Below are 57,671 nucleotides of genomic sequence, written 5' to 3' on the forward strand. Positions count from 1 at the left end.
CCGGATTCTGAAGCCGGAGCAGCAGCAAGTGCTGGAAATCAGCCACCACCGAGAGTTCATACCCGGCAACGCCCGCCTGGTAGGCCAGGCTTTCCCAGCGCCAGAATTCGCCGTCCCATGCCAGCTTGCCACACGGAACTTTTTTCCAACCGCCCCATGCGAGGACGCCCGTACCGCATACAGCGGCAAGGAGCAGCGCCATCCGCCAATCCAGTTGACGGGCAAGGTAAACCCAAACCAATACCGGCAGCAAACCCGCCAGCCACAAACCCAGCAATAGCCAGCCGTGGAAACGCGAACGCCCCAGCGGATAGACAACCGGCGGGGCGTTGTGCGTGATCAAGACAATCAGTGCGGTGCTGGGGCGCGCGTGCTTGAAAAGGCGAAACCGGGGCGCGTCAGACGCGCTTGAAAACCAGCGTGCCGTTGGTGCCGCCGAATCCAAAATTGTTTTTGACCGCAAACTCAATGTTGGCGTCGCGCGCCACGTTGGCGCAGTAATCCAGGTCGCACTCGGGATCCTGGCTGAACATGTTGATGGTCGGAGGAATCTTCTGGTGATGCAACGCCAGCACGGTGAATACCGACTCAATGCCGCCGGCGCCGCCCAGCAGATGGCCCGTCATCGACTTGGTCGAACTGACCACCATGTTCTTTGCGTGGCTGCCAAATGCCGCCTTGATGGCATTGGTTTCGTTCAGGTCACCCAGCGGCGTGGAGGTTCCGTGCGCATTGAGGTACTGAACCTGATCGGCATTGACGCCTGCATTTTTCAATGCCATGGCCATCGAACGGCGGGGGCCATTGATGTCGGGTGAGGTCATGTGATAGGCGTCGGCGCTCATGCCAAAACCGATGACTTCAGCATAGATCTTCGCGCCGCGCGCCTTCGCGTGCTCGTACTCCTCGAGCACCAGAACACCGCCGCCCTCGCCCAACACAAACCCGTCGCGGTCCTTGTCCCAGGGACGTGAAGCGGTCTTGGGGTCGTCATTGCGGGTCGACAGCGCGCGGGCCGCGGCAAAGCCGCCAACACCCAAAGGCGAGACGCAGGACTCGGCACCGCCGGCGACCATCACGTCGCAGTCACCGTACTCGATCATGCGCGCCGACAGTCCGATGGCATGAAGACCAGTCGTGCAGGCCGTCACGACAGCGATGTTGGGCCCCTTGAAGCCAAACTTGATGGAAACATGCCCGGAGATCATGTTGATGATGGACGCAGGCACAAAAAACGGGGAAATGCGGCGCGGGCCGCGATTCACCAGTTCGGCGTGTGTCTGCTCGATCATGGGCAAACCGCCTATGCCCGAGCCGATGTTGCAACCGATGCGGGTAGCCAGTTCTTCACCGAGCGCATCTCCCGTAGGCAAGCCACTGTCAGCGACCGCCTGGCACGCCGCAGCCAAGCCCAGGTGAATGAAGCGGTCCATGTGCCGGGCCTCCTTTTCGGGGATGTAATCCTCGATCTTGAAACCCTTCACCTCGCCCGCAAACTTGCAGGCAAAGTTGCTTGCATCAAATTGCGTGATCAGGTCAATGCCGGGAGTACCGGCAAGCAAATTGGTCCAGGAATCGGCGACGGTAGTACCTACCGGGCTCACGCAACCCAAACCTGTCACGACGACACGACGACGGCTCATTCAGTAATCCTGAAAAAAACCCGAAAAGACCCTGCACGGCCTTTCAGGTTGAATGACGGCAAAGGCAAAGGTCAAGAACCTCGTGCCTCAAGCCTTTTGATGGGTATTGGCGTAATCAATCGCATTCTGGACGGTGGTGATCTTCTCGGCGTCTTCGTCGGGAATCTCAATGCCAAACTCGTCTTCCAGGGCCATGACCAGCTCTACGGTGTCAAGCGAGTCAGCGCCGAGATCCGCCACAAAGGCTTTTTCACTGGTGACTTGACCCTCTTCCACGCCAAGTTGTTCGGCAATGATTTTCTTAACACGTGCTTCGATATCGCTCATAGTTCCCTCTGAGGGTTGTAAATTAATCCGTGATTTTACCGCGTTAGGGTCACTTCCCTAAGCACCAGGCCGGACGGATAAAAACCGGCCTCGATTTGATGTGTTTTACCACTGTCAACCCATGCGCCTCATGACGCAGGCTGAGCGGCTACATGTACATGCCGCCGTTGACATGAATTTCCTGGCCCGTGATGTAGGCCGCTTGCGGACTGGCCACAAAGGCCACGGTATGCGCAATATCCTGCGGCTTGCCGAGATGGCCCAGCGGAATTTGCCCCAGCAGCGCTTTTTGCTGCTCTTCAGGGAGGCTGGCCGTCATGTCGGTCTCGATAAAGCCCGGCGCCACACAGTTGACCGTGATGTTGCGTGAGCCCAGTTCTCGCGCCAATGCACGCGTCATGCCCGCCACACCCGCCTTGGCGGCGGCGTAGTTGGACTGACCCGCGTTGCCGGACGCACCCACCACCGAGGTAATGCTGATGATGCGGCCATAGCGCTGCTTCATCATGGTGCGCATCACGGCGCGGCTCATGCGAAACACCGCCTTGAGATTGGTGTCGAGGACTGCATCCCAGTCGTCGTCCTTCAGGCGCATCGCCAGCATGTCACGCGTGATGCCGGCATTGTTGACCAGCACCTGCAGACCGCCGTGTTCCTTGACAATGCTGTCTATCAGCGCTTCGGCGGCCGCTCCATCATTCACATTCAGGTTCCTGCCGGCACAGCCCGGGAAAGCAGCGAGAGCCTGGCCGATTTTGGCCGCCCCTTCATCACTGGTGGCCGTACCGATTACCTTCAGGCCCTTCTGGGCCAGCTCCAGCGCGATGGCAGCGCCTATGCCGCGCGATGCACCGGTGACCAGCGCAACCTGCCCCTCAAACTTGACTTCATTCATGCCAGCATCTCCTTCACATCTGCCATCGAGGCCGGATCAAACAGGGGCGCGCCCGTCAATTCCGGGTCTATCCTTTTGACCATGCCGGTCAGCACCTTGCCCGGCCCGCACTCGACGATGGTCGTGAGCCCCCGCGCCTTGATGGCCTGGACACACTCCACCCAGCGTACCGGTCCGAACGCCTGTTCATAAAGCGCCGCACGAATGCGATCGGCATCCGTCTCCACCGCCACTTCTATATTGTTGATGACGGGAATCTGCGGAACCGCGAAATCGACGGCAGCGAGTTTTTCCCTGAGCTTCTCGGCGGCCGGTTTCATCAGGCTCGAATGAAACGGCGCCGACACCGGCAGCGGCAAGGCCCGCTTCGCGCCGTTGGCTTTGAGCACTTCGCAAGCCTTGTCCACCGCAGCCTTGCTGCCCGCAATGACGGTCTGCAGGGGGTCGTTGAAATTGACGGCTTCCACAACCTCATCGGTATTGGGTCCAAAGGTGCGGACTGCCTCGGCACAACCCTCAATGACCCGGGCCGCGTCCATGCCCAGGATGGCCGCCATCGCGCCCACCCCCACGGGCACGGCATCCTGCATGGCCTGGGCCCGAAAGCGCACCAGCGGGGCGGCTTGCGCCAGCGACAACACCCCCGCGGCCACCAGCGCCGAATACTCGCCCAGCGAATGGCCAGCCACGGCAGCTGGCGCCGCGCCGGTTTCCGCGATCCACGCCCGGTAGGCAGCCACACCCGCCACCAGCATCACCGGCTGGGTATTGGTCGTCAGAGCGAGGGTCTCTTTGGGCCCGTTCTTGATCAGCTGGCCGACGTCCTGCCCCAAGGCATCAGAAGCTTCCAGGAGTGTTTGCCGGACAACAGCATGGTCGCCCCAGGCGTCCAGCATGCCCACCGACTGCGAACCCTGGCCGGGAAAAACAACAGCGAACGATTTCAAATAATTACTCCAGTTATCAAGCGGCGAACCTGTCAGCGCCCGCCATTCTAAGAAACCCATCGGGACGGCAACCGATCAGGCAAGCCCCACCCCACCCGCCGCCATGCGGCCCGCGATTTTCGAAGCGGAAACGGCAGTCAAGTGAACGCTGCTGCGGTGGCAGGCTTGCGCCCGGCGGGGCTTTCAGGGGAGCGCCCGGCAACACCGCCTGCTGCGGTGCCCGCATAGCTGACGGCAGGCAGGCGATTGAAGATTTTCCAGCCGGCCAGGACGAAGGCCGCCACCAGCAGCAGGATTGCAATGGCATCCACACGCCTGACGGTCCGAGACTCAAGCGGCCACCTGTCGGTCAGTAGCTGGCCGGGAAATACATGGAGTCATCTCTCAATAGTTGAGAAGCACCGCACCCCAGGTAAAGCCGCCGCCCACGCCTTCGAGCATGAGGGTGTCACCTTTTTTCACCTTGCCGCTGCGCACGGACGCATCCAGCGCCAGCGGGATGGACGCTGCCGAGGTGTTGCCATGCTCGTCGACCGTGACGATCAGCTTTTCCGGGGGCACCTTCAGCTTCTTCGCTGTGCTCTGCATGATGCGGATGTTGGCCTGGTGCGGAATCAGCCAGTCGATATCCGTATCCCGCAGGTTGGCTTTGGCCAGCGCGGCCCGGGCCGAGCTTTCAAGAACGCCAACGGCCAGCTTGAACACGGCCTGCCCGTCCATTTTGAGGAGGGGATCGCCCAGCACCTGGCCACCCGATACATTGCCCGGTACGCACAGGATGCCGACATGCTTGCCGTCAGCATGCAGATCGCTGGCAAGGATGCCGGGCGTCTCCGACGCTTCCAGCACCACGGCACCTGCGCCATCGCCAAACAGCACGCAGGTGGTCCTGTCCGAAAAATCCAGGATGCGCGAGAACACTTCCGCGCCAATAACCAGCGCCTTGGTGGCCGAGCCGGTTTTGATCAACGCGTCGGCCACGGTCAGTGCATAAACAAATCCACTGCAAACGGCCTGGACATCAAAGGCGGGGCAACCCGCAATACCGAGTTTGTTCTGCACGATGCACGCGGCGGAGGGAAACACCATGTCTGGCGTCGACGTCGCAACAATGATCAGGTCAATGTCGGACGCCTGACGGCCTGCCGCCTCCAGCGCGTGCCGGGCAGCTTTCACGGCGAGGTCGCTGCTGGACACATCGGGCGCGGCGAAATGGCGGGCCCGGATGCCGGTGCGCTCCACAATCCATTCGTCGGAAGTTTCAACGCCCTTGGTGGCCAGCTCAGCGGCCAGCTCGGCATTGGTCAGTCGGCGCGGTGGCAAATAACTACCGGTGCCAGTGATGCGTGAATAACGGGTCATTGATTAGTGTGCCGGTGTAGAGACTGCTGGGTCAACTGCCATCGAAGAAACCGCACTCACTCCATCACTGGCCGGTGCCATCTGTGCTGCAACCAGCAACAAGGGGGCGGCATGGGCGATGCGTTCGCGAACTCTCTCAAGCAAATTGTTACGAGCCGCATCATAAGCCCGATTGAGTGCCCGCTCAAAAGCAAAAGCATCTGCGGATCCATGGCTTTTGAAAACCAGGCCCTGCAGACCCAGCAATGCGGCACCGTTGTAACGCCTGTGATCTACCCGATTTTTAAACGCAGTTAGCACAGGATAGGCCACAATTGCCGCGAATTTCGTCAAGATGTTGCGCGAAAACTCCGCTTTAATGAAGCCCCCAATCATGCTCGCCAGCCCCTCGCTGGCCTTCAGGGCCACATTGCCGACAAAGCCATCGCACACCACGATATCCGTGGTGCCCTTGAAAATATCGTTGCCCTCAACGTTTCCGTAGAAATTGAGATCACCGGAAATAGAAGCAGATCGCAGCAAATCGCCGGCTTTTTTGATGATTTCGCTGCCCTTTATTGCCTCTTCACCGATATTAAGCAGCCCTACGCTGGGCGCAGGTTTACCGGAAATGGCCGCCACCAGGGCTGAACCCATCACCGCAAACTGCAGCAAATGATCCGCCGTGCAATCCACATTGGCGCCGAGGTCCAGCACCGTGGTCGCGCCACCTGCGGCATTGGGCAGCTGTGTCGCAATGGCGGGCCGGTCTATGCCCTCCATGGTTTTCAGCACGTAGCGGGCAATGGCCATCAGCGCGCCGGTGTTGCCGGCAGACACGGCCGCCTGGGCAACACCCTCCTTGACCTGGTTCATGGCCACGCGCATGGACGAGTTCTTCTTTCGCCGCAAGGCGATCTCTATCGGATCGTCCATGGTGACGACCTCGCTCGCGGCAACGAACTGGCAACGGGGGTGTGACTGCAGCAGGGCGTACTGCGGGTGGGCCGCCAGAACATCGGGCTGCCCCACCAGAACCAGCGCTGCTTCCGGATGGCCACTCAGAAAGGCCAGGCTGGCCGGGACGGTCACGTCCGGGCCAACGTCGCCCCCCATGGCATCGACAGCAATCCTGATCATGAAAAGACCGGCGCAGTCAAGATTGAATGATGGACAAAAGAAAGGCCCGCAGGATCAGTGCGGGCCAGTGCATGAGGCGCGAAATTACGCTTCGGATTTGGTTTTCAGCACCTTGCGGCCACGGTAAAAACCGGTGGGGCTGATGTGGTGACGCAGGTGGGTTTCGCCCGTGGTGGATTCCACAGCGATGCCTGGCACGGTGAGTGCGTTGTGCGAGCGGTGCATGCCGCGCTTGGAAGGTGACTTTTTGTTCTGCTGGACGGCCATGATCCGCTCCTGAGGGGGTAATAGGGTTGGTAAATTACGCGCCAGATTTTTGAATTCAGGTAGCTGGACCTGCATGTTGGTCTACAGGGCCCCATCACTACATTGGCACGCGAAGCCTTTGATTATAGCGCGATACAGCCTCTTTTGACCATCACTTCACCCGGCAACACCGGGGAGACCCCGCCTTCGTGCGAATTTTCGCAGCATCAAGCGTCATTTTTAGTACAAATGCATTACTTTTTCTTGAGCTGCGCCAGCGCCGCGAAAGGATTGGGCTTCTGACCGGCCTCGGCGCCGATCTCTACCTCCCCCGCCTGCAGCTTGGGCGCCACCGGGCATTCGTCATGCATGGGCACCAGCGGCAAGGCCATCAACAACTCGTCCTCCAGAACGGCCAGCAGGTCAAATTGTGGCTCCATGACCAGCAGATCTTCTTCGGACTGATCGTCCTCGGCCATCGCAATGTCTTCGTCGGCAACAAAGCGGTACCACTGATCCACCTGGACAGGGGTGACAACCACCCCCATGCAGCGCTGGCAGGTCAGCGGCACAGCCGCCTCCGCCTGCAAATGCAGCCAGACCTCGTCGTCGGCACCGGCGCGGGGACGCAACTCCCCACGAGCCCGCCACTTCACAGCCGAATCAGGCCCCAGCTCCTGTGTTTCCTCGGCCAGCCGCTCCAATTCTTGTAGCAAAGTGGTTTCGACAAGCGTCACACCGTCGTGGGCGAAGGCTTGCATGTTGAGGCGGTGGGCTTGAAGAGATCTGGACATGGGTGCAGTGTAAGAGAATCGGAGCATGAACTCTGCCCTCAACCCGGTCGCCGCATCAACGGCAGCCACGGCCCTTACGCCCACAAGTCGCCCATTGGTGCTGGGCTCGACCTCGCCTTATCGCCGCGAACTGCTGCAGCGCCTGCACCTCCCGTTTGAGGTGGCAACTCCCGACGTTGATGAGACACCGCTGCCCGGCGAAACGCCCCGCCTGCTGGCTGAACGTCTGGCACTCGCCAAGGCACGCGCGGTGGCTCGCAATTTTCCGCATGCGGTGGTGATCGGTTCCGACCAGGTGGCCGACCTGAACGGCCTGCCGCTGGGCAAGCCGGGCACCCATGAACGGGCGGTTGCTCAGCTGCGCCAGATGCGGGGCCAGACGGTGGTGTTTCAAACGGCCGTGGCCGTGGTGTGCCTGGATAGCGGGTTCGAGCAAAGCAGCCTGGCAGCCGTGCGGGTGACATTCCGGAACCTCACCGATGGCGAGATCGAAAACTACCTGCGCGCCGAGCAGCCTTATGACTGTGCCGGCAGCGCCAAAAGCGAAGGCCTGGGCATCGCGCTGCTCGAATCGATTGACAACGACGACCCGACCGCACTGGTCGGCCTGCCGCTGATACGTACCTGCAAAATGATCCAGGCGGCCGGCGTAGCCCTGTTCGCGGACCGCGGGGAACACCCATGAACGGCACCGTGAAAGGCCGGCTTTACCTGGTGCCCGCGCCGCTTGATTTTGGCTGCGACACCCAGGCCCCGCTTCAGGACGTGATGCCTTCGGGCACGCTGCAGGTCGCAGCCCGGCTGTCCTGCTGGATTTGCGAGAACGCCAAAAGCACCCGCGCTTACCTGAAGCGCATCAACGAACAGCACCCCCTGGCGCACACGCTGCAGTCGCTCCAGATTCAGGAGCTGCCGCGTGAGGTTCACAAGAAGGGTGACCACACCGGCAACTTTGATGCGCGGCCGTTGCTCATGGCCGCGATGGAGGGCCACGACATGGGCCTGGTCAGCGAGGCCGGCATGCCGGCGATCGCCGACCCGGGCTCGTCGGTGGTGCGCGCAGCGCACGACCTCGGGCTGCAGGTGGTGCCGCTGACGGGCCCCATGTCGCTGATGCTGGCGCTGGCGGCGAGCGGCCTCAATGGCCAAAACTTTGCGTTCGTCGGGTATTTGCCGCAAGACAGCGGCGAGCGGACCCAGCGCATCCGCGAGCTGGAGTCGCTGGCCCTGAAAACCGGCCAGACCCAGCTTTTCATTGAAACACCCTACCGCAATGTGGCCCTGCTGCAGGCGCTGCTGCAGACGCTGCAGGGCAACACACGGCTGGCGCTGAGCTGCGGCCTGACGCTGGACAAGGCCTCATCGCGCAGCATGCAGGTCAGCGGCTGGAAACGCGACAAACCCGTCCTGCCGCTGGACCAGCCGACGGTTTTTTGCATAGGCCGCTGACACGCATCAGGGGGCAACCCGATGAAAAAAGCCCGCTATTGCGGGCCTTTTTGGTTTTGTGTTGCTGCGGCTTTTTTGGCGTTTCGCGCTTTGAGAAGACGCTTAACGAATCGCCGGAATGGCCTTGAAAGCCCTGATGGCACCTTCACCCATGGCCGCGCCAAACTTCTTGGCCAGGCGCTCGGCCACATTCTCGCGGCGCGTGTAATCGATGATTTCCTCGGCCTTGACCACCTCGCGGGCTACATACTCCAGGCCGCCCAGCTGGTCAGCCAAACCCAGCTCCACCGCCTGCTGGCCGCTCCAGAACAGGCCGCTGAACATCTCTGGCATCTCCTTGAGGCGCTTGCCGCGGCCGGCTTTCACCACCGTGATGAACTGCTGGTGGATCTGGTCCAGCATGGCCTGCGCATACACGCGCTGCTTGTCGCTCTGCGGGCTGAAGGGGTCCAGAAAGCCCTTGTTCTCGCCAGCGGTCAGCAGCCGGCGTTCCACGCCCAGCTTGTCCATCAGGCCGGTAAAGCCAAAGCCGTCCATCAACACGCCGATGCTGCCGACAATGCTGGCCTTGTCGACGTAAATCTTGTCGGCTGCCACCGCGATGTAATAGGCTGCCGATGCGCAGCTTTCTTCCACCACGGCATAAACCGGCTTCTTGTGCTTGATCTTGAGGCGCAGGATTTCGTCATTCATCATGCCGGCCTGCACCGGGCTGCCCCCGGGGGAGTTGATCAGCAGCACCACGGCCTTGGCGCCATCGTCTTCAAACGCGGCACGCAGCGCCGCATTGACAAACTCGGCACTGGCGTCGGCGCCGGCGGCGATTTCACCCTTGATCTCCACCACGGCCGTGTGCGGCGCGGCCGCATCGGTGGCGGGGGTACCGCGGTGCAGGAGCATCCACACCAGCGCGATGAAAAACGCCAGCCAGGCCAGGCGCACAAAGGCTTTCCAGCGGCGGGCAGCTTTTTGCTCATTGAGCGATGCAAACGCCAGCTTCTCCAGCGTTGCACGCTCCCAGCCGGGAGCCAGGGACGGGTCGGTTTGAAGGGATTTTTTCGCTCCCGTTTCAGGAGCACGATCTTCCGGATAAGGACGGGACTCCGGCTGGTTCGGCCTGAAATCCGACTCCCGCAGGAGATCAGGAGAGGTGTCGTTCGGATTGTCGGGGCGGTTGGATTCGTTCATGGTCGCTAGTTTAGAGAAGTATTAGAACTGTACCGGTCTGAGGTTGTAAGCGGAATGCCAATAAACAACCCCGTCATTTTCCGAAAGCGTGATTTTGATCAACCCGCCCTGGCAGGGGCCGCCTGCGCACTGGCCGGTATCAGGCCGGTAAGCCGCACCATGGCTGGCGCACAGCAGCCATTGTCCGCTGTCGTCAAACACCTGGTTGGGCTGCCAGTCGAGTTCCATGGCCACATGCGTGCAGCGGTTCAGGTAAGCATGCGGCAGGCCCTCGAAGCGAATGGCAAAAGCCCGGCAGGTCAGACCGGCATAGTCGATATCGAAGGGCACTGCCTCCCCGCCTTCGACCAGGTCGCTGGCATTGCACAGGGGTAACAGCTCATCCATAGGAAGCCCTTCAGTCGCTAGTACTAGCCATTACTAGCCATTGGCCAGCAGCCAGTCATGGAGGTCCTGCACCGAATGGGCCACGTGGCGCGGCGCCAGGGCCGTGAAGGCTTCGGGTTCGTGCGCGCCGTAGCTCACCCCCACACTGGGGCAGGCCGCATTGAACGCCATCTGCAGGTCGTGCGTGGTGTCGCCCACCATCAACACCCGCTGAGACGTGCAGCCGAATTCCTCCATTAACTCATGCAGCATCCGCGGGTCGGGCTTGCCGGCCGTCTCGTCAGCGGTGCGCGAGCCGTGAAACATGCCCTTGAGTTCCGCGCTCCGCAGCGCCTCATCCAGCCCGCGCCGGGATTTTCCGGTGGCCACCGCCAGCCGGAAGCCGCGCGCCTTGAGGGCCTCCAGCATCGGCAGCACGCCATCGAAGAGGACCAGGTCGTCATGGTGGGCCGCGTAATGGTGGCGGTAGCGCGCGCCCAACTCGGGGTATTTTTCTGCGGGTACGTCGGGAGCCGCGTGGGCCAGCGCCTGCATCAGGCCCAGGCCGATCACATAGGCGGCCTCCTGGTCGGTGGGCATGGTGCCGCCTACATCCCGCACGGCGGACTGGATGCAGCGCATGATGATCTTCGTGGAATCGAACAGCGTGCCGTCCCAGTCAAAGGCGATCAGGTCAAAGTTTCGGGTGTACATGCCTTGATTGTCGCTGGCCCCGCCCTGCGCTGCAGGGCAAGGGCCATCGCGTCACGGTTGTGCGGCGGGTCCTGCGCTGCCCTGGGGCCGGACCGACAGAAACTGCTGCAGCTCGTCGGGCAAGGGCGTTTCCAGATGAATGGTTTTGCGCGTCTTGGGATGGTTGAATTTCAGGCTCCAGGCATGCAGAAACATGCGTTTCAGGGGAGCGCCCCCGGCAACGGACTTCTGCAGGGACTTGTTCAGCTCAAAGTCGCCGTATTTATCATCCCCCGCAATCGGGTGGCCCTCGTTGGCCAGGTGCACACGAATCTGGTGCGTGCGGCCGGTCTTGATGGTGACTTCGAGCAGGGTAAACGGGGTGCCCGGGGCCGCGGGAAGGGCCGCAAAGGCGGACTTGACCTTGACCAGCGTGACCGAGCGCATGCCGTCGGGATGGTCATTGGGCACCACCTTGACGCGCCGTTCGCCTTCACCAGCGCCGCCGGGCAACAGGTATTTGTGCAGCGCCTTGTCGATCACGCGGTGATTGGCAGGCCAGTTGCCGCTCACCAGCGCCAGGTAAACCTTGTCGGTTTCGCGCTCGCGGAACTGTTCCTGCAGCAGTTTCAGGGCCATTCGGCGCTTGGCGATCAGCAGGATGCCGCTGGTTTCCCGGTCCAGCCGGTGCACCAGCTCCAGGAAATCCGCCTGGGGCCGGGCCATGCGCAACTGCTCAATCACCCCGAAGCTCACGCCGCTGCCGCCATGCACCGCCACGCCGGCCGGTTTGTCGATGGCCAGCAGGAAGTCGTCTTCGAACAGGACCGGAAATTCCCGCGACGGCGCATACCCGCCGACGGTGGAGCTGGCGCCGTGGCGCGCCACCTCCTCGGCCATGGCCTGGGCCTTCTGGTCGGCCCGTTCCGAGGTGCGCACCGGCGGCAGGCGGACGATATCGCCGGCTTCAAGGCGGGTATCGGCCTGTGCCCTGCCCTTGTTGATTCTTACCTCGCCACTGCGGATGATGCGGTAGACGTGGGTCTTGGGCACACCCTTGAGGTGGCGGATCAGGAAGTTGTCGAGCCGCTGGCCGGCGTAATCCTCGTCGACCGTGACCAGCGTGGCCTGCGGTGGCGCAGGCGCTGCCGCCTCTTGAACAGGAGGGCGAGACGGAGCCGGGGGTCTGGGTTGGGAGGCGGCAACCATCGGTCGAACCGGTGCTTTGACCGGTCTTCTTGCCTTGCCTGCCGCTACCCCTATAATGTGTTTCACTAGCGATATGCTGTAAGTGGTTGATTTGTCTGGAGTTTAGTCCACCCAAGTCCGAAGCCCATTAAAAGGCTTATTAACAACCCGCATACAGCCTCGCTGGAAGGTCGATGCCCTGCAGGCAATTGCCCGCAAGCGACGAGTGCCAGGCACCTCGCGGCGAGCGGATTACCGTGCAGACGAGTCGACGTTTTGCGAACACAACTACGGAATACCATGTGTGCAGCCCCAGTCCCGCACAAAAGGCTGCATGCGGATCCAGCTGAGACCAAGTCCTTTAATGGGTAGCCCTCTGATGACAACACGGGTCAGTCTGATTCATATATGCCTGCGGTACCTTGGTACCCTGCTTTTTGGCATAAATCAGCCTCCAGCCTTTGAAAATCGGGCGCTAGCAGCTACTTTTTTGGTAGCAACAACCTGTTTGACCCCTGCTCACTCCATCCACGCGCCTACGCCCAGACCACTTCGCTGACTGATTCTTCAGTCGGCCAGGGTGCAGTCAAAAGCTCTCCGGCAATTCCCCACGTTCGCACCGCGTCCCTCCGGCGTCGTTAGCCCATTTTGGGCAGGTGATTGATGTTCGAGACATGACATCAAAACGAAGAACGATAAGGAAAGCTACCCATGAAACGGATGCTGGTAAACGCCACACAGGCTGAAGAACGCCGCCTGGCGATCGTCGATGGACAAAAACTCCTCGACTACGAAATTGAAATTGAAGGGCGCGAGCAGCGCAAGGGCAACATCTACAAGGCCGTCGTCACCCGCGTCGAGCCTTCGCTGGAAGCCTGCTTTGTTGACTACGGTGAAGACCGCCACGGCTTCCTGCCGTTCAAGGAAATCTCCAAGCAATACTTTGCGCAGGGCGTGCCGGTCAGCCAGGCACGCATCAACGATGTGATCCGCGAAGGCCAGGAACTGCTGGTCCAGGTCGAAAAGGAAGAGCGCGGCAACAAGGGCGCAGCCCTGACCACGTTCGTGTCGCTCGCAGGCCGCTATGTGGTCCTGATGCCCAACAACCCGCGCGGCGGTGGCGTGAGCCGCCGCATCGAGGGCGACGACCGGGCCGAGCTCAAGGAAGCGATGGACCAGCTCGAGTACCCCAATGGCATGAGCATCATCGCGCGCACCGCCGGCATCGGCCGCAGCGCACCCGAGCTGCAGTGGGACCTGAACTATCTGCTCAAGCTCTGGACGGCCATTGACGGCGCCGGCAAGGGCGGCAAGGGCGCTTTCCTGATTTACCAGGAATCCAGCCTGGTGATCCGCGCCATCCGCGACTACTTCAACAGCGACATCGGCGACATTCTGTTCGACACCGACGACGTCTACGAGCAGGCCCGCCAGTTCATGGCCCACGTGATGCCCGAGCATGAGCACCGCGTCAAGCGCTACCGCGATGACGCGCCGCTGTTCTCGCGCTTCCAGATCGAGCACCAGATCGAGTCGGCCTACGCCCGCACCGTGCAGCTGCCATCCGGCGGCGCCATCGTGATCGACCACACCGAAGCGCTGGTTTCGGTCGACGTCAACTCGGCCCGCGCCATCAAGGGCGGCGACATCGAAGAAACCGCCACGCGCACCAACCTGGAAGCCGCCGATGAAGTCGCACGCCAGATGCGCCTGCGCGACCTGGGTGGCCTGATCGTCATCGACTTCATCGACATGGAAGAGTCGCGCAACCGCCGCGATGTGGAAAACCGCCTGCGCGATGCGCTGCGGCAAGACCGCGCACGCGTGCAGTTCGGCACCATCAGCAAATTCGGCCTGATGGAAATGAGCCGTCAACGGCTGCGCCCTGCCCTGTCGGAAGGCGCGTCGATTCCCTGCCCGCGTTGCGGCGGCTCCGGCCATATCCGCGACACGGAAAGCTCGGCGCTGCAGATCCTGCGCGTCATCCAGGAAGAGTCCCTGAAAGACAGCACGGCTTCGGTGCTGTGCCAGGTGCCGGTGGATGTGGCGTCTTTCCTGCTCAACGAAAAACGCTCCGAAATCGGCAAGATCGAGCTCAAGCAGCGCATCAATGTGCTGCTGGTTCCCAACAAGACACTGGAGACGCCGAACTACCGCCTGGAGCGCCTCAAGCACGACGATCCGCGCCTGGACAATATCGAAGCGAGCTACAAGCTGGCTGACGAGGTGGAAGACCCGACGACGGTGACCCGCCGCAGCCAGGAAAAGCACAACAAGCAGGAACCCGTGATCAAGGGCGTGCTGCCCGATGCGCCGGCTCCGATTGCCCCGCCCAAGCCCGAACCGGTAGCCCCTGCGGCCAAAGCGGCACCGCGCCCAGCGCCTGCAGCGCCAGCCCACGTGGCAGCCGAAAAAGGCTTCTTTGGCTGGATCAAGAGCCTGTTCGGCGGCACCGAAGCGCCGGCTGCAGCGCCCGCCGCTGAAGTGAAGAAAGACGAGCGCAGCGGCGAGGCACGGCGCGAAGGACGTGATGGACGCGGCGAGCGCGGTGAACGTTCAGAGCGCGGAGGCCGGGACGGCCGCCGTGGTGGCCGCAGCCGCGGTGAAGGTCGTGGGGAAGGCCGCGGCGAAGCCCGCCCGGAGAGCCGACCCGAAGGTCGTGGCGACCGGGGTGAGGGCCGCGGCGGCGAACGCCGTGAACGCAGTCCCGAAGCACGCGGCGAAGGCGCACGCCAGGAACGTCCCGCCGGGGAAGCACGCGCTGAAGCACGCCCGGAAAATCGCGGCGAAGGCCAGCCCCGCAGCGAAGGTCGCACCGACGGCCGTGGCGAGGGCCGTGGTGACCGCAGCCGCCGCGAGCGCGGCGAACGCGGCGACCGCATCCCACGCGATGCGGCAGAGCAGGATCTCGCATTGGCCAACCAGGCCGCCATGGCCGCAGCCATGGGTGGCGATGCTGCCGTGCAGGGACAGGACAGGCCCGCCCAGGAAGCCGGCCGTGACGGCGATCGCCAGCAGGGCGGACGCGAAGGACGGGGCGAAGGTCGCCGCGAGCGCGGTGAACGGGGTGGAGAGCGCGGTGGCCGCCGCAATGATCGCCGCGGCGAACGCACCGAGGGCCAGGGCCCGGCCGCCGACACCGCTGGCAATACCGTGAGCGGTGAAGCCGCGCCTATGGCTGCAGTTGCACTCGACGAGACAGGCCAGACCCTGACGCAAAACCAGAACGGCCAGGGCGATAGCCCGGTCGACGAGCAGCGCCAGCCCCGCGAACGCCGCAGCCGTGACCGCTACGGCCGCGACCGGCGCGAGCGTGGCGAGGAGCGTGCTGAAAGCGGCGAGCGCAGCGAACAGGCCGCCGAGAGCGCCACCGCACCCGCCAGTTCAGAGCAAAATCAGGCCCCTGCCCTGGAAGAGCGTGCACCAGTTGCTACTGAATTTGTAGCATCTTCTGTGGCTCCAGTGGCTGCTTCGGCTCCGGCTCCTGCCTACACGGCGCCCATGGCCGCGGCCGCACCCGTGGCAACGCCCGTGCCTGTGCCTGTGCCTGTGCCTGCACCCGCAGCAGCCAGCATCATGCTGCCCAAGGTCCAGGCCTACGCCCTGCCCCTGCAGGACCTGGCGCAGGTGGCCGAGTCTTCAGGCCTGCAATGGGTCAACTCCGACGCGGCCAAGATTGCCGAAGCGCAAGCCGCCATCGCCGCTGAAATCAAACCGGTGCATGTGCCGCGCGAGCGCCCGCCGCTGGCGGTGTCTGATGAAGGTCCGCTGGTGCTGGTGGAGACCCGCCGCGATCTGGGCTCAATGGCGCAGCCCTTTGAGCAACCATCCGCCTGATGGACCGGCAGGCCAGCCATTGGCCTGGCCCCCAGCCTCTTGAAAAGGCCCCGCGTGCGGGGCCTTTTTCTTTGCCTGTTCGATACCTTGTCAACGCCTGTTCGACGCATTGCGCCGGCGTTCCGGGACGTGTGTGGTGCCCATGGCGCGGTGCAGCGGCACCCGGCCACCGGGGCTTGGGCAGCAAGGCCTGGCGCCTCTACAGCTGGGCAGCGCGCTTGTAGGCCTGCGCCGCCGCCGGCTCATCCTCACGCTGCTCGGCCAGCACCGCCAGCGCCCGCCAGGCATTGCGGTGCAGCGTGGCATCCTGCAGGCCCATGGCGGCTTGCGAGAGCAACTGGCGGGCCTTGCCCCACAGCTGACGGTTCAGGCAGGCCATGCCGGCCAGGTACTGCAGATTGGCGTCGCGCGGCCGGCTGAGCTGCGCCGCTTCAATGCGCGCCAGCCAGGCCGCATCCAGGGAGTCCAGACCAGCTTCCAGCCCCGTGATCAGCTTGATGCGCAGGTTGTCGCCGATCTCCGAGCGCGGCTCCATCATGCGGTCCCACACCTGCAGCAGCCACGTGCGCGCCAGCCCGGCGTCGCCGTGCAGCGCCATCAGCCGCGATGCCGCATGCACCACCAGCTCGGGCATGGCCCGCTCGCTCTCATCCAGCGAAAACCAGGCTTGCTGCAACTGCGCCGGATCGTGCGCATCGTTCAGCAGCTCCAGCGCCAGGCCGCGCACAATGCTCTGCGCCGCCGCCTGTGAAAAAGCACGGTGCTTGGCCAGCAGGCGGGCGGTGTCCAGCGCCAGCAAGGTCTGCTTGACCTGGCGGGTGGCGCGCAGCTTCATGCGCAGGGCCAGGGTGCGCCGCGCGGCGCCTTGGGGCAGCTGCGTCAGCCACTCCAGTGCGGCGCCGGCATCGCGGTCTTCCAGCGCCCAGCGCGCCGCGCGAAGCTGCACACCCTCGCGCACTTCCTGCGCATGGCGCTGGGCCGCATTTTGGAGCGCCAGCTGCAGATGCTGGTCGCGCAAGGCCCTGTTTTGCAGGGACTGCGCGCTTTCCGCTACCAGCAGATGGGCCAGCGATCGCAATTGCGTGGAACGGCTGGCGCTGTGGCCGGTCGCGTGGCCAGTTTGATCGGTGAGCAGGCCCAGGCTTTTTTCCTGCACCAGCGCGTTTTGCGCCGACTTGGCGGCCCGGATGTAGCGCCCCGCCAGCAGGTTCGCCAGCGAGTCCATCAGGGAGCCGTACATGGCACGCTCTTTCTGCTGGGCACGCCAGCGCCGCGCTTCCAGCGGCAGGGCGAACAGGGCCGACACGGCGCGCAGGGCACCGTACAGCAGCATGAAAAAGCCTGCCAGTACCAGCACCATCAGGTTGAAGGACACATCGAGCCGGTGCGGCGGCCAGAAGATGGTGACCACCGCCTGGTTGTTGCCCGCAAACAGGGCCACGGCCACGGCGACACCAAACAGGGCCACAAGCCAGAGGGCGGCGCGCATCGTTGGCCCCTGCCCTTAACGGCCTGCGGCCGCAGTGGCCAGCGCAGACATGGTTTCATCCAGGCGGGGCAGCTCGCTGGTTTTGAGCTGGCCCTGCACCTGTTGCAGCAACTGGGCCGCCACCTGGGTCTTGCGCGAAGCGGGGTCAAAGTATTTGCCCAGCCAGACGTTGGCGCTCAACAAGTCGGCACGCGCAGACTCCGTCTGGCGTGACAGCAGGCCAAGGCGCGCATTGAGCAGCTTGAGCTTGAGGTTTTCGCGCAGGAAAAACGACTGCTCGGGTGACAGCAGCGCTGCCTCGGGCTGCTCGATACGGCTGACGCGCAGCAGCTTGCGCGCTTCGTCGCGCAGGTTGTCCAGCGTTCGCTGCGCCCAGGTGTTGAGCACCAGCTTGTCAAACACCAGCAGCGACGGCTGGGGCGCGGAAGCGCCGTTGTGCGGGGCCGACGCCGCACCGGCAGGGCCGTTAAGGCCGTTGGTACTGCGGGAAGGCGCTGCAGCCACCATGGCATTGGCCAGCGGCAGGTCGTCGGCCAGGCGGACCAGCTCGTCGAGCTTGAGCAGCAGCACGGGCACATCAGTCAGGCTGGCCGCCTTGATGCGGTCCATGTCCCGGGAAATGGCGCGCTGCAAGGGGTTCAGGCGGGGCTGGGCGGCGCGCGCCAGGCGCTGCTCGGCCGATTTGAGCGCAGCGAGCAGCGGCTCGGCGCTGCCGGTGAGCTGGGCCTGCTGCTGGGCCAGCCGCAGCGCAGACTCCATGTCCACCACCAGGTTTTCATCCCGCGAACGCGACAGGCTTTGCATCAGCTCTTCCAGTTGCGTGCGCTGCAGGCTGACCTCGCTGATGCGGGTTTCCTGCAGGGCCAAGCGAGCGGAGAGTTCCCGCATGCCTTCCTGGGCCTGTCGGGCCAGCGTACGCGCTTCGATCGCCTGCGCACCCGACTCCGTGCTGCGGCGGGCGAGTTCTTCCTGAATGTTGCCGAGCTTTTGCCAGAGCAAACCGCTGGCGAGCAGGCCGGCCGCAGCCAGCGCGGCCACCAGCAGCGCCCACTTGCGCGGCACCACCCATGTATTGTTGGCCCCCACGCTTGTCGCTTCGCGTACTGCGCTGCCCCCCGAGGGGGCTGAACTTGCTTGGGGCGGCCCGGCGCTGCGTTCGTTGGCCCCCACGCTGGTCGCTTCGCGTGCCTTCGGCGTTGCGCTGCCCCTTTCATCGGGAAACGGGGCTGAACTTGCCCGCGGCAGGCCGTCGTCGCGTTCGGCGTCTGACGCGCGCTCCGGCACTGGCTCGCTGTCGGGAACGGGTTTTGGGGGCTGGACGGGGTGGCTATCGCTCATGGATAGAGTGATTCTATCGAGCGGACCGCGGCCTCGATATCGTTCAGTGCGGGGCGTGACTCCACAACAACACCCCAGCCCGCGGCACGCACGGTATCGGCAATGCGCGGATGCGTGGCCACGGCGCGCGCGCGGCGCCAGTCCATCGCCGGCAGGCTGGCCAGGTTGGCCACCGCTTCCGAGCTGCTGAACAGCCAGACCGAGCCGTCGGCGCTGGCAGCTCTGGCACGCTGCAGCTGCGCTTCGGTCAGCAGCGGCGCGCGGCGCTGGTACACCGCCAGGAAATCCACCTGGGCGCCGGCTACTTCCCACTGGCGCGCCAGCCAGTCCCGGCCCGGCGCGCCAACGCCCTCGCCCGCCGCACCGGCACTGTGCCCGCGCACGATCAGCACCCGGCGGCCCTGCCAGTCGCGCGGACCGACCACCTGCCACAGGGCCTGCGAATCAAACTGGCTGGCATCCGGCGCCGGCGCGTCAATCTGCCCGGCGGGAACACCCGCGGCCACCAGCGCAGCGACCGTGCCCGGCCCCGGCGCCATGCAGCGCAACCCGGCTGGTAGCGGATCGGACACAGGATTTGCTACGTTATTGATAGCTAAATGCCCAGGTAATTCATGGGTAAACGCCGCATTAGCCTTGAAAAAACACTCCACTGCATTGGCGCTGACAAACATGCACGCCGCGTAGCCGTCCAGCGTTCGCCAGGCCTGCTCCAGCGCTTGCAGGTCGGAAGGGGCGCTCGCTGGCGCAATGTCGATCAGGGGCAGGGCCTCGGCCTCGATGCCGTCCTGCTGGAGTTGCTGCACCCATTGCTGCGCATCGCGAGCGGGCCGGGTCACAATGACGCGGACAGGGCGGGGAGTGCTCACTCGGCCCCCGGCGTCAGGTATCGGAAGGGGTGTTGCTAGCCCAGACCGCGCCGCCAGCACGCAGCTGCGCCGCGACCGCTTCGCCAAGCGCCTCGGCTTCGGCAAAACTGCGCACCACCGCGGTTTTTTGCACCCGCACCAGCGGAGCCAGCGGCTGGCCGGCCGGCGCGTCGGCGGTAGCCGGATCGCCCCAGGTCGCGTGCAGTTGCATGCCTTCTGAGCCTTCTGCCGCCGGGCCTTCGGTGTAGGCGGCCAGCGGCATGGAGCAGCTGCCACCCATGGCGCGCGAGACGGTGCGCTCAGCCGTCACCGCCAGCCACGTCGGCTGATGGGCCAGCGTGCCCAGGGCCTGCATCAAATCATGGCGGTCGGCCCGCACCTCGATGCCCAGGGCGCCCTGCCCCGCAGCCGGCAACATGTCGTCGGGCGCAAAGATGCCGCGAATGCGCGCCTGAAGGCCCAGGCGCTTGAGCCCGGCCGCCGCCAGCACGATGGCGTGGTAGTGGCCCTCGTCGAGCTTGCGCAGGCGCGTGTCGAGGTTGCCGCGCAAGGGCTCGATGTTCAGATCGGGCCGCAGCGCCTTGAGCAGCACCAGCCGGCGCAGGCTGGAGGTTCCGACCACCGCGCCCTGCGGGAGGTCGGCCAGCGAGGCAAACTGGTTGGACACGAAAGCGTCGTGCGGATCTTCGCGCTCCAGCACACAGGCCAGCGCAAATCCGTCGGGCAGGTCCATGGGTACATCCTTGAGCGAATGCACGGCCAGGTCGGCCCGGCCTTCGCTGAGGGCCACTTCCAGCTCCTTGACGAACAGCCCCTTGCCACCGACCTTGCTCAACGAGCGGTCCAGGATCTGGTCGCCCTGGGTCGTCATGCCCAGCAGTTCCACCTGCCAGCCCAGGCGGGATTCGAGCAGCGCCTTGACATGCTCGGCCTGCCACAGCGCCAGCCGGCTTTCGCGCGTGGCAATGATGATTTTGCGGGGGGCAATCGGGTTGCCGGGTTGAGACGCTGCAGACACTCGTAACCTGTTCGTAATCCTGGGGGAGACTGGAATGCTAGCATGCGAGGTTCAAGAACAGGTCCAGAACCAGAGGGTAGAGATGGTCATTTCAGCGCGCGCCAGGAAGGTCAGTGAGAACGCCAAGGACGGCACCCCCGGTAAAACTGGCACCCGGGCCCGCGACAACGAGCGCCCGCTGGTGGAGGACATCCGCCTGCTGGGCCGCATCCTCGGGGACGTGATTCGCGAGCAGGAGGGCGTCACCGCCTATGAGTTGATCGAGCAGGTGCGCAAGCTGTCGGTGGCTTTCCGGCGCGATGCCGACCAGGAAGCCGACAAGGCGCTCAAGAAGCTGCTCAAGGGCCTCAGCGGCGAGCAGACGGTCAGCGTGATTCGCGCCTTCACCTACTTCAGCCACCTGGCCAACCTGGCGGAGGACCGCCACCATATCCGCCGTCGTGCCGTGCATGAGCGCGCCGGCGACACCCAGGAAGGCAGTATCGAAGTGGCGCTGGCCCGCCTGCGCTGGGCGGGGATATCCCCCAAAACCATCGCCACCACGCTGGCCCACAGTTTCGTGTCGCCGGTACTCACCGCCCATCCCACCGAAGTGCAGCGCAAAAGCATTCTGGATGCCGAACGCGACATCGCCCAGCTGCTCACGGCGCGCGATGACATCAAGGCGCTGGCGCTGGCTACCAACGCCGCGAAGGACGCCCTCACCCCACGCGAGCTGGCAGCCAACGAGGCCCAGCTGCGCGCCCGCGTGATGCAGTTGTGGCAAACGCGGCTGCTGCGCTTTTCCAAGCTCACGGTGGCCGACGAGATCGAAAACGCGCTGAGCTACTACGAGGCCACCTTCCTGCGCGAAATCCCCAAGCTCTACGCCAACCTGGAGCGCGAACTGGGCAACCAGCCGGTGCACAGCTTCCTGCGCATGGGGCAGTGGATAGGCGGCGACCGCGACGGCAATCCGAATGTCAGTGCGGACACGCTCAACTACGCGCTGGCACGGCAGGCCGAAGTGGCCCTGCGCCACTACCTGACCGAAGTCCACTACCTGGGCGGCGAGCTGTCGCTGTCAGCCATGCTGGTGGCGGTCAGCCCGGGCATGCAGGCACTGGCTGAAAGCTCGCCGGACACCAACGAACACCGCAAGGACGAGCCCTATCGCCGTGCGCTGACCGGCGTGTATGCCCGGCTGGCCGCCACCCTGAAGGAGCTGACCGGCGGCGAGGCCGCGCGCCATGCCGTGGCACCGCAGAACGCCTATGCCCGGGCCGAAGATTTCCTGGCGGACCTGCGCACGATTGAAACGTCGCTGAGGTCGAATCACGGCGAGGCGCTGATCGCCCAGCGCCTGCATCCGCTGATCCGGGCGGTCGAGGTGTTTGGTTTTCACCTGGCGACGGTGGACCTGCGCCAGAGTTCCGACAAGCACGAGGAGGTGGTGGCCGAACTGCTGGCGGTCGCGCGCATCGAACCCCGCTACCCCAGCCTGGACGAAGCCGCAAAGCGCGCGTTGCTGATCCGCCTGCTCAACGACGCGCGACCCCTGCGCGTGATCAGCACCATCTACTCCGCGCATGCGCAGAGCGAGCTGGCCATCTTTGAAGCCGCACGCACGGCGCGCGCACGCTTTGGCAAGGAGGCCATACGCCACTACATCATCAGCCACACCGAAACCGTGAGCGACCTGCTGGAGGTGCTGCTGCTGCAAAAAGAAGTCGGCCTGATGCACAGAACACTGGACGACAAAGCCACCAACGACCTGATCGTGGTGCCGCTGTTTGAAACCATTGAGGACCTGCGCAATGCCGCGCCCATCATGCGCGAGTACTACGCGCTGCCGGGGATCGCCCAGCTGGTGCAACGCAGCGGCGCCGAGCAGGACATCATGCTGGGCTATTCCGACAGCAACAAGGACGGCGGCATTTTCACCAGCAACTGGGAGCTGTACCGCGCCGAGATCGCGCTGGTCGAGCTGTTCGACCAGCTGGCGAACTCGCACAACATCCAGTTGCGCATGTTCCATGGCCGCGGCGGCACGGTAGGCCGGGGCGGCGGCCCGAGCTACCAGGCCATCCTGGCGCAGCCCCCGGGCACGGTGCGCGGGCAGATCCGCCTGACCGAGCAGGGCGAGGTCATCGGCTCCAAATACGCCAACCCGGAAATCGGCCGGCGCAATCTTGAAACCCTGGTGGCGGCCACGCTGGAAGCCACGCTGCTGCAGCCGACCAAGCCGGCGACCAAGGCCTTTTTGCAGGCCGCTGCCGAGCTGTCACAGGCCAGCATGGCCGCCTACCGCGCGCTGGTCTACGACACCCCCGGCTTCAACGAATACTTTTTCGGCGCCACACCGATCCGGGAAATTGCCGAACTCAATATCGGCTCGCGTCCGGCCTCGCGCAAGGCCTCGCAAAAAATTGAAGACCTGCGCGCCATTCCCTGGGGCTTCAGCTGGGGCCAGTGCCGCCTGACCCTGCCCGGCTGGTATGGCTTTGGCGCCGCCATTGAAAAAATGCTCGACGCGGGCGGCACGCCCGCCACCCGCAAGGAAGCCCTGGCCCTGCTGCAAAAAATGTACAAACAGTGGCCTTTCTTTCGCACCCTGCTGAGCAACATGGACATGGTGCTGGCCAAAAGCGACCTGGCGCTGGCGTCGCGCTATGCCGAGCTGGTGGCTGACGCCCGGCTGCGCAAGAAGGTTTTCACCGCGATCGAGGCCGAGTGGCACCGCACCGCGGAAGCGCTGACGCTGATCACCGGCGAGAAACAGCGGCTGGCCGGCAATGCTGCACTGCAACGCTCCATCCGCCACCGTTTCCCCTACATTGACCCCCTGCACCATCTGCAGGTCGAGTTGGTGCGACGCTACCGCGAAGGCAAGGCCGACCAGAAAGTGCAAACCGGCATCCATATTTCGATCAACGGAATTGCGGCCGGATTGCGCAATACGGGCTGATTTTGAGGTTTACCGGACCTACCTGACCGACGCACCGTTTCCCGCCCCCGCCGGACCAGGCGGATAGGGGCGAAGGGGTATTCTGGAGCGACCGCAGCAGGCCCTGTAGGCATTGTCCTAGCCAAACTCCAGAGTCGTCTGATGTCATTTCGGGGCAGCACTGCTTAGGATGGATGTCAGTCGTGGTATATCCGCATGCATTTCGCTGCGCGGTGACCATCCAGACTCATCCCCGGAGCGCAGCATCATGACGACCCTTGAGATCCTGGCCGATTCGTCGTCGGCCCGCACCCCAGATTTTGTGTCCACGGACGCCGCCAACCTGGCGTCTCACATGAGTCACTGCGCCAGTTCACGCAGCCGTTTCTTTGCCCTGCACTCGGCGCTTCAATCCATTCATGGCCTGGTGAGCCCGCGCATTGTCACGGTCTCGGTCGTGCTGGCAATCTGCCTCGGTCTGCTTGTCGTTGTAGCCTGAGCGTGTGAAAACGGCTCCCATCGAACGGCTGGAGTCCTTAAGTCCCTACGCCAGGAAGGTTATTTTTTCCCAGCGCGATGAGCTGCAGGAGCCCATACGCGCGGAGTTCTTCGGCGCGCAGCGGTTTGAGCAGCATGGCCGCAGCCTGGCCGCAGCGCAGACGGTGCGGCCCGCCGGCAGTCCGGCTCGCGGACCGTCCTTTTTCCCCCGCGTGAAGGAAAACATCGCCGCGCTTCGCCAGGCCTACGACTACATCGCCCTGACCTCGCAAAGCGGTCATTACGTGACGCCCGCGGCCGAATGGCTGCTCGACAACTTTCACCTGATTGAAGCGCAGCTTCAGCAGATCCAGGAGGGCGTTCCCCACCGCTACTATGCGGACCTGCCCAAACTGGCGGACAAGCCGCTGGAAGGCCTGCCGCGCGTCTACGGCATAGCCTGGGCCTACGTCGCGCACACCGACAGCGTGCTCGACCCGGTGCTGTTCACGGCCTTCCTGCATGCCTACCAGGAGGTCAGCGAACTCACCCTGGGCGAACTCTGGGCCCTGCCTACCACCCTGCGCGTGGTGCTGCTGGAAAACCTGCGCCGCATGGCCGACCGGATTGCCTGGAACAAGGTCGCGTGGGAAGTCGCCCACGCCATCTGGGACTCGGCCGATACCATGAGCGTGCAGGCGCTCGATAACCTGCACCAGTGCCTGTGCAGCCGCGGCCTGGAGCGCAACTACCTGACCCAGCTGTGGCAGCGCATGCCCGCGGAACGCCTGGATTCGGCCGCCCCCCTTGTCGGCTGGATTGAGCACCACTGCCCCGATGGCCTGGCCCTGATCGGCGAAGGGCAGACCAGCCAGGTCGCGGCCAACCTCACGGTCGGCAACATCATCACCACGCTCAGGCTGATTGGCCAAGTGGAATGGGCCGAACTGATCGAGCCGGTGAGCCACTCGCTGCAGGTCCTGCGCCGGCTGCCCAGCTTTTCCAGGGAAAGCGAGATGACGCGCCAGCAGATCACGCGGGCGATGGAAAGGCTGTCCCAGCAAAGCGGCCGCTCCGAGCGTGCCGTGGCCGAAGCCGTACTGGCCGCCGCCCGGCAGCCCAACAATTCGATGGTCGCGCGAACGGCAGGTTACTACCTGATGGGGCCGGGCCGCCCGCTGCTGGAGGCGGCGCTGCGCCCGACCGGCACGCCTCTTAAAGCACTGCCGGCCACACTGACGCGGCGCGCCTGGCGCCTGCCGCTGTATGCCGCGGTCTGGCTGGCCGGCACGGTAGCCACGCTCTGGTGGGCCGTGCCTGCGCCCGCCGCCATGCACTGGGCGGGCTGGGTGGGTGTGTTCCTGATGGCGTGGCCCGCCTCCGAAGCGGTGGCCTCACTGATTCACCGCTTGATTGCAGAGTCGACCCGCATCCAGCCGCTGGCCCGCCTTGACTTCAGCGCCGGCATTCCTGCCGAGCACCGCGTGCTGGTGGTGATTCCCGCCATGCTCAGTTCAACCGCCTCCAACAGCGAACTCGTGCACCGGCTCGGCCTGCATTGGCTGGCCAGCCGCGAAATCCACGCCCAGTACGCCCTGCTGACGGACTGGGTCGACGCAGACACGCCCACCCTGCCGGGTGACCAGGCCCTGCTCGATGACGCCCTCGCCAGCTTGCGCGCGCTCAATCGCCGCTACCCGCCTGCCGCCGGTGCGCTCCCCCGGTTTGTGCTGCTGCACCGCCCGCGAACCTGGTCGCCCACAGAACGTCGCTGGATGGGCTGGGAGCGCAAGCGCGGCAAGCTCGAAATGCTGCTGCGGCAGCTGGCCGAGGGTTCGGCATCGGCGTTTGTACCGGCCAGCCCCGACATGCGCCTGGCCGACGGCGTGCGCTATGTGCTGACGCTGGACAGCGACACCACCCTGCCCGCGGGCGCCCTGCGGGAACTGGTCTCCATTGCCGCCCATCCGCTGAATGCGCCGCAGATTGACCGCAAAGGCCACCGCGTGACCGCGGGTTACGGCATCCTGCAACCGCGCGTGGTGACACCCCTGTCGGCGCACCATGAGCGTTCACCATTTCATGCGATGTTTGCGGGCCAGTGCGGCCTGGACCCTTACGGCAGCAGCGCCTCCGACCTGTACCAGGATGTGTTTGGCCAGGGGACGTTTACCGGCAAGGGGCTGCTCCATGTTGCCGCGGTTCATGCCGTGCTAGACCAGCGACTGCCGGAAGGCGCGGTTTTGAGCCATGACCTGCTGGAAGGCAGCATTACCCGCTGTGGCTATGTCAGCGACGTCGTCCTGCTGGAAGACCATCCCCATCACACCGGTGTGGCGGCATCGCGCGTTCATCGCTGGACACGGGGTGACTGGCAGTTGTTGCCGCTGATGCTGCGCGCCCGGCACTTCGGCATTGACGCGCTGGGTGTGTGGCGCATGACGGACAACCTGCGCCGCTCGCTCGTCGCGCCCGCCGCACTGGCGCTGCTTGTGTGGGTGATCTTCACCGGTGCCCTTCCGTTGGTGACCACCCTGGCATTCGTCCTCTCCGCCTACCTGGCCGGGCCGTTGATGGGGGCGCTGGCAGGTTTGGTGCCCACGCGCCGCGGCATTGCATGGCTCCATTTCTTCCATGTCGGCTTGCGCGAGGTGGCACGCAGTTTTGCTGCAAGCGCCTGGCAGTTCAGCCAGCTCGCGGTTCAGGCCGGCCTGATCTCCGACGCCATTGCGCGGGCCCTGTGGCGCATGGCCGTCAGCCACAGGCGACTGCTCGAATGGACCATGGCGGCGCAGGCGCAGGCGCAGGCGAAATACACGATGGGCGCCTTCCTGCGCCGCCACGCAGCGGCGTCGCTTCTGTGCGTGGGGCTGGCAGTGGCCGCATGCTGGAGCCCGCACCCCTGGGCCGGCCCTGCCCTGTTCCTGCTGTGGGCCATGGCGCCCCTGACCAGCTGGTGGGCCAGCAAACCGGCGGCACGCCCGCCAGGGCTGACGATGGACGCCGGGGACCGGGACTACCTGCATCAGCTGGCCCGGCAGACCTGGCAGTTTTTTGAGCGTTGCGTCGGGCCCGAAGACAACCACCTGCCGCCCGACAACCTGCAGCTGCTGCCCGAGCCGACCATAGCCCACCGCACGTCGCCCACCAACATCGGCCTGTACCTGCTGGCCACGGCATGCGCGCACGAGTTTGGATGGATCAGCATCGCCGATCTTCTCGCGCGGCTGGAAGCCACGCTCGGCACGGTGGAGCGCCTGCCCAAGCACGATGGCCATCTGTTCAACTGGTATGAAACGCGCACGCTGCAGGTGCTGCTGCCCGCCTACGTGTCGACCGTGGACAGCGGCAACCTGGCGGGCCATCTGCTGGCCACTGCGCAGGCATGCCGGAAGTTAGTGGCCCCCACGCTTGTCGCTGCGCGTACTGCGCTTCCCCCCGAGGGGGCGCATTTCGCCTTGGGGCGGCCCGGCGGCGAAACCCTGGCCCCCACGCTTGTCGCTGCGCGTACTGCACTGCCCCCCGAGGGGGCTGAACTTGCTCGGGGCGGCCCTTCGCTGCGTTCGATGGCCCCCACGCTTGTCGCTTCCTTGACCGCGGAACAGGCCGTCAGCCTGAACCACCTTGCCGATCGCTGCGAGCGCCTGTGCATGGCGATGGACTTCAGCGGCCTTTACAGCGCCAAGCGTCACCTGTTTCACATCGGCTTGCGCGTGCACGAGCAGGCGCTGGATGCCAGCTACTACGACCTGATGGCCTCCGAGGCCAGGCTGACGAGCTTTCTGGCGATGGCCAAGGGCGACATACCGCGGCGCCACTGGCTGGCACTGGGCCGCGCCTTCCTGACGGTCGGCATCACACCCGGGCTCAAGTCATGGTCCGGCTCCATGTTCGAGTACCTGATGCCCTCGCTGGTCATGACCGAACCCGACCAGGGCCTGCTGCATGTCTCGGGCCTCGCGGCGGTCAAGGAGCAGCAGGCTTTCGGCAGGGCGAACCACCTGCCCTGGGGAGTCTCCGAGTCCGCCTATCTGGCGCGGGACCATACCCTGGCTTACCAGTACTCGCCCTTCGGGGTGCCGCGGCTTGCCCTGCGCCGCACGCCACCCGGTGACCGGGTCGTGGCACCGTATGCCAGCGTGATGGCCGCCATGTTCGCACCCCGGCAGGCGGTTGCCAACCTGCGCCGGCTCGAAGCGCTCGGCGCGCGCGGAGACTGCGGCTTCATGGATGCGGTGGATTTCACGGTCTCCCGGCAGCCGGCGGCACAGGCGCTCAGCGTGGTCTACAACTTCATGGCGCATCACCAGGGCATGTCGCTGGTGGCGCTGTGCAATGTGCTGTGCGACGAGGCGCCGCGCCGCTGGTTCGCGTCGGCGCCGCTGGTGCAGGCCCACGAGTCGATGCTGCATGAGCGCACACCGCGCCAGATCATCGAGAGTGCCGATCCGCGCACCCTCCCGGAGCCCGACTCGATCGAGGAGGGGCCCCTGTACCACTCGCGCGATGTGAATCCGGCGGCAACCGGATGGCAGCCGACGCAGCTGCTGTCCAACGGGCACTACAGCGTGGCACTGCGCGCCAGCGGCGCAGGCGTGAGCCGCTGGCGCGCGCAAAACCGCACGTACCACATCACACGCTGGCGCGACGACCTCCTGCGCGACGAGTACGGCACATTCATCTACCTTCGCACCGAAGGTCAGGCGCATGCCTCCTCTCTCACGTACCATCCCGCGCCGAATCCCGACTGGCATTACTCGGCCATGTTTCTCGCGGACCGGGTCCAGTTTGACGCGGTGTCGAGCGACCTGGAGGTGACGACCAGCGTGCTGGTGAGTCCGGAGGACGACACCGAGATCCGCACGGTCACGCTGCACAACCTCTCCACGGCCACGATCACGCTGGAGGTGATTTCATGCCTTGAGGCGGTGCTGACCGACCCGCGCGCCGACGAGGCCCACCCCGCGTTTTCCAACCTGTTTGTGCAAACCGGGTGGCATCCCGAGTGGCGCGCCCTGATCCTGTCGCGCAAACCCCGGCTGCAGGAGGACCCAGGCATGGCCATGGCGCATTTCCTGGCCGATTCCGATGCCAATGTGCGGGCGATCGACTTCATCGCCGACCGGCGCTCCTTCCTCGGGCGCAACCAGGTGCCCGGACAACCCGCATTGCAGGCGCAGGCCAGGCAGGCGGATGGTTCCCCCATCAATGGGCTGGACCCCGTCGCTGGCCTGCGCGTGCGGGTGCGCATCCAGGCCGGCGGTGTGGCGCGGCTGACTTTTGCGACCGCCGCCGCGGAGACGACCGACGAGCTGGAGCCGCGCATCGACAAATACCTGCAGACAATGCATGTGGAGCGGGCCACCCGGATGGCCGCCACGCTGGCGCAGGTACGCCTGCGCGATCTGGGCGCGGATCCCGAAGAAAACGAGGCCCTGCAGGATCTCAACACGGCGCTGATGTACACGACGGCACGCCCAGGGACCGACCGTGGCCCGGTGGACCAGCGCCAGCTCTGGCGCTTCGGCCTGTCGGGCGACAAGCCCATCGTGCTGGTGCGCATTCACTCCAGCAACGGGCTGGGTCTCGTGCGTGCGCTGCTGCGCGCCCAACCCTGGTGGAGCTTTTGCGGCCTGGCGACCGATGTGGTGATCCTCAACAGCGAGGTCAACTCCTACCTGATGCCCCTGCAGCACAGCATCCTCGCCCTGCGCGACCATACCCTCCAGCAGGCGGAAAACAGCTTTCCGCGCAGCGATGTCGCCGGTTTTTTCCTGCTGCGCGACCACGAGGTGACACCCTCCGAAAAGGCCGCACTGTCCGGTCTGGCACGCATTACCCTCATCGCAGACGGACGCCCGCTCCAGCAGCAGGTGGCAGCCTGGAAGGACCTGGCCGCGCCGCCGCGCCGGAGCCAGCGAGCCGCCGCGCCCCTGCTCGAAGGGGCGGAAGGCTCCCCGTCCGCGCAACCTGTCTCGCCTGTCTCGCTGCAGGTGCCCGCCGGGCGCTTCGACGCCGCCACGGGAGAGTTTCAGTTCGAGGTCGATCGCCAGCACCGCCCGCCGCGCCCGTGGATCAACGTGATTTCGAATCCGTCCTTCGGTTTTCAGGTGTCCGAAGCGGGCGCCGGCTACACCTGGGCAGTCAACAGCCGCCTGCATCAACTCACCCCGTGGTCCAACGATCCGGTGCGGGATCCCGCTTTTGAACACTACCTGCTGCAAGACCTCGAAACGGGAAAGCCGCTCACCCTGAGTCCCGCCACCGAAAGTGGTTCACAGCAGACGTTCCGCGTGCGCCACGGCCAGGGCTACACCGTGTTTGAATGCCTGCACGGCGAGCTGAAGGTAGAAACCACCTTCTTTGCCGACCGCAGCGATGCCGTCAAGATCGTGCGGGTGCGGCTGCACCAGCAAGGCACCGGCAAGCGCCGTCTGCGCGCCCTGGCCATGGTGGAGTGGCAGATGGGCGCGGCACGGCACGACCGGCGCACCGTCCACGCCTGGAAAGCCCAGGATCTGCCCGCCGTACTGGCGCAGCAACGCGAGGGCCGTGCCGGCTTCGGCGGCAGCAGCGCCTTTTTGTCGCTGACCGGCCTGTCCGGTCCGCTGCAGTGGACGTGCGACCGTCGCGAATTTTTCGATGCCGCCGGTAGCCTGGTACTGCCCGGCTTGCTGGGGCAGCAGACCGGGAGTGGCGTAGACCCCTGTGCGGCGCTCGCCGGAGAGTTCAACCTGTCGGCCGGCCAGAGCCTGGACCTGTGCTTCATGCTGGGCCATGCCGGCGATGCCGCAGGCGCCGAGCAACTGGCACGCACCTGGCAAGTCAGGGATATTGACGAGGCCCTGGCGGGCGTCAGGAACCTCTGGGCCGGCCTGCTCGGCAAAGTCGAGGTACGCACGCCCGACCCGCTGTTTGACGCGCTGGTCAACCGCTGGCTGATCTACCAGACCCTCACCTCGCGTCTGTGGTCCAAGGCGGGCTTTTACCAGGCTGGCGGAGCGTTCGGGTTTCGCGACCAGTTGCAGGACGCGATGGCCTTTGCGCTGATCGAGCCGCAACGGCTGCGCGGGCAGATTCTTCTCAATGCCTCACGCCAGTTTCCCGAGGGCGATGTGCAGCATTGGTGGCACGCCCCCGGCGGCGAAGGCGTGCGCACACATTTTTCGGACGACCTGCTGTGGCTTCCCTATGCCTGCGCGCACTACATTGCGGTGACGGGCGATGCCGGCATTCTTGACGAGGCCGTGGCGTTTATTGAAGGGGCGGCCATACCCGACGGCGCGGAGGACGCCTATTACCCGCCCAAGACCAGCGATGAAACAGCGTCGGTCTTTGAGCACTGCGCGCGCGCCATAGACCGCAGCCTCGCGGTGGGCGCTCACGGCCTGCCCCTGATGGGCACTGGCGACTGGAACGACGGCATGAACCGCGTGGGCCATGAGGGACGCGGCGAATCCGTCTGGCTGGCCTGGTTTTTGTGCAGCGTGGTTGCGCAGTTCAGTCCCCTGGCGCAGGCCCGGGGCGAACGGGCCCGCATGGACCGCTGGAACGCCAGCCGCGCGGGCTGGGTCGCAGCGCTGCACCGCGACGGCTGGGATGGCCAGTGGTTTCGCCGCGCCTTCTTTGACAACGGTGCACCCCTGGGTTCATCGGTCAATGAAGAGTGCCGGATTGACCTGATCGCGCAGGCCTGGTCGGTGCTGTCGGAGGCCTCCAGCGCCCCCTACACCGAACCGGCCATACAAGCCATGACCCGCGAACTGATAGACCCCGAGGCCGGCCTGCTGCGCCTGCTGCACCCGCCGTTCGCCACCTCGGAAAACAACCCGGGCTACATTCAGGCCTACCCTCCCGGCATCCGGGAAAATGGCGGACAGTATTCGCACGCCGGCGTCTGGGCCCTGATGGCGCAAGTGAAAACAGGCGACGCCGAAGCGGCCTGGGAAAGCTTCAAGGCGCTGAGCCCCGCCCACCGCAGCAGGCACCCGCAACACGGGCCGCAATACGAGATCGAACCCTATGTGATGGCGGGCGATGTTTACAGCGCTGCGCCCTATGTCGGTCGCGGCGGCTGGAGCTGGTACACCGGCTCCGCCGCATGGCTGCACAGGGCCGCGCTGGAAAACCTCATCGGCCTGCAGGTGCGCCAGGGCGAGTTTTGCATGTCACCCTGCCTGCCGGCCCACTGGCCTTCGGTGGAGGTCACGCTCAGGCTGCAGGGGCGCGTCATCCACATCCGCTGGCAGCGCGCCGGTGTCGCAACCAGCAGCGACTTCAAGCCCGAGTACACGGTGCAGCCCGGACAGTGGCTGGCGCTCGCGGCGCTGGGGCCACGCACTGCACTGCTCGTTCAGGAGGGTGCCGTCACCAACGCCCCATTAACGCCAGCGGCTGTCTTTAGCTGACACTTTGCAGGGGATCTGGTGGCCCTTCCCACCTGCGCCAGGCCAGCACACCCGGTGGCGGCGAAGTCAGCCTTGATCCGGCAGGTCGGTCTGCGCCGCCTTTTCGCGCGTGTAGGCCGCGTGCAGATGCGCCGGCGTGGCGGACTTGCGGCGCATGCGGATATTGAGCATCTCCACCGACAGCGAGAAGGCCATCGCAAAGTACACAAAGCCCTTGGGTACGTGGTACTCGAAACCTTCCGCAATCAGCACCACACCGACCACGACCAGGAACGACAGTGCCAGCATCTTGATGGTCGGGTGGTCAGACACAAAGCGCCCAATGGCGCCGGCAAACAGCATCATCAGGCCGACCGAGACAATGACGGCGGCGATCATCACCGGCAGGCTGTCCACCATCCCCACGGCCGTGATGATGGAGTCCAGCGAAAAAACCATGTCCACCACCATGATCTGCACAATGACAGCGGCAAACGTGGCCTGCACCGCACTGGAGGCGTGGCCTTCCTCGCCTTCCAGCGACTGGTGAATTTCCCCGGTGCTCTTCCAGATGAGGAACAGGCCGCCACATATCAGGATCAGGTCGCGTCCTGAAATTTCCTGGCCGATCACGGTAAACACCGGCGCTGTCAGACCCACAATCCACGACAGCACCATGAGCAGCCCGACACGTATGAACATGGCCATGAACAGACCCAGACGGCGCGCCACTTCTTGCCGCGCCTTGGGCAGCTTGTCGACCAGAATCGAAATGAACACGATGTTGTCAATGCCCAGCACCAGCTCCAGCGCGGTGAGCGTGGCAAAGGCAATCCAGGCTTGCGGGTCGGTGAGCAGCTCCATCATGGCATGGCCTCTTTCTTTTTTTCAATGATCCAGTGCGGCCATGGTAGCGACCGCAGAAGTTTTACACCAGTAGGGGCCGCGGGACTGGCTTTGCCAGACCGCAGGCGCAGCGGCCCCCGAGGGGCTGGAGCCCGCGGCTCCAAGCCTGCCTGCGCAGGCTTGGACGGGCGACAGAGGCGAAGCGTCTCGCGAGCCGCGGCCTGCAAGGCCTCGGGAGCTACACGCAGTGAGCGACCGTGGGGGCCTCATTTCTAAGAGCCCAGAAACTCGCCAATGGGTTTCAGGTCATCGATCCGGTCGCACACGGACTTGACGATCATCAGAATGGGTATGCCGAGCAACAAGCCCCACACGCCCCACAACCAGCCCCAGGCCAGCAGCCCGACAAACACCGCTACCGGGCTCAGGCGGCTGGCGCGGCTGGTGAGCCAGGGGGTGAACAGGTTGCCCACCAGCATGTGGATGAACAGCGAGGCGCCGGCCACCACGATCGCCATGTCGAGCGAACCAAACTGCAAAAACCCCACCAGCCCCGACGCGCCCGCCGTCACCAGCGAACCCACATAAGGCACGAGGTTCAGCACACCGGCGGCAATGCCCCACACTGCCGCGTTGTCCAGTCCGATGATCAGCAGGGCCAGCCAGGTCAGCACCCCCACCAACGCACTGGCCAGCAGCTGCACCTGCAGGTAGCGCTGGATCTGCCCGGTGATCTCATGCAGGGCCTGCAGCGTGATTTTCTTGCTGCTGAAGCCGGGTGCCAGCTTGATCAGCTTGCGGCAGAAGGTGTCGCCGGAGAGCATCAGGAAGTAGGTCAGGAAAACCACCACGGTGAACTGGCCTATCAGCGTGAGCAGGCCGAGGGTTCCTGTCCACAGATAGTCCCGCACATTGAACGTTGCCGTCTCAACGACGACCCGCATGGCGCCCCGGGATGATCCGGGAGAGGCGGTACCACTTTCACGCGCCGCCTGTTCGATCTGGGAGGCGGCTTTCTGCACGTTTTCCAGAGCGCCGTCCGGCTTGCCGGCACGCGTTTTCACCGCCTGCCTGAATTTTTGTGCCGCCAGCGGCAACGACTCCAGCAGTTGCGAAGCCTCATTGCGCAGCGAATACGCAGTCGAGCCGATCGCGCCCAGAATGGCCAGCAGCAGCACCGCGGCACTGAGCCAGCGTGGCACGCGTTTGAGTTCCAGCCAATTGACCACGGGCGACAGCGCATAGCTGAAGAGGAGACCGAGCATGAGGGGAATGAAGACCGCCTTGGCCCAATGGAGCATGAACAGGCTGGCCAGCACTGCCAGGATTACCAGCGAGACATTGCGGATGTCTACCGGCATGTGCAGCAGCAGCCGTTCCGGCTCCGGCAAAAGCGCCGCCTCCGTCTCGGCAAGCGGCGTATCTTTTGCGGCTTCTTCAGTCATTGTTGCTCCTCATGGACCCCGCAGCTGCCGGCTTTGCCCGTCGTACCAGCAAAACCCCGCGAAAAACCCGCGTGGGGCAGTCCCCCGTCATCGTTATGCCTCCATTGGGCCTGAACAACCCGCCTGCCGGTGTAGGACGCAGGCACCGGAAGGAATCAGCTGCCGCCCCCGGTGCCGCCAGCCCCGAGTCGGCCCGCCCGTCATCCCGCAATCGCCTCACGCACCGCACTGAGCTGGCGGCGCGACACGGCCAGCAATTCGTCGATACCGTTAAGCCGCACCGCCCAGCCTTCGCCTTCCTCGGGATCAAAATGCTTTTCGAGCGCGCGCACGGCGCGCCGCGCGATCAGCGCATTGCGGTGTATGCGTATGAACTGCGCGGCATGACGCTCTTCCAGCTCGCTCAGTGATCCGTCGAGGATGTAGCTGCGGCTGGCGGTGCGCACCGTGATGTATTTCAGCTCGGCCTTCAGGTAGAGCACCTCGGCCAGCGGCACCCGCTCCGTGCGCCCCCGGTCCTGGATGATGAGCATCTCCCGCGATGCATCCGCCTGCGGCCCCAGCACGGTCTGCGCAAGCCGGCTCACCTTCTGCAGCGCCTGCTGCAGGCGCTCCAGCCGTACCGGCTTGGTCAGGTAGTCGATGGCTTCCAGCTCGAAAGCCTGCACGGCATGCTCGGAATGCGCCGTGACAAACACCACGGCCGGCGGCCGGGGCAGGGCCGCAATGGTGCGGGCCAGCGCCATGCCGTCAACGCCCGGCATGCGGATGTCCAGCAACACCGCATCGAAGCTGTCCTGCCGCAGGGCGTGCATGGCCTGCAGCGCATCGCAGGCTTCAGCAGCCACCACCGCCTGCGGTGCCGTGCAGTCGCCCAGCAGGGTGCGCAGGCGCGAGCGGGCGAGTGCTTCATCATCAACCAGCAGTACCTTGAGTTTCATGCAGGAATCTCCAGCCTGACCTGAAATACGCCATCCTTGAAGACGGTCTTGAACTGTGCCTGCACATCATGCAGCAAAACCAGGCGCTCGCGCACATTGGCAAGTGCCAGTCCGTTGCCGCGCTCCCCCACTCCGGCCGGCGTCGAATTGGTCACCTTGATCACCACCTTGCCGCCGCGCCTGAGGGTGCTTATCCGGAGTTGCGCCCCGCTGGCGCTGGGCTCCACGCCGTGCCTGACGGCGTTTTCCACCAGCGGCTGGAGCAGCAGCGGCGGCAGTTTGGCCTCATCGGCGCCGGCGTCCAGGCTCCACTGCACCTGCAGGCGATCACCAAAGCGGACCTGCTCAATCGCCAGGTAGCGCTGGGCCAGCGCAATTGCCTGCCCCAGCGTGACCGACTCGGCCGGATCGGCCAGCGCATGGCGAAACAGCTCGCTCAGGTCTTCCAGCACCGCCTCGGCCTTGGCCGGCTCGGCACGCACCAGCGCAATGGCGCTGTTGAGTGTGTTGAACAAAAAATGCGGCCGGATGCGTGACTGCAGCTCGGCCAGCCGCGCGGCCGTGGCTGCCGGCGTGCGCGCCTTGGCACGCCAGAACAAACCCGCCAGCACCATGGCCGACAGCAGGGCGCCCGAGGCGGCGCTGGCCCACCATGGCGCCGGCTGCAGCAGCCCTATCAGCGCCAGCAGACCGCAGCCATAGAGCCCGGCCGCCGCCCCCAGCGCCATGCCGGCCAGCCACTGCGACGAGGTATCCAGCCGGTTCAGCCGCGACTTGAGCGCGCAAATGGCGATCAGCCAGGCCAGTGTGGCGGGCAACACCCCGCCGGTCAGCAGCGCAAACCGTAGCAGCCAGTCCACCGGATGGTTGGCACCAAACATGGCGCCAACCCCCGCCACAGCCTCCACAAACAGCACCGCGCGCAGCACCACCCCGACATGGCAGGCGTCAAACATGCTGGCGCGCGCCGGCGGCACCGCTTCTTCGTCGCCCGGAATAAAGCTTCCCAGCAACGTGGACTCCCCGAAGGTCTGTGGATCAGGCAAAGGCTTCATCGGTTGTGCGGACGTTCTCGGGGTTATTCGGGTTTATGGCAGTGTCTTGTCGCGGGACGCGCATGGCGGTCAGTCACAGATAAAATCACCGGAAATGAGTATGGCACCGGCCGTGGCCTTCCAGCCCGGGTTGAAACCCGATTTAAACCCGGCCGCGCCGAATACCTGCGAATACCTGCCCAGAATAGCGCACCTGGCGCCCTAACCCATGGCGCGCGGCCTCGCAGCCCTGCCGCGCAACCGCCCGAAAGAAAGCCCGACGTGAATCAATTCGACAAAAAATCCCAAGCCTGGTCAGCCCTGTTCTCCGAGCCCATGAGCGATCTGGTCAAGCGCTACACCGCCAGCGTGTTTTTTGACAAGCGCCTCTGGCAGGCTGACATCACCGGCTCGCTGGCCCACGCCGACATGCTGGCCGCGCAAAAGGTCATCGCCCCCAGCGACCTCGCGGCCATCCAGAACGGCATGGCGCAAATCACCGCCGAAATCGAGGCGGGCACGTTTGAATGGAAACTGGACCTCGAGGATGTGCACCTCAACATCGAGGCGCGCCTGACCCAGCTGGTGGGCGATGCCGGCAAGCGCCTGCACACCGGCCGCAGCCGCAACGACCAGGTCGCCACCGACGTGCGCCTGTGGCTGCGCGGCGAAATTGACCTCATTGGCGGCCTGCTCGGTGACCTGCAAAAGGCACTGGTTGACATCGCCGAGAAAAACGTCGACGTGATCCTGCCCGGCTTCACCCACCTGCAGGTGGCGCAGCCTGTGAGCTTTGGCCACCACATGCTGGCCTATGTGGAAATGTTTGCGCGGGACGCCGAACGCATGGCCGAGATCCGCCAGCGTGTCAACCGGCTGCCGCTGGGCGCTGCCGCCCTGGCCGGCACCAGCTACCCGCTGGACCGCGAGCGCGTGGCCAAAACCCTGGGCATGGTGGACGAGCAGGGCCGCGCCTGCGTCTGCCAGAACAGCCTGGACGCCGTGAGCGACCGCGACTTTGCCATTGAATTCACCGCTGCCGCCACGCTGGCCATGGTGCACATCAGCCGCATGAGCGAGGAACTGGTGCTGTGGATGAGCCAGAGCTTCGGTTTTATCGACATTGCCGACCGTTTCTGCACCGGCAGCTCCATCATGCCGCAGAAGAAAAACCCCGACGTGCCCGAGCTGGCGCGCGGCAAGACCGGCCGCGTGGTTGGCCACCTGATGGGCCTGATCACTTTGATGAAAGGCCAGCCGCTGGCCTACAACAAGGACAACCAGGAAGACAAGGAGCCGCTGTTTGACACGGTGGACACGCTGAAAGACACACTGCGCATCTTTGCCGAGATGGTCGGCGGCATCACCGTCAAGCCCGAAGCCATGGAGCGCGCCGCCCTCAAGGGCTACGCCACCGCCACCGATCTGGCCGACTACCTGGTGAAAAAAGGCCTGCCCTTTCGCGATGCGCATGAAACGGTGGCGCATGCCGTCAAGGCCGCCATCTCGCATGCGGTGGACCTGTCGGAGTTGCCGCTGGCGGTGCTGCAGCAGTTCAACCCGAGCATCGAAAAAGACGTTTACGATGCCTTAAGCCTGCGCGGCTCGCTCAATGCCCGCAACATCCTGGGCGGCACCGCCCCGGCCCAGGTGCGGGCGCAGATTGCAAGGCACCGCGCCCGGCTGGGTTAAGAAGTTATCCGTAAATAGTACACTCTCGTCCTGAGCCGTACTTCACACGGCGTCGGGGCGAATGTATGGCGACACGCAAGCGAGTCGAATCGTGGGTGGTGACCGATGAATTCTGGCAGCGTGTTGAGCCGTTGATTCCGGTGCGCGAGCGCAGCGCGGACAAGGCGTACCTGCGCAAGGCGGGAGCGGGGCGGCCACCCAAGCCAGCACGACAGGTGTTCGAGGCAGTCGTATATGTTTTGCGCACGGGCTGCCAATGGAAGGCGCTGCCCAAGGAACGCTTTGGCAGTGCCAGCGCGGTCCACAAGCGCTTCCTGGAGTGGGAGGCCGCGGGCGTGTTCGAGGCCATCTGGAAAGCCGGGCTTGCCGAGTACGACCAGATGGAAGGCATCGCTTGGCGATGGCAGAGCATCGATGGGGCCATGTTCAAGGCGCCCTTGGCGCAAGAGGCGGTCGGACGCAACCCGACCGATCGGGGGAAAAAAGGGGAGCAAGCGCCACCTGCTGGTGGACGGCCGTGGCGTCCCGTTGTCGCTCGTCGTGACCGGGGCCAATGAGCATGACGTGACGCAACTCGATGCTGTGCTGCAGGCCATCATGGTCAAGCGCAAGACGCCCAGCACGCGGCGCAGCAAGCACCTGTGCGCCGATGCCGGTTACCGAGGCCGGCGCGCGTTGGAGATCATCGAATCGCATGGCTATATTCCTCACGTCGTTGATCGCGCCAAGGAGGCCGATGCCAAGCGGCGCGACCCGACCAGGAAGGCTCGGCGCTGGGTGGTCGAGGTCTGCCACAGCTGGTTCAACCGCTTTCGCAAGCTGCTGGTGCGATACGAGAAGCTCGAACGCAGCTTCGTCGCGCTGAACCACATAGCCGCGGCCATCATCGCGTTCCGTAAAGTGACGCTCAAGGTAAACATAATTTACGGATAGGTTCTAAGAACCTCTTGACCCCCTCTCCCTCTGGGAGAGGGCGGGGGTGAGGGCCAGCGGCCTTTCCATCTGCACAGCGCTGCATAATGCGCCGCCAGCCCTCATCCCAACCTTCTCCCAAAGGGAGAAGGAGCATTCGGCCGGGAGACGGCCGGCTTGTTAAGTTCCACCTAAGCCAGTGCATGCATACTGGCGCTTTCCAAGCCAGAACCCCCCATGCGCCTACTTTTGGTGGAAGACGACGCCATGATCGGCGAGACCGTGCTGCACGTGCTGCGCGCAGAGCACTACGCCGTGGACTGGGTGCGCGACGGCAGCATGGCCGACCAGGCCCTGCGCAGCGAGCAGTACGACCTGGTGTTGCTGGACCTCGGCCTGCCGCAGCGCGACGGGCTGGAAGTGCTGCGCTCACTGCGCGCGCGGCGCAACGCCACACCGGTGCTGGTGGCCACGGCGCGCGACGCCATCGGCGACCGGATCGCGGGGCTCGATGCCGGCGCCGACGACTATGTGGTCAAACCCTATGACATCGACGAGCTGCTGGCCCGCATACGCGCCCTGATACGGCGCAGCGCCGGCCGGGGCGAGCCGGTGTTCGAGCACAAGGGCGTCAGCCTCAACCCCGCCACCCGCGAAGCCAGCGTGCATGGCCAGCCGGTGTCGCTGTCCGCTCGCGAGTGGGCCGTGCTGGAGGCGCTGCTGGCCCGCCCCGGTGTGGTGCTCTCGCGCGCCCAGCTGGAAGAAAAACTGTTCAGTTGGAAAGACGAGGTCAGCAGCAACGCGGTGGAAGTCTATATTCATGGCGTGCGCAAAAAGCTCGGCAACGAGCTGATTCAGACCGTGCGCGGCCTGGGCTACCTGGTGCCCAAGGAATGAGCCAGGACACCCCGTCAACGCCAAAGCTGACCGCCAGCACGCACTCGCTGCGGGGCCGGCTGCTGTGGTTTGTGCTGGCCGCCATCCTGCTGGCGGCGCTGCTGCAGGCCGCGACCGCCTACCGCGGCGCCCTGCAGCAGGCCGACGCCATGTTCGACGACCATCTGCAGCAGATGGCCCGCTCGCTGCGCAGCGGCATTCCCCTGGGCTCGCCGCTGATCGACGGCGACGAAGACGCCAGCTTTGACCTCTATGTGCAGATCTGGGGCCAAGACGGCACCCAGCTCTTTCGATCAACCCGCTCGGCCTTGCCGCCGCGTGCGGTCCTGGGCTTTTCCGATGTCGAGGCCAACGGCAATCGCTACCGGGTCTATACCCTGCAGACCGCCCTGCAAACCGTTCAGATCGCGCAAGACCTGGACGCGCGTTCGGCGCGCGCCCGCGCACTTGCTCTCAGGGCGGTTCTGCCCTTTGCCCTGCTCACCCCGCTGCTGATGCTCGCGGTGTGGTGGGTGATCAGCCTGTCGCTGGCGCCGATAGAACGCGCCCGCCGCCAGGTGGCCGGCCGGTCGGCGGACGACTTTTCTCCGCTGGCCCCGACCGGCCTGCCCGACGAGGTGCGCCCGCTGGTCGACGAACTCAACCTGCTGTTCGGCCGGGTGCGCGGCGCGTTCGACGCGCAGAAGAATTTTGTCGCCGATGCGGCGCACGAGTTGCGCTCACCCCTCACGGCCCTGAAGCTGCAGGCGCAGGCGCTGCGCCGCGGTGATGACGACCCGGCGGAACGTGAAGCGGGCATTGCGCGACTGAACCAGGGCATAGACCGGGCGATACGGCTGGTGGAGCAACTGCTGGTGCTGGCGCGCGAAGAGGGCGGCCCGGGGCAAAACCCCGAGGGCCGCGATAACGTCAGCCTACACGAGGTGGTACGGCTGGCGGTGGCCGACGTGCTGCCGCTGGCGGGGCACAAGCAGATTGACCTGGGCCTGGCCGACCAGCCGGGCGCGCAAGTGCCGCCCGTCCCCGGCCAGGGCGAAGCCCTGCGCATCATGCTGCGCAACCTGCTCGACAACGCCGTCAAGTACACGCCGGCGGGCGGTCAGGTCGACGTGTCGCTGCAGCTGCAGCAGGGCCAGCCGGTGCTGACGGTGGAAGACAGCGGGCCCGGTATTGCGGCGCAGGACCTCCCACGCGTGTTCGACCGATTCTTTCGGGCCAGCGACGTGGCGCTGGAAACCGGCAGCGGACTGGGGCTGGCGATTGTCAAGGCGATTGCCGAGCGGCACGGCGCAACACTGGCGCTGGACCGTTCGTCCCGGCTGGGAGGGCTGAAGGTCGAAGTCCGCTTTGCGCCCGGCCCTGCGGCCACTACGGCTGCCTCGGCCGCAGCGCATTAGCCGCTGCGGGGCCGCGCTCACCCGCTCACCTTAAGCCTCGTCTAAGGCTGGCTCCCCATAGTTAGTCCTGTGGGCACCGATGCGTGTCCGATGTGTGTTCGATGTATATCTCCAACCCAAGGAAGCCAACCATGACATCTGCAGCATTGAAAAATACCCGACTGGTCGTTGCCCTGCTGGCCGCTGGCGCCATGGGTGGCGCCAGCGTCAGCGCACTGAACGCCCTGCATGGCAGCGCCGTTGCCGCCCCTACATCCGCAGCCGTTGCCACTACCGGCAGCGTGGCCAGCACGCCCGTGGCGCTACCCGACTTTTCCCGCATCACCGAGCGCCACGGCCCGGCAGTCGTCAACATCAGCGTCACCGGCACCACCAAGGTGTCCAGCGGATCACCGCTGGCTCAGGGCGATGGCGATGATGACGACGATGCTCTGGCCGGTGATCCATTTTTCGAGTTCTTCCGCCGCTTCCAGCAAGGGCAGGGCCGACAGGGCCGCGGCGGCCAGCAGGAGGTCCCCACCCGGGGCCAGGGCTCCGGCTTCATCGTGAGCAGCGACGGCATCATCCTGACCAATGCACACGTGGTGCGCGATGCCCGCGAAGTCACGGTCAAGCTGACCGACCGGCGCGAATTCCGCGCCAAGGTGCTGGGCGCTGATCCGAGGACCGACGTCGCCGTGCTGCGGATTGCGGCCAGCAACCTGCCGGTCGTGACCCTGGGCAAAACCAGCGAACTGAAGGTCGGCGAGTGGGTGCTGGCGATTGGCTCGCCCTTTGGTTTCGAAAACACCGTGACGGCCGGCGTCGTCAGCGCCAAGGGCCGGTCCCTGCCCGACGACAGCACCGTGCCTTTCATCCAGACCGACGTCGCCATCAACCCCGGCAACTCGGGCGGCCCGCTGTTTAATGCCCGCGGCGAGGTGGTCGGCATCAATTCGCAGATCTACTCCCGCAGCGGCGGCTATCAAGGTGTGTCGTTTGCGATTCCGATTGATATAGCGGCCAGAATCCAGAAGCAGATCGTGGCAAACGGCAAGGTGGAGCATGCGCGTCTAGGCGTCGCGGTGCAGGAAGTGAATCAGACCTTTGCCGACTCGTTCAAACTCGACAAACCGGAAGGCGCCCTGGTGTCCACGGTTGAAAAAGGCAGCCCGGCCGAGAAGGCGGGCCTGCAGTCGGGCGACGTGGTTCGCAAGGTCAATGGCCAACCCATCGTCTCCTCGGGCGACCTGGCGGCCCTCATTGGCCTGGCCGCCCCTGGCGACACGGTCAAGCTGGACGTCTGGCGTCAAGGTTCGGCCAAGGAAATCACCGCACGCCTTGCCAGTGCAGACGAGAAGTCGGCCCAGGCGGCCGGCAAGAAAGACTCGCCCAGCCAGGGCAAGCTGGGCCTGGCCCTGCGCCCGCTTCAGCCCGACGAAAGGCAGGAGGCGGGCCTGGACAGCGGCCTGGTGGTGCAGCAAGCCAGTGGTCCGGCGGCGCTGGCCGGCGTGCAGGCTGGCGACGTACTGATCGCCATCAATGGCACACCGGTCAGGAATGTCGAGCAGGTGCGCAGCGTGGTCGCCAAAGCGGACAAATCGGTGGCGCTGCTCATCCAGCGTGGCGACAGCAAGATTTTTGTGCCGGTGAACCTGGGCTGAGGTGAGCCGAAAATAAGGGGGGCAGGTTGGGCCGCAAAAGGCTGCTGCCCACCGAACCCGACACACTGGAAGAAACCATGGAGACAAGCCATGTCACAAGTACTGTTTGAAAAACACGGGCCCGTCGCCATCGTCACGCTCAACCGCCCGGAGCGCCTGAATGCCATCAGCGAAACGCTGCTGGACGACCTGCACGCCGCCCTGCTCAAGGCCCAGCTTGATGAGAGCATCAAGACCATTGTGCTTGCCGGCGCAGGCCGGGCGTTTTGCGCGGGTGCCGACCTGAAGGAATTTTCCGGGCAAGCCGCCACCGCCCAGGACACATCGAGCTATGCCGAGAAAATCCAGCAGGTCACGCGCGACATCATGTTCAGCGGCAAGCCCGTTGTCGGGGCCATCCAGGGGTTTGCCGTGGGCGGGGGTTTCGAGTGGGTGCTCAACTGCGACATGGTGGTAGCGGCCGACGATGTGGTCTGTTTCTTCCCCGAAATGAGCTGGGGGCAGTTTGTGACCGGTGGCGTCACCCACCTGTTGCCCCAGGCTGTGGGCCATCAGCGTGCCATGGAACTCTGGTTGCTGGGTGAAAAGCAAAGTGCCGACACGCTCTACCGGCTCGGCCTGGTCAACCGCGTGGTGCCCAAAGAGAAAGTGCTGGAGACCGCGATCGCGCTGGCCGAAAAGATCAGCGAGCGCTCCACGTTCACCGTGTCGCGCCTGAAAAAGATGGTCAATACGCAACTGTCGGGTCAGCTGGCAACCGCCTTGCAGCTGGAAGCCCAGGCAGCGGCCAGTGCCATGGGGAACGAGGACACCCAACAGCGCGTTGCGGGCTTTACCGCCCGATAACCCGGGCAGCACCGCGCACCGCTGCAGCCTGTTTTTGAATCGCACCCCTGCAAAATCGCTCGTTTTCGGCTGGCGTAGCCAGGCTTGGGCACGGGCGCTATTGACTGGAATTGCGTGACGGTGATGACCGCGCCAGCCTGGCCAAGGCCTTGATCCATGTCCCGGCCGACCCTCGGCATTTGTCCGCCGCGCACGCACCGGACCGCGTGCGGGCGTGAGAAAAATTACACCGGTGCGCCTGATTCCAAAAAACTTTCAAACCGCCGGGCTGGCAAACTGGCTACGATGCGGGTCGAGAACCCAGGAGTTACCCCACCCATGCCCGTCATCACCAATATCGAAGACCTGCGCGTTCTGGCGCAAAAACGTGTTCCCCGCATGTTCTACGACTATGCCGACTCCGGCTCGTGGACGGAGAGCACCTACCGCGCCAACGAGAGCGACTTCCAGAAGATCAAGCTGCGCCAGCGCGTGGCCGTCAACATGGAAAACCGCAGCACGGCGACCCGGATGGTGGGCCTGGACGTGACGATGCCAGTGGCCATTGCGCCGGTCGGGCTGACCGGCATGCAGCATGCGGATGGCGAGATTCTGGCGGCGAAGGCGGCTGAAAAATTTGGCATTCCGTTCATTCTGTCCACCATGAGCATCTGCTCGATTGAGGACATTGCGGCCCACACCCAATCACCATTCTGGTTTCAGCTCTACATGATGCGTGACCGGGACGCCATGGCGGCGATGATTGAACGTGCCCGCAAGGCCCGCTGCACCGCGCTGGTACTGACGCTGGACTTGCAGGTGATCGGGCAGCGTCACAAGGACCTCAAGAACGGCCTGACCGCGCCCCCCAAGCCGACCCTGGCGAACATCATCAACCTGATGACCAAGCCGCGCTGGTGCCTGGGCATGGCGGGCACCAAGCGGCACACCTTTGGCAATCTGGTGGGCCACGTCAAAGGCGTGAGCGATATGCGCTCGCTGTCGGCCTGGACCAACGAGCAATTTGATCCGCGTCTGTCGTGGGCCGATGTGGCCTGGGTCAAAGAGCGCTGGGGCGGCAAACTGATCCTCAAGGGGATCCAGGATGTGGAAGACGCAAAGCTGGCCGTGCAAAGCGGCGCTGACGCCATCGTCGTCAGCAACCATGGTGGACGCCAGCTTGACGGCGCGCAGTCCAGCATCGAGGCGCTGCCTGCCATCGTCGATGCCGTTGGCGCCAACATTGAGGTCTGGATGGACGGCGGTATCCGCTCCGGTCAGGATGTTCTCAAAGCGTGGGCGCTGGGCGCGCGGGGCACGCTGATCGGCCGCGCCATGGTCTATGGCCTGGGCGCCATGGGCGAAGCAGGCGTCACCAAGGCGCTGCAGATCATCCACAAGGAGCTGGACATCACGATGGCCTTTTGCGGCAGGACTGACATCAACACCGTGGACAAGGGCATCCTGCTGCCCGGCACTTACCCCGCCTGACGGGCGAGGCCGGTGCGCAAGGGCGGGGGGGGCGGTCCAGGCCGCCCCTCACGTCGCCCCGCCTGTGCGTCAGCGCCTGGAGCCCAAGGCTTAGAAGCTGTGGCGGATGCCCACCTCGTAACCGCTCGACTTGCCCCCCAGCGTCGTCCCGGTGGCCGTCAGGCCCTGAACACCGATCGACTTCTGGGCGCCCGCCTTGTTGCTCAGGTGTCCATAGCTGCCATAGACCTGCGTCCGCTTGGACAGGTTGTAGCCATAGCCGACGGCGTACTTGCGCCAGTCGGCATTGCTGGAGGCCGTGTCGTAGCGGCTGACCTGCGCACGCACTTCACCGGCGCCGACAGGTGCCGTCAGCCCCAGCTCAAGGGCGGTGATTTTCGCGGTGCCGGTTTTTTCGGTGGCCCACAGCAGCATGGGCTTGACCATCCCCAGGTCGTAGGAGGCCCCCACGTTGCGGATCTCGATGTCCTGCGCCGCGGTCGCACCCTTGAGCTTGCCGGCGGCCAATGCCGCATTCACCGGGCCGCTGCGGTAGCCGAAACGGGCACCGGCATAGTTGCCCTGGTGGGTGTTGGTGGCGGTGGCAGGCGGCTCGCCAAACGCGTACTGCACCTGTCCGTAGAAACCGCCCAGGTTGCCGGGCAAAAAGTAGCTCACGGCATTGCTGATCTGGATAGGCGCGCCGAGCATGATGAAGGCCATGTTGCCCCCGACGCCGTTGGTGAGGAACGGATCGAAGATGAGGGTGCTCAGGAAGGTGGCTGAATCATCGCGTCCCAGGCGTACTTCGCCGAACGGGCCGGACAGGCTGACCGTGGAGCGGCGGTTGAAGCTCAGGCCACCGCCCGCCCCCTTGCCGCTGCCGGTGTCGACATCCAGCCCGGCTTCCAGCCAGAAGCTGGCGGCCAGGCCGCCGCCGAGGTCTTCCGTGCCGCGAAAGCCCCAGCGGCTGATGTTGGCGCCGCCGGTGGACACGCCGGTCTTGGAGATGCCGGTGCCCGTCAGGTGAGCCACGCCCACGTCAAGGACGCCAAACAGCGTCACGGAAGACTGGGCCGATGCACAGCCGACCGCAGCCATCGCCGCAATGGCGATCAGGGATTTTTTCATGAGTTTCTCCTCCGGCCAATGTGCCGGTTGTTGGTTTTTTAAAAATAAGGCGGGGAGGACGGGGCTCTCCGGCCGAAGATGCGGCCAGCTCCCAAACCCGTCCAGCGGGAAATTCAGCGGTCCGGGCTCAGAGGTCCAGGGCCAGCGATTCGCTCTTGCAGCCAGAAACGCACAGCATCATGACCTTGTTGCTTGCGCGCTCCTTGGCGCTGAGGATGGAGTCGCGGTGATCGGGCTCGCCGGCAAGCACCCGGGTTTCACACGATCCGCACACACCTTCGCAGCAGCTGTGGTCAACCGACACTCCGGCATCGAGCAGGGTGTCCAGAATTGACTTGCCCGGCTTGATGGTGAAGGTGCGGCCGCTGCGGCGAAGCTCGACGGTGAAGGTTGCATGCGCATTGGCCGATGGCGCCACGGCCACGGCAGAAAAGCGTTCGATGTGGGCGTTCTCATGCCCGAGTTCCCCGCAGATTTTCTCGAAGGCGTCGAGCATGACCGTCGGTCCGCAGGCGTAGTAATGCGTCTGTGCGTCGGGTGCCCGGGCCGACAGCAGCGCCTTGAGGTCGGGCGGGCCACCCTTTTCGTCGTCGAAGTGCAGCATCAGCGGCATGCCCAGCGCCTCAAGCTCAACCACAAACGCCGCGCCCTGACGTGAACGCGCGAAGTACATCACTTCGAAGGGCCTGCCCGCCGCCTTGAGCCGGCGCGCCATGCTCAAAATGGGCGTGACACCAATGCCGCCCGCGATCAGCACGGTGTGCCCGGCCTCTTCGTGCAAGGGGAAGTTGTTGCGGGGAGCCGAGATGGGCAGGCGCATGCCGACACGCAACTGCTCATGCACGCAGCGCGAGCCGCCACGGCTGGCCCGATCACGCAGCACACCCACCACGTAACGGTTGCGTTCCTCGCACGAATTGGACAGCGAGTAGCTGCGCTCCATGCCGTTGGGCAGGTGCAGGTCGATATGCGAGCCCGCCGTGAACGCCGGAAACTCCGCTCCGGGCAAGGGCCGCAATTCGACGCTGATCACATCGTCGGCTTCATGGCGCAACGTGTGGACGAAGGCGTTCAGGGTAGTGGACATGATGGCTCCATGACGGGCTCAAAGGGTGCTCAAATGTGAATCAGGCCGGGTTGCCGGCCTTGGCCGCCGCAGCCTCCAGCTGCTCTTCGGCCAGGTTGCGCAGGTGGCGGCGCAGCCGCACCACGCCGATGTCATGCTGGTACAGGTTTTCGTGCTGGTTCGCGTCGGGTTCCATTTGCTCCAGCATGATGCGGTCCTGCTCAAGCACTGCCCAGTGGCGCGCCTCCAGCCGGTTGCGATACAAAAACCTCCAGGTGTCACGCTGCCAGGACGACACCTTGCGGCAACGCCAGAAGAACACCGCTGTCGTGTTGCCATCAACCGGCGTGGCACAGCCAACGATCGCAAAATTGCCGCCAGGGCCACCGGACTTCGGATAGGGAATTTCCAGCCGCATCCAGTGCACACCGGTGCTGCCCCATTCCGTCCAGTCGAAGTTGACGCCGCGCTGGCCGGTCTTTTCAAACACAAAGCCCGTGTCGGTCGTGCGGATCTGGAACGTGGCCGTGCTCTCGCCTTCGGCCATGGAATGGGACTGCTTGTGCAGGAAGGTGCCGTGCATCGGATCCATCACATTGTCGAGCGCATAGCGGTAGTCGCCCTTCCACTCGGCATAGCACAGGAAGTGCGAATACTCCGGCGAGTTGAGCTCTTCGGGCATGGTCATGGGCGGCGGCGTGTCGATGTTCACATCGCTGTTGTAGAGGAAGATGGCGCCCCACGCTTCCTGCACATGGAAAGACAGCGCCGCGCGCGTGCCTTCGAGCTTGCAGCCCGGGCTTCCCGGCACTTTGGTCACGGTGCCGTCGCAACGCACTTCGACACCGTGGTAGGGGCAGGCGAGCCGGTCACCCAGCACCATGCCCTGCGACAGCGGCGCGCCGCGGTGCGGGCAGTGGTCTTCCAGCGCATGCAGCGTGCCGGCTGCATCGCGCCACAGGGCAATCTTCTTGCCCAGCCGACGGAGTGAAATCGGCCGCTCGCCGACAAAGCCCGACGGGCAGATGGGATACCAGAGATTCTTCAGGCCGTCCTTCAGCAGCGCGTCGACGGGGTCTTTGGTGAAAGTGATGGTGTTCATGGTCTCTCTCCTCTTTCCTTAGTTGCCAAGGCGGGCCATCAGGGCCTGGAAGCCCGACTCGGTCCATGGCTGCCCGTTCTCGCTGGACGGACCGGTACGGTTGAGGCAGGCCACCAGTTCTGGCAGCGTGTGGGCGCCTTCCGCGAAGGCGCGCTCAATGGCGTCGCCCAGCAGGTCTTCAAAGGTGGTGGGGGCACGCTGGCGTGCCTGGTGGGGTTCGAGGTAGCGGTCGGTTTGCATCAGGGGTCTCCTTTGATGTCAATCAGGTCTGTGGGGTCAATCAATTCAGACAGGTCGATCGGATCAGTCAAATCAGTCGGCCTGGATGCCGAATTCCTTGACGATCTTGCCGAAGTGCTCGTAGTCGCCAGCATTGGCCTTGGCCAGCCGCGACGGGTCACCACCGGCCGGGAGCGCACCGAACGTGACCATCTTGGCGGTCACATCGGGCATCCTGAGAATCTCGTTGAGATGGCTGTTGAGCGTTTTGGTGATGTCGGCAGGCAGGCCCTTGGGCCCGAACAGCCCCTGCCAGGCGCCCACCTCCACGTCCTTGTAGCCCAGCTCGGCCAGCGTCGGCACATTGGGCGCCAGGGAGGAGCGCTGGGGTTGCGCCACGGCCAGCGCCACCACCTTGCCGGTGGCAATGTGCGGCGCGACCGGGCCGTAGGTCATGAAGGTCACCGGCACGTGGCCACCCAGCAAGTCGTTGACTGCCGGCGCCACACCGCGGTAAGGCACGTGCGAAATCTTCACGCCGGCGGACTTGTTGAACATCTCGCCCAGAATGTGCATCGGTGAGCCGCTGCCGGGGCTGGCATAAGACAGCATCTTGACCCTGGACAGGGCGACCAGCTCCTTGACATCCTTGGCGCCGGCGGAAGCGCTGGCCGCGATGAACAGCGGCTGGAGACTGGTCTGGACGATGGGGGTGAAGCCATTCAGCACGTCGTAGCTCGTTCCGGAACCGGTCTTGAGCACCAGCGGCGCGATGGAGAAGGTGCTGGGCGCGAGCAGCAGGGTATAGCCATCGGCCGGCGCCTTGGCCACGTAGGCGCTGCCGATGGTGCCACTGGCGCCGGGGCGGTTGTCCACGATCACCGGCTGGCCCAGGCGGGCCGTCAGTTTTTCGGCATACAGGCGTGCCATGGCATCGGTGTCTCCACCGGCCGGGTAGGCCACGACCAGCGTGATGGGTTTGCTCGGATAGGCCTGGGCCATGGCGCTGCCCGTGGACAATGCGGCACCCATGCAGGCAGCCAGGGCGAGTGCTTGACGTCGTGTGAATTTCATAGTGGTTTCCTGAAACTAAAAATAAAACCCGGCATCACCGGAACTGGGGACAAAGATGGAAATGGCGCCGGCGGCGGCCATGATGATCTGGGGCAAGCAGAGGCGTCGCATGATGCGTTACTTCCGGTCGGTGATGAATTGGCCCTTGGGCGCGACGGCGCTCTTCTGGCGACGCGTGTTGCCGTCAATGCCGCCTTCGATCGCCCATTCGGCAAATACCGTCGGGCCCGGCTCAAAATCGCGCGGCTGCCAGTCGGCGGTGAGCTGGTCTTCGTCGGCGTAGTACTCAACCAGTGCGCCGGCCGGGTTCTTGAAGTACCAAAAGTAGGCCGACGAAATTGGATGCCGGCCCGGGCCGAGCTGGGTTTCCCAGCCGCAGCGCGAGATGTGCATGCCGCCGCCGAACACCTCGTGGATGTCGCGCACCGTGAAGGCCACATGGTTGAGCCCGGCGTCGCCCGCGGGGCGCTGCAGCAGAAAAATGTCATGGTGGCCGCCGTCGGGCGCGCAGCGCAGGAAGGCGCCGCGGCCGGGGTAATGGTCGGACGCCGCGAAGCCGAAGTTCTCGACGTAAAAGCGCTCGCAGGCGGCCACGTCCTTGACGAAGAACACCACGTGGCCGACCTCGATCGGCTGGGCGCGCTCGTAGGCCGGGCTGGCCTGATTGATGCGCTCCTTCCGGTTCCAGGTGTTGAACTCCGCGCTTTGCACCTCGATGGCCCGCTTGCGGGTGACCTGCAGGCGCACGGCCAGGCCGTTGGGGTCGGTGCAGCCGATACGGCCGGCCTCCTGCATGAAGCCCGGCTGCTGGCGGATATTGCCGGCGTAGCGCGCGAGGTCGGCCTCGCTCTCCACACCCCACACCACCTGGCGCAGCGTCGGCCCCGCCTCCATCGCGGGCGGCAGGCCGGCGCGCCCGGTAGCGGCCACGATCACGCGGCAGCCATTGAGGGTTTCAAACACCAGTTGATCGGCCTCCTCGTTGACCAGCGACAGCCCCCAGTCCAGGAAGAAGCGGCGGCAGGTTGGCAAGTCGTCCGCGCCGTAAGTGATTTCGTCGATGCCCAGTACGCTCATGGTGTCAGTTCTCCATGTGATGTCAGTTGTTCCACGGGCTGCTCGCAACGTGCACGCCATTCCAGCGGCCGCCGCGGAACCGGCTTCGCCGGGCCGCTGGCGGCGCCCCCTCGAGGGGGGAGGCGGCTACACGCAGTGAGCAGGCAACGGGGGTGGTTTTCATTCGGCCCACGCCAGCGGTTGTTCGTTGAGGCCCCAGTACAGGCTTTTTTGCTCCATGTACTGCAGGATCCCGAGGCGGCCCTTCTCGCGTCCCAGGCCGCTGTCGCGCCAGCCGCCGAACGGCGTCGAGATGGAGAACTGCTTGTAGGTGTTGATCCACACGGTGCCGGCCTGCACCGCGCGGCCGATGCGCCAGGCGCGCTTGTAGTCGCGCGTCCAGATGCCGGCGGCCAGCGCGTAGAGGCTGTCGTTGGCCTGGGCCAGCAGGTCGTCTTCGGTGTCGAAGGGCATGGCCACCAGCACGGGGCCGAAAATCTCCTGCTGGCAGATCTGGTCGGTGTTTTTCACGCCTTCAAGAATCGTGGGCTGGTAGTAGTAGCCCCGCTCATACAGGCCGCCCTGCGGACGCGCACCACCGGTGCGCACGCTCGCGCCTTCGCTCAGGCCCAGCGCCACATGGCGCTCTATCGATTCGCGGTGTCTGGCGGTGATCAGCGGACCCATCTGGGTGCGCTCGTCGGCCGGATCGCCCACGCGCAGCGCAGCGGCGCGGGTGGCCAGGCGCTCCATGAATTCGCCATACAGCCTGCGCGCCACGAAGAGGCGCGAACCGGCAATGCAGGCCTCGCCCGACGAGCTGAAGATGCCATAGAGCACGCCGTTCACCGCATGGTCCAGGTCGGCATCGTCCAGCACCATGGTGGCCGACTTGCCGCCCAGCTCCAGCGAGACCGGCATCATCTTGTCGGCCGCGATGTGGGCAATGTGCTTGCCCGTGCTGGTGCCACCCGTGAACGACACACGCTTGACCAGCGGGTGCTGGGTGATGGCATCGCCAATGACCGAACCCCGGCCCGGCAGCACGCTGATCAGGCCCCTGGGAATGCCGGCCTCCTCGCAGATGGCGGCGAGTTCCAGCGCCATCAGCGGCGTTGCCTCGGCCGGCTTGATGACCACCGCATTGCCCGCGGCAAGGGCCGGCGCGACCTTCTGCGCTTCGCTCGCAATGGGCGAGTTCCACGGCGTGATGGCCGCGACCACGCCCATGGGCTCGTAGACGCTCATGGTCATGAAGTCGCCGCGCGATGGCGTGATGGTTTCTTCCAGCGTTTCGCAGGCGCTCGCAAAAAACTGGAAGGTACCGGCGGCGCTGGCCACCAGGGCGCGCGTCTCGTTGATCGGCTTGCCGTTGTCCAGGCGCTGGCGCTGGGCCAGCGGCTCGGCGCGCTCGCGGATCAGTGACGCCACGCGGTACAGCACAGCCGCCCGCTCATGCGGCTTGCGCTGGGCCCAGCCGCTGGTGCGAAATGCATGGTCAGCGCGCGCAATGGCTTCGTCGACGTCGGCCAGGCTCGGTGCGCGCAAACGCGCCACCACTTCGCCGGTGGCCGGGTAGAGTGTGGCGGATTCATCGCCGCCGCCCAGGCGCATCTCGCCGCCGATGTTGATGGGCAGCAGCTCTTTCGATTCAGTGATCAATGTCATGACAGATGTCCTCAGATGACGAGCGCGCGGCCCCGGTTGAGCAGCGCGCGCACCACGCTGTAAACGGTGAGCGCGGATGTTTTTGGATTGGCCGCCAGCGGCCGGCCACGCATCGTCAGCTCGAAGCTGCCGAAAGCTCCGTGCGCCGCCACGTGGTGAACGTTTTCGCTGACGCCCGGATCGGCAAACAGCTGCACCTGCGTGCGCTTCAGGCCCAAGCCCGCGAGCGACAGCGTGGCCGCCACATTGGCGTTCTTGGGGTAGAGCTGTGCGGCCTGCTCGGCACTGCCGTCAAAGATGCAGTGCGCGACGGTGAGGCTGTCGAGGTCGCAGACGGCTTCGGCCGGCGTGCCCTTCCAGGCCATCGGTGGCTTGCGGCCGGTGTACACCACCGAATCGAGCCCGCCCACACGCGCGGCGGCCAGCGCGTCAATCCCGCCGATGGCGCCAGAGAGCAGCTGCACCTGGGTCTTGCCGCGCCGCGCGGCCTGCTCCAGCAGCTGCGCCATGCCGGGCGCGCTCAGGGCGCCCACCGAGGTCACCACGCAGGGAATGCCGCGCTCCAGCGCCGGCACCACATGCGCGGCAATCGCGCCGTGGCCCGCACACTCGACCACCAGGTCAGGCGCGTCATCGGCGGCCAGCACCTCCAGCACCCGGGCCCGCGGGGCCCAGCGGGCGACTGCGATCTCCGTGCGGTCACGCGCCTCCGGCACCGTGATCACCCGGTCCACCACCACGTCGGAGTCGCCATGCAGCAACTCCAGCACGCTGGCGCCAATCGCGCCGCAACCAATCATGGCAATTTTCAGCATGGCATCACGCTTCAGGCCGCGACCACGACTTTGGTCGGCGGGCCGGCAAAAGCAGTTTTGAAGCTGCCGATGGAGAGCATGTCGATCTCCAGGATAAAGGGACCGCTGGCAGCCAGCGCCTTGTCCAGGCCGGCGGGCAGGTCGGCGAGCCGGCTCACGCGCGTGTGGCCCAGCTGCAACGAGGCACACAGTTGCGCGTAGTCCGGCGTGTGCAGGTCGACATAGCATCGGCGGCCACCGTACTGGGCGTCCTGGATGTTCTGGATCACGCCATAGCGCTTGTCGTTCATCAGCACGTACACCACGCCGGCCTTCTCCTGCACGGCCGTGGCCAGTTCGCCCAGATTCAGGATGAAGCCGCCATCGCCCGACAGGCAAAAGGTTTTGCGGCCCGAACCGGTGACGGCAGAACCCACGGCGGCGCCCACGCCCATGGCCAGGCCCTGCCCGATGCCGCCGCCCAGCGCATGCACGCCGGCACGCGGATCGAAGATGTGCAGCTGGCGGTTGCCCCAGGTGCTGTTGGACACCGTGACGTCACGCACCCAGTTGAAGTTTCGGCCGGCGGCCTGCTGCAGCTGGCTCACCAGTTCCGTGTAGGGGCCGAGGCCGTCGAGCAGGCTTTTCTCGGCCGCGGCACGCGCGGCACGCAGGTCGGCCATGAAGGCCGGGTCAATCGACAGGCGGCCTTCGAGACGGTCGGCCAGCCCCTGCAGCACGAGTTCGGAGTCGCCGTGCACGAAATAGTCCGTGGCGTAGCAGCGGCCTTCGGCGGCGGGGTCGGCGTCCACGCGGTAGAGCGGGCGCGGCAGTTTGAGTTCGTACTTCAGCGTCTCGTTGCCGCGCAGGCGCGAGCCCACGACCACCATGGCATCGCAGGTCTGGTAGAAGTTTTCCACCGGTTTGTGCAGGTTGTAGGCGCCCAGCGACCGGACGTCGTCCTCGGGCACGATGCCGCGGCCCTGGGTGCTGCTGACCACGCCCAGGCCCATGGCCATGAGGCGGGCCACCGCCGCGCCCGCATGGCGGGCTCCACCGCCCAGCCACAGCAGCGGGCGGCGGGCCTTGGCCAGGCGGTCGGCGAGTTCGTCCAGCGCATGGGCGGACGGCTGGTGCGCCACCACGGGCAGCGGCTTGAGGTCGGCCGGCAGGGGCATCAGCGCCGCCTGGATGTCGATCGGTATCTCCACGCTGACCGGGCCGGTCGGCGCCGTCAGCGCGGTCTGCACAGCCAGCTTGATGGTGCTGAGCGCGGTCTCGACACTGCGCACGCGAAAGGCCGCCTTGGACACGGCCTGCAGCATGGTGAGCTGGTCGGGCGCTTCGTGGATGTAGGACAGGCTCTGGTCGAGGTAAGGCGTTTCGATCTGGCCCGTCAGGTGCAGCAGCGGCGTGCCGGCGGTGAGCGCTTCCACCATGGCGCCGGCGGCGTTGCCGGCGGCGGTGCCGGTGCTGGTCAGGCACACGCCCAGGCCGCCCGTGGTGCGGGCATACGCGTCGGCCATGTTGGTGCCGCCGGCCTCGCCGCGCGCCATCACGAAACGGATTTTGCCGCGCTCGTTGAAGGCATCCAGGATGGGCATGTTGTGGATGGAAATGACGCCGAAGGCAGCCTTGACACCGCACTCCTCGAGGAATGCGGCAATGGCGGCGCCGACCGTGATTTGGTTGTTGTCAGGCATGATGGGAAAGACCTCCGGAAACATCGATGTGGCTGCCGGTCGTGTACGACGACAGCGGGGTGGCTAAAAAGAAAATGGCGCGGGCGGCCTCTTGCGGCAGCCCCAGGCGGCCCAGCGGAATGCGTTTGCGTGCGGCGAGCTCGCCGGTCCAGGCGGCCCAGTCCAGCGCGCGGTTCTCGCGCGCCTCGAAGCGGCGGCGCCATTGGCCGGACTCGATCAGGCCCACGAGGATGCCGTTCACGCGCACCCCCATGGGGGCGAACTCGGTGGCCATGGAGCGCACGAGGTTCTTGATGCCGGCGCGGGCTGCCGAGGTGGCCACCATATGGGGCTCGGGCTGGGCGGCCAGCAGGGAGTTGACGCAGACGATGGCCGGCGCGGCCTGGCGCCGCAGCTGCGGCAGGAAGGCCCGCGTGGGATGGATGACCGAGAAGAACTTCAGGTGCAGCTCTTCAGTCCAGGCGCTGTCTTCGGTATCGGCAAAGGTGGACACACGGCCCTGGCCGGCGTTGTTGACCAGAACGGAGGCGGCGCCCAGCGCGCGTTCGCTGCTCTCGGCGAATCGCTGCACATCGGCAGCGTCCAGCACGTTGCAGGTGGCGGCAAACAGGCGGGCCTCCGGGAACCGGGCGCGCAGCCCGGCCTCGGCGTCACGCAGGCGTTTTTCGTCGCGGCCGCAGAAGGCCACGGCCGCGCCGCCTTGCAGCAACAGCTCGACTGTCGCCAGGCCGATGCCGGACGAGCCGCCCGTGACCACGGCCACGGTATGGTTCAGGTCAATCAGGTTCATCGCGAAGGCACTCAGCGCAGGCGCAGGGCGACGACCGTGTTGAGGCTGTCGCTGCGCGGTTGGTAATTCAGGAGGCGGGACAACTCGTCGGCCGACAGGCGCACATGCCGCACCATGTCGTCGACCAGCCCGGTCTCGATGTGGGCCGAGGGAATGGTGGTTCCCAGCGCGGCGATGATGCGGCCGCTGTCGTCGCGCACCGGGGCCGCAATGGTGGAGATGCTGGCCTCGTAATAGCCCTCGCCCATCACGTAGCCGCGCTGGCGGTCCGCCTCCAGCAGGTTGAACAGTTCCAGCACGGTCTTGGGCGTGCTGGCGGAAAACGCTTCGAGGTGATCCTCGGGGTAGATCGCGCGCAACTCGGGCAGGGTCAGGTCCTGCAGCAGTACCCGGCCCAGAACGGTCGCGTGGGCCGGCAGGCGCGTGCCGACGCGCACCGAGCTGGCGAACGGCGTCGGCGGCGCGACCTTGGCCACATAGACGATCGAACGCCCGTCCCGCACCACCAGGTTGCACGAGTAGTGAATTTCGTCGCACAGCCGCGCCAGCAATGGCTGACCCAGTTCGGTGAGCTCCAGCGAGGACAGGTATTCAAAGCCCAGGCGCAGCACGGCCATGCCAAGGCGGTAGTCGCTGCCGCCGCTGGTGCGCTCGATGAAGCCCATGGCCTCCAGCGTGTTGAGCAGGCGAAACACCGTGGAGCGCGGCAGGTCAAGTCGGCGTGCCAGTTCGGGCGCGCTCAGCGTGCGGCTGTCGCGGCTGAATTCTCCGAGCAGGCGCAGGCCGCGCTCCAGCGCGGGGACGATGTATTTGTCGTTGCCGTTTTCTTCGGCGGTGTTGTCACTCATGGTGCGTGGCTCCGTTTGGTTGCATCGCGGCGCGCGTGATCAGGCGCGCGACCGCTTCAGGTTGCTCCACAGGGCTGGCATGGCCGGCTCCCTTGATCAAGTCAAAGGGCGCAGCATACAAGTCTGCCCAGACACGGCAGGCAGCGGGCGGTGTGACCACGTCGGCGTCGCCGCAGTGAACCTCCACCGGCATGGCCAGACCCTGGCTTGTTCCCAGGTCGCTGGCGCACAGCAGCTCGACGGCCTGCAGGTAGCCTTCGGGCTGCAGGCGGGCGGTGTTCCATTGCACCCAGGCACGTGCCGCAGAGTCTGCCGCCGGCGAGAGCAGGCGCTGCGGGATGCGCTCTGCCAGGCCGGCCACGCCCAGCATCTGCAGCGCATCGCGGCGCTCGTTGCGCACGCGCTCGCGGGTGGTGGCCTGCGCGGCAGCGCCATAGCCGCCCGCCGGGCTGATGAGCACCACGCGTGTGACGCGGTCTGCACCCAGATCGCGGGCGTAGGCGCAAGCCATCAGCGCGCCCAGCGAATGGCCGACCAGCACGCAGCGGCGAACGCCCATC

General features: G+C 65.2%; 47 protein-coding genes (2 of these 47 cut by a window edge). 13 read left to right on the forward strand and 34 right to left on the reverse strand.

Annotation, left to right across the window (positions count from 1 at the left end; all coding sequences use genetic code 11):
• From BPRO_RS18180 to BPRO_RS18220, 10 genes are all read right to left on the reverse strand, one after another.
• Positions 1-343, reverse strand: the 5' portion of a protein-coding gene (locus BPRO_RS18180; protein ID WP_049764269.1) for a hypothetical protein. The gene continues 197 nt to the left of window position 1, outside the view; the window shows 343 of its 540 coding nt (coding positions 1-343); the start codon lies at positions 341-343; the stop codon falls past the left edge of the window.
• A 55-nt stretch (positions 344-398) separates the two neighbouring features.
• The gene (gene fabF, locus BPRO_RS18185) at positions 399-1,643 is read right to left on the reverse strand and encodes a beta-ketoacyl-ACP synthase II (protein WP_011484541.1); all 1,245 of its coding nucleotides are present in this window, start codon (positions 1,641-1,643) and stop codon (positions 399-401) included.
• Positions 1,644-1,730: 87 nt separating this feature from the next.
• Complete coding sequence (acpP, locus tag BPRO_RS18190; protein WP_011484542.1) at positions 1,731-1,970, reverse strand: acyl carrier protein; 240 nt, start codon at positions 1,968-1,970, stop codon at positions 1,731-1,733.
• Positions 1,971-2,118: 148 nt separating this feature from the next.
• Positions 2,119-2,865 carry a 3-oxoacyl-ACP reductase FabG gene (fabG, locus tag BPRO_RS18195; RefSeq protein WP_011484543.1) on the reverse strand — a complete coding sequence of 249 codons (747 nt, stop codon included), beginning with the start codon at positions 2,863-2,865 and terminating at the stop codon, positions 2,119-2,121.
• A complete protein-coding gene (fabD, locus tag BPRO_RS18200) occupies positions 2,862-3,812 on the reverse strand; it encodes an ACP S-malonyltransferase (RefSeq protein WP_041388928.1) in 951 nt (316 codons plus the stop codon). Before fabD ends, fabG begins: the two co-directional genes overlap by 4 nt.
• A gap of 137 nt (positions 3,813-3,949) precedes the next feature.
• Positions 3,950-4,123, reverse strand: a complete 174-nt coding sequence (locus BPRO_RS29710; protein WP_011484545.1) for a hypothetical protein — start codon at positions 4,121-4,123, stop codon at positions 3,950-3,952.
• Between the two features lie 73 nt (positions 4,124-4,196).
• Complete coding sequence (locus BPRO_RS18205; RefSeq protein WP_011484546.1) at positions 4,197-5,174, reverse strand: beta-ketoacyl-ACP synthase III; 978 nt, start codon at positions 5,172-5,174, stop codon at positions 4,197-4,199.
• Between the two features lie 3 nt (positions 5,175-5,177).
• A complete protein-coding gene (gene plsX / locus BPRO_RS18210; protein WP_011484547.1) occupies positions 5,178-6,293 on the reverse strand; it encodes a phosphate acyltransferase PlsX in 1,116 nt (371 codons plus the stop codon).
• An 84-nt stretch (positions 6,294-6,377) separates the two neighbouring features.
• Complete coding sequence (rpmF, locus tag BPRO_RS18215) at positions 6,378-6,560, reverse strand: 50S ribosomal protein L32 (RefSeq protein ID WP_007873878.1); 183 nt, start codon at positions 6,558-6,560, stop codon at positions 6,378-6,380.
• Positions 6,561-6,793: 233 nt separating this feature from the next.
• Positions 6,794-7,333, reverse strand: a complete 540-nt coding sequence (locus BPRO_RS18220) for a YceD family protein (protein ID WP_041388929.1) — start codon at positions 7,331-7,333, stop codon at positions 6,794-6,796.
• Between the two features lie 25 nt (positions 7,334-7,358).
• Here BPRO_RS18220 and BPRO_RS18225 point away from each other — a divergent pair, with 25 nt between their 5' ends.
• Positions 7,359-8,018, forward strand: a complete 660-nt coding sequence (locus BPRO_RS18225) for a Maf family nucleotide pyrophosphatase (protein ID WP_011484549.1) — start codon at positions 7,359-7,361, stop codon at positions 8,016-8,018.
• On the forward strand, positions 8,015-8,782 hold the full coding sequence (locus BPRO_RS18230; protein ID WP_011484550.1) for an SAM-dependent methyltransferase: 768 nt from the start codon (positions 8,015-8,017) through the stop codon (positions 8,780-8,782). The genes BPRO_RS18225 and BPRO_RS18230 overlap by 4 nt, the downstream gene beginning before the upstream one ends.
• 102 nt (positions 8,783-8,884) lie before the next feature.
• On the opposite strand, the gene BPRO_RS18235 is transcribed toward BPRO_RS18230, so the two are convergent.
• Genes BPRO_RS18235 through BPRO_RS18250 form a run of 4 tightly spaced genes read right to left on the reverse strand, consistent with a single transcriptional unit; the run spans position 8,885 to position 12,238 of the window.
• Positions 8,885-9,970, reverse strand: coding sequence for a S49 family peptidase (locus BPRO_RS18235; RefSeq protein WP_011484551.1), 1,086 nt, complete (start codon positions 9,968-9,970; stop codon positions 8,885-8,887).
• Positions 9,971-9,991: 21 nt separating this feature from the next.
• On the reverse strand, positions 9,992-10,357 hold the full coding sequence (locus BPRO_RS18240; protein ID WP_011484552.1) for a Rieske (2Fe-2S) protein: 366 nt from the start codon (positions 10,355-10,357) through the stop codon (positions 9,992-9,994).
• A gap of 33 nt (positions 10,358-10,390) precedes the next feature.
• Entirely contained in the window at positions 10,391-11,050 is a 660-nt protein-coding gene (locus tag BPRO_RS18245; RefSeq protein WP_011484553.1) for an HAD family hydrolase, read from the reverse strand.
• Between the two features lie 51 nt (positions 11,051-11,101).
• A complete protein-coding gene (locus BPRO_RS18250; RefSeq protein ID WP_011484554.1) occupies positions 11,102-12,238 on the reverse strand; it encodes an RluA family pseudouridine synthase in 1,137 nt (378 codons plus the stop codon).
• A 690-nt stretch (positions 12,239-12,928) separates the two neighbouring features.
• Here BPRO_RS18250 and BPRO_RS18255 point away from each other — a divergent pair.
• Positions 12,929-16,054, forward strand: coding sequence for an Rne/Rng family ribonuclease (locus BPRO_RS18255; protein ID WP_011484555.1), 3,126 nt, complete (start codon positions 12,929-12,931; stop codon positions 16,052-16,054).
• Positions 16,055-16,253: 199 nt separating this feature from the next.
• On the opposite strand, the gene BPRO_RS18260 is transcribed toward BPRO_RS18255, so the two are convergent.
• From BPRO_RS18260 to hemC, 4 genes are read right to left on the reverse strand one after another with little or no spacing between them, the layout of a single operon-like run.
• Entirely contained in the window at positions 16,254-17,543 is a 1,290-nt protein-coding gene (locus BPRO_RS18260; protein WP_011484556.1) for a heme biosynthesis HemY N-terminal domain-containing protein, read from the reverse strand.
• A gap of 15 nt (positions 17,544-17,558) precedes the next feature.
• The gene (locus tag BPRO_RS18265) at positions 17,559-18,881 is read right to left on the reverse strand and encodes a uroporphyrinogen-III C-methyltransferase (protein ID WP_232291429.1); all 1,323 of its coding nucleotides are present in this window, start codon (positions 18,879-18,881) and stop codon (positions 17,559-17,561) included.
• Positions 18,878-19,750: a uroporphyrinogen-III synthase gene (locus BPRO_RS18270; protein WP_041388931.1), complete on the reverse strand. Its 873-nt coding sequence runs from the start codon at positions 19,748-19,750 to the stop codon at positions 18,878-18,880. Before BPRO_RS18270 ends, BPRO_RS18265 begins: the two co-directional genes overlap by 4 nt.
• Positions 19,751-19,763: 13 nt before the next feature.
• Complete coding sequence (gene hemC, locus BPRO_RS18275) at positions 19,764-20,768, reverse strand: hydroxymethylbilane synthase (RefSeq protein ID WP_011484557.1); 1,005 nt, start codon at positions 20,766-20,768, stop codon at positions 19,764-19,766.
• An 82-nt stretch (positions 20,769-20,850) separates the two neighbouring features.
• Here hemC and ppc point away from each other — a divergent pair, with 82 nt between their 5' ends.
• From ppc to BPRO_RS30515, 3 genes are all read left to right on the forward strand, one after another.
• The gene (ppc, locus tag BPRO_RS18280) at positions 20,851-23,715 is read left to right on the forward strand and encodes a phosphoenolpyruvate carboxylase (RefSeq protein ID WP_081430532.1); all 2,865 of its coding nucleotides are present in this window, start codon (positions 20,851-20,853) and stop codon (positions 23,713-23,715) included.
• Between the two features lie 247 nt (positions 23,716-23,962).
• Entirely contained in the window at positions 23,963-24,193 is a 231-nt protein-coding gene (locus tag BPRO_RS18285; RefSeq protein ID WP_041388932.1) for a hypothetical protein, read from the forward strand.
• A 4-nt stretch (positions 24,194-24,197) separates the two neighbouring features.
• On the forward strand, positions 24,198-32,579 hold the full coding sequence (locus tag BPRO_RS30515; protein WP_011484560.1) for a GH36-type glycosyl hydrolase domain-containing protein: 8,382 nt from the start codon (positions 24,198-24,200) through the stop codon (positions 32,577-32,579).
• A gap of 66 nt (positions 32,580-32,645) precedes the next feature.
• Here BPRO_RS30515 and BPRO_RS18295 read toward each other — a convergent pair whose 3' ends face one another.
• The 4 genes from BPRO_RS18295 to BPRO_RS18310 form a co-directional block, all read right to left on the reverse strand.
• Positions 32,646-33,425 carry a TerC family protein gene (locus BPRO_RS18295; RefSeq protein WP_011484561.1) on the reverse strand — a complete coding sequence of 260 codons (780 nt, stop codon included), beginning with the start codon at positions 33,423-33,425 and terminating at the stop codon, positions 32,646-32,648.
• Positions 33,426-33,676: 251 nt separating this feature from the next.
• Entirely contained in the window at positions 33,677-34,849 is a 1,173-nt protein-coding gene (locus tag BPRO_RS18300; protein WP_011484562.1) for an AI-2E family transporter, read from the reverse strand.
• A 200-nt stretch (positions 34,850-35,049) separates the two neighbouring features.
• Entirely contained in the window at positions 35,050-35,790 is a 741-nt protein-coding gene (locus tag BPRO_RS18305; protein WP_011484563.1) for a LytR/AlgR family response regulator transcription factor, read from the reverse strand.
• Positions 35,787-36,845, reverse strand: coding sequence for a sensor histidine kinase (locus tag BPRO_RS18310; RefSeq protein ID WP_011484564.1), 1,059 nt, complete (start codon positions 36,843-36,845; stop codon positions 35,787-35,789). The genes BPRO_RS18305 and BPRO_RS18310 overlap by 4 nt, the downstream gene beginning before the upstream one ends.
• A 261-nt stretch (positions 36,846-37,106) precedes the next feature.
• Between BPRO_RS18310 and argH the strand changes: the two genes are divergently transcribed.
• From argH to BPRO_RS18350, 7 genes are all read left to right on the forward strand, one after another.
• Positions 37,107-38,516, forward strand: a complete 1,410-nt coding sequence (gene argH / locus BPRO_RS18315; RefSeq protein WP_011484565.1) for an argininosuccinate lyase — start codon at positions 37,107-37,109, stop codon at positions 38,514-38,516.
• 65 nt (positions 38,517-38,581) lie between these two features.
• A protein-coding gene (locus BPRO_RS28690; protein WP_086003100.1) for an IS5 family transposase occupies positions 38,582-39,449 on the forward strand; the annotation gives its coding sequence in 2 pieces (ribosomal slippage) (positions 38,582-39,003 and positions 39,002-39,449; 870 coding nt in all).
• Positions 39,450-39,665: 216 nt separating this feature from the next.
• Entirely contained in the window at positions 39,666-40,325 is a 660-nt protein-coding gene (locus BPRO_RS18330; RefSeq protein WP_011484566.1) for a response regulator, read from the forward strand.
• Positions 40,322-41,722 carry an ATP-binding protein gene (locus BPRO_RS18335; protein ID WP_011484567.1) on the forward strand — a complete coding sequence of 467 codons (1,401 nt, stop codon included), beginning with the start codon at positions 40,322-40,324 and terminating at the stop codon, positions 41,720-41,722. Before BPRO_RS18330 ends, BPRO_RS18335 begins: the two co-directional genes overlap by 4 nt.
• A 131-nt stretch (positions 41,723-41,853) precedes the next feature.
• The gene (locus tag BPRO_RS18340) at positions 41,854-43,365 is read left to right on the forward strand and encodes a Do family serine endopeptidase (RefSeq protein WP_011484568.1); all 1,512 of its coding nucleotides are present in this window, start codon (positions 41,854-41,856) and stop codon (positions 43,363-43,365) included.
• A gap of 90 nt (positions 43,366-43,455) precedes the next feature.
• Complete coding sequence (locus tag BPRO_RS18345) at positions 43,456-44,211, forward strand: enoyl-CoA hydratase/isomerase family protein (RefSeq protein WP_011484569.1); 756 nt, start codon at positions 43,456-43,458, stop codon at positions 44,209-44,211.
• 318 nt (positions 44,212-44,529) lie between these two features.
• Positions 44,530-45,681 (forward strand): alpha-hydroxy acid oxidase, encoded by a 1,152-nt coding sequence (locus tag BPRO_RS18350; RefSeq protein WP_011484570.1) that lies wholly within the window; start codon positions 44,530-44,532, stop codon positions 45,679-45,681.
• Positions 45,682-45,771: 90 nt separating this feature from the next.
• On the opposite strand, the gene BPRO_RS18355 is transcribed toward BPRO_RS18350, so the two are convergent.
• The 12 genes from BPRO_RS18355 to BPRO_RS18410 all read right to left on the reverse strand — a co-directional run.
• Positions 45,772-46,791, reverse strand: a complete 1,020-nt coding sequence (locus tag BPRO_RS18355; protein WP_011484571.1) for a porin — start codon at positions 46,789-46,791, stop codon at positions 45,772-45,774.
• A gap of 127 nt (positions 46,792-46,918) precedes the next feature.
• Positions 46,919-47,878, reverse strand: coding sequence for a PDR/VanB family oxidoreductase (locus tag BPRO_RS18360; protein ID WP_011484572.1), 960 nt, complete (start codon positions 47,876-47,878; stop codon positions 46,919-46,921).
• A gap of 40 nt (positions 47,879-47,918) precedes the next feature.
• Positions 47,919-48,959 (reverse strand): aromatic ring-hydroxylating oxygenase subunit alpha, encoded by a 1,041-nt coding sequence (locus BPRO_RS18365; RefSeq protein WP_011484573.1) that lies wholly within the window; start codon positions 48,957-48,959, stop codon positions 47,919-47,921.
• Between the two features lie 18 nt (positions 48,960-48,977).
• On the reverse strand, positions 48,978-49,199 hold the full coding sequence (locus BPRO_RS18370; RefSeq protein ID WP_011484574.1) for a recombinase-like helix-turn-helix domain-containing protein: 222 nt from the start codon (positions 49,197-49,199) through the stop codon (positions 48,978-48,980).
• Positions 49,200-49,271: 72 nt separating this feature from the next.
• Positions 49,272-50,252, reverse strand: a complete 981-nt coding sequence (locus BPRO_RS18375) for a Bug family tripartite tricarboxylate transporter substrate binding protein (protein WP_011484575.1) — start codon at positions 50,250-50,252, stop codon at positions 49,272-49,274.
• Positions 50,253-50,369: 117 nt separating this feature from the next.
• Positions 50,370-51,329 carry a VOC family protein gene (locus BPRO_RS18380; protein WP_011484576.1) on the reverse strand — a complete coding sequence of 320 codons (960 nt, stop codon included), beginning with the start codon at positions 51,327-51,329 and terminating at the stop codon, positions 50,370-50,372.
• Between the two features lie 159 nt (positions 51,330-51,488).
• On the reverse strand, positions 51,489-52,976 hold the full coding sequence (locus BPRO_RS18385) for an aldehyde dehydrogenase (RefSeq protein WP_011484577.1): 1,488 nt from the start codon (positions 52,974-52,976) through the stop codon (positions 51,489-51,491).
• An 11-nt stretch (positions 52,977-52,987) separates the two neighbouring features.
• Positions 52,988-53,791 (reverse strand): aspartate dehydrogenase, encoded by an 804-nt coding sequence (locus BPRO_RS18390; RefSeq protein WP_011484578.1) that lies wholly within the window; start codon positions 53,789-53,791, stop codon positions 52,988-52,990.
• Between the two features lie 11 nt (positions 53,792-53,802).
• Positions 53,803-55,473: a thiamine pyrophosphate-binding protein gene (locus BPRO_RS18395; RefSeq protein WP_011484579.1), complete on the reverse strand. Its 1,671-nt coding sequence runs from the start codon at positions 55,471-55,473 to the stop codon at positions 53,803-53,805.
• Entirely contained in the window at positions 55,466-56,263 is a 798-nt protein-coding gene (locus BPRO_RS18400) for an SDR family oxidoreductase (RefSeq protein WP_011484580.1), read from the reverse strand. Before BPRO_RS18400 ends, BPRO_RS18395 begins: the two co-directional genes overlap by 8 nt.
• An 11-nt stretch (positions 56,264-56,274) precedes the next feature.
• Positions 56,275-57,111: an IclR family transcriptional regulator gene (locus BPRO_RS18405; protein WP_011484581.1), complete on the reverse strand. Its 837-nt coding sequence runs from the start codon at positions 57,109-57,111 to the stop codon at positions 56,275-56,277.
• A protein-coding gene (locus tag BPRO_RS18410; RefSeq protein ID WP_011484582.1) for an alpha/beta fold hydrolase crosses the window boundary here: on the reverse strand, positions 57,104-57,671 show its 3' portion. Its footprint extends 329 nt past the window's final position; 568 of the gene's 897 nt are visible here — the last part of the coding sequence; its start codon lies beyond the right edge, outside the window; it ends in the stop codon at positions 57,104-57,106. Before BPRO_RS18410 ends, BPRO_RS18405 begins: the two co-directional genes overlap by 8 nt.

This window comes from Polaromonas sp. JS666 (assembly GCF_000013865.1).
GTDB lineage: Bacteria > Pseudomonadota > Gammaproteobacteria > Burkholderiales > Burkholderiaceae_C > Polaromonas.

Bases quoted from the DNA above. Each gene is read 5' to 3' on its own strand.
- fabF (WP_011484541.1), bottom strand. From the start codon at position 1,643: ATGAGCCGTCGTCGTGTCGTCGTGACAGGTTTGGGTTGCGTGAGCCCG.
- acpP (WP_011484542.1), bottom strand. From the start codon at position 1,970: ATGAGCGATATCGAAGCACGTGTTAAGAAAATCATTGCCGAACAACTT.
- fabG (WP_011484543.1), bottom strand. From the start codon at position 2,865: ATGAATGAAGTCAAGTTTGAGGGGCAGGTTGCGCTGGTCACCGGTGCA.
- BPRO_RS18205 (WP_011484546.1), bottom strand. From the start codon at position 5,174: ATGACCCGTTATTCACGCATCACTGGCACCGGTAGTTATTTGCCACCG.
- plsX (WP_011484547.1), bottom strand. From the start codon at position 6,293: ATGATCAGGATTGCTGTCGATGCCATGGGGGGCGACGTTGGCCCGGAC.
- rpmF (WP_007873878.1), bottom strand. From the start codon at position 6,560: ATGGCCGTCCAGCAGAACAAAAAGTCACCTTCCAAGCGCGGCATGCAC.
- BPRO_RS18220 (WP_041388929.1), bottom strand. From the start codon at position 7,333: ATGTCCAGATCTCTTCAAGCCCACCGCCTCAACATGCAAGCCTTCGCC.
- BPRO_RS18225 (WP_011484549.1), top strand. From the start codon at position 7,359: ATGAACTCTGCCCTCAACCCGGTCGCCGCATCAACGGCAGCCACGGCC.
- BPRO_RS18230 (WP_011484550.1), top strand. From the start codon at position 8,015: ATGAACGGCACCGTGAAAGGCCGGCTTTACCTGGTGCCCGCGCCGCTT.
- BPRO_RS18235 (WP_011484551.1), bottom strand. From the start codon at position 9,970: ATGAACGAATCCAACCGCCCCGACAATCCGAACGACACCTCTCCTGAT.
- BPRO_RS18240 (WP_011484552.1), bottom strand. From the start codon at position 10,357: ATGGATGAGCTGTTACCCCTGTGCAATGCCAGCGACCTGGTCGAAGGC.
- BPRO_RS18245 (WP_011484553.1), bottom strand. From the start codon at position 11,050: ATGTACACCCGAAACTTTGACCTGATCGCCTTTGACTGGGACGGCACG.
- BPRO_RS18250 (WP_011484554.1), bottom strand. From the start codon at position 12,238: ATGGTTGCCGCCTCCCAACCCAGACCCCCGGCTCCGTCTCGCCCTCCT.
- BPRO_RS18255 (WP_011484555.1), top strand. From the start codon at position 12,929: ATGAAACGGATGCTGGTAAACGCCACACAGGCTGAAGAACGCCGCCTG.
- BPRO_RS18260 (WP_011484556.1), bottom strand. From the start codon at position 17,543: ATGCGCGCCGCCCTCTGGCTTGTGGCCCTGTTTGGTGTCGCCGTGGCC.
- BPRO_RS18265 (WP_232291429.1), bottom strand. From the start codon at position 18,881: ATGAGCGATAGCCACCCCGTCCAGCCCCCAAAACCCGTTCCCGACAGC.
- ppc (WP_081430532.1), top strand. From the start codon at position 20,851: ATGGTCATTTCAGCGCGCGCCAGGAAGGTCAGTGAGAACGCCAAGGAC.
- BPRO_RS18285 (WP_041388932.1), top strand. From the start codon at position 23,963: ATGACGACCCTTGAGATCCTGGCCGATTCGTCGTCGGCCCGCACCCCA.
- BPRO_RS18295 (WP_011484561.1), bottom strand. From the start codon at position 33,425: ATGATGGAGCTGCTCACCGACCCGCAAGCCTGGATTGCCTTTGCCACG.
- BPRO_RS18300 (WP_011484562.1), bottom strand. From the start codon at position 34,849: ATGACTGAAGAAGCCGCAAAAGATACGCCGCTTGCCGAGACGGAGGCG.
- BPRO_RS18305 (WP_011484563.1), bottom strand. From the start codon at position 35,790: ATGAAACTCAAGGTACTGCTGGTTGATGATGAAGCACTCGCCCGCTCG.
- BPRO_RS18310 (WP_011484564.1), bottom strand. From the start codon at position 36,845: ATGAAGCCTTTGCCTGATCCACAGACCTTCGGGGAGTCCACGTTGCTG.
- BPRO_RS18330 (WP_011484566.1), top strand. From the start codon at position 39,666: ATGCGCCTACTTTTGGTGGAAGACGACGCCATGATCGGCGAGACCGTG.
- BPRO_RS18335 (WP_011484567.1), top strand. From the start codon at position 40,322: ATGAGCCAGGACACCCCGTCAACGCCAAAGCTGACCGCCAGCACGCAC.
- BPRO_RS18340 (WP_011484568.1), top strand. From the start codon at position 41,854: ATGACATCTGCAGCATTGAAAAATACCCGACTGGTCGTTGCCCTGCTG.
- BPRO_RS18345 (WP_011484569.1), top strand. From the start codon at position 43,456: ATGTCACAAGTACTGTTTGAAAAACACGGGCCCGTCGCCATCGTCACG.
- BPRO_RS18350 (WP_011484570.1), top strand. From the start codon at position 44,530: ATGCCCGTCATCACCAATATCGAAGACCTGCGCGTTCTGGCGCAAAAA.
- BPRO_RS18355 (WP_011484571.1), bottom strand. From the start codon at position 46,791: ATGAAAAAATCCCTGATCGCCATTGCGGCGATGGCTGCGGTCGGCTGT.
- BPRO_RS18360 (WP_011484572.1), bottom strand. From the start codon at position 47,878: ATGTCCACTACCCTGAACGCCTTCGTCCACACGTTGCGCCATGAAGCC.
- BPRO_RS18365 (WP_011484573.1), bottom strand. From the start codon at position 48,959: ATGAACACCATCACTTTCACCAAAGACCCCGTCGACGCGCTGCTGAAG.
- BPRO_RS18370 (WP_011484574.1), bottom strand. From the start codon at position 49,199: ATGCAAACCGACCGCTACCTCGAACCCCACCAGGCACGCCAGCGTGCC.
- BPRO_RS18375 (WP_011484575.1), bottom strand. From the start codon at position 50,252: ATGAAATTCACACGACGTCAAGCACTCGCCCTGGCTGCCTGCATGGGT.
- BPRO_RS18380 (WP_011484576.1), bottom strand. From the start codon at position 51,329: ATGAGCGTACTGGGCATCGACGAAATCACTTACGGCGCGGACGACTTG.
- BPRO_RS18385 (WP_011484577.1), bottom strand. From the start codon at position 52,976: ATGACATTGATCACTGAATCGAAAGAGCTGCTGCCCATCAACATCGGC.
- BPRO_RS18390 (WP_011484578.1), bottom strand. From the start codon at position 53,791: ATGCTGAAAATTGCCATGATTGGTTGCGGCGCGATTGGCGCCAGCGTG.
- BPRO_RS18395 (WP_011484579.1), bottom strand. From the start codon at position 55,473: ATGCCTGACAACAACCAAATCACGGTCGGCGCCGCCATTGCCGCATTC.
- BPRO_RS18400 (WP_011484580.1), bottom strand. From the start codon at position 56,263: ATGAACCTGATTGACCTGAACCATACCGTGGCCGTGGTCACGGGCGGC.
- BPRO_RS18405 (WP_011484581.1), bottom strand. From the start codon at position 57,111: ATGAGTGACAACACCGCCGAAGAAAACGGCAACGACAAATACATCGTC.